Annotated in this window: 61 protein-coding genes and 5 pseudogenes (2 of these 66 cut by a window edge); 24 read left to right on the plus strand and 42 right to left on the minus strand. The window is 64.5% G+C overall.

Going from position 1 to position 52,192, the window contains the following annotated elements; genetic code table 11:
* From EJ073_RS07555 to EJ073_RS07585, 7 genes are all read right to left on the minus strand, one after another.
* Positions 1 to 366, minus strand: the 5' portion of a protein-coding gene (locus EJ073_RS07555; RefSeq protein WP_126055165.1) for a TIGR02117 family protein. Its footprint begins 300 nt before the window's first position; the window shows 366 of its 666 coding nt (coding positions 1–366); the start codon lies at positions 364 to 366; its stop codon lies beyond the left edge, outside the window.
* A gap of 100 nt (positions 367 to 466) precedes the next feature.
* Positions 467 to 1,270 (minus strand): amino acid ABC transporter ATP-binding protein, encoded by an 804-nt coding sequence (locus EJ073_RS07560; protein ID WP_126055166.1) that lies wholly within the window; start codon positions 1,268 to 1,270, stop codon positions 467 to 469.
* 75 nt (positions 1,271 to 1,345) lie between these two features.
* Positions 1,346 to 2,503 (minus strand): amino acid ABC transporter permease, encoded by a 1,158-nt coding sequence (locus EJ073_RS07565; RefSeq protein WP_126055167.1) that lies wholly within the window; start codon positions 2,501 to 2,503, stop codon positions 1,346 to 1,348.
* Between the two features lie 4 nt (positions 2,504 to 2,507).
* The gene (locus EJ073_RS07570; protein WP_126055168.1) at positions 2,508 to 3,695 is read right to left on the minus strand and encodes an amino acid ABC transporter permease; all 1,188 of its coding nucleotides are present in this window, start codon (positions 3,693 to 3,695) and stop codon (positions 2,508 to 2,510) included.
* 63 nt (positions 3,696 to 3,758) lie between these two features.
* Positions 3,759 to 4,787 (minus strand): amino acid ABC transporter substrate-binding protein, encoded by a 1,029-nt coding sequence (locus EJ073_RS07575; RefSeq protein ID WP_126055169.1) that lies wholly within the window; start codon positions 4,785 to 4,787, stop codon positions 3,759 to 3,761.
* A 437-nt stretch (positions 4,788 to 5,224) separates the two neighbouring features.
* Positions 5,225 to 6,079 (minus strand): DUF2182 domain-containing protein, encoded by an 855-nt coding sequence (locus tag EJ073_RS07580; RefSeq protein ID WP_126055170.1) that lies wholly within the window; start codon positions 6,077 to 6,079, stop codon positions 5,225 to 5,227.
* A 6-nt stretch (positions 6,080 to 6,085) separates the two neighbouring features.
* Positions 6,086 to 6,721 (minus strand): DUF1326 domain-containing protein, encoded by a 636-nt coding sequence (locus tag EJ073_RS07585; protein ID WP_126055171.1) that lies wholly within the window; start codon positions 6,719 to 6,721, stop codon positions 6,086 to 6,088.
* Positions 6,722 to 7,034: 313 nt separating this feature from the next.
* Between EJ073_RS07585 and EJ073_RS07590 the strand changes: the two genes are divergently transcribed.
* The 5 genes from EJ073_RS07590 to EJ073_RS07610 all read left to right on the plus strand — a co-directional run bounded on the left by EJ073_RS07590 (position 7,035) and on the right by EJ073_RS07610 (position 11,201).
* Positions 7,035 to 8,201, plus strand: a complete 1,167-nt coding sequence (locus tag EJ073_RS07590) for a cystathionine beta-lyase (RefSeq protein WP_126055172.1) — start codon at positions 7,035 to 7,037, stop codon at positions 8,199 to 8,201.
* A 213-nt stretch (positions 8,202 to 8,414) separates the two neighbouring features.
* Entirely contained in the window at positions 8,415 to 9,494 is a 1,080-nt protein-coding gene (locus tag EJ073_RS07595) for an HPP family protein (RefSeq protein WP_126055173.1), read from the plus strand.
* A gap of 95 nt (positions 9,495 to 9,589) precedes the next feature.
* Positions 9,590 to 10,279, plus strand: coding sequence for an RNA polymerase sigma factor (locus EJ073_RS07600; protein WP_126055174.1), 690 nt, complete (start codon positions 9,590 to 9,592; stop codon positions 10,277 to 10,279).
* Positions 10,280 to 10,365: 86 nt separating this feature from the next.
* Entirely contained in the window at positions 10,366 to 10,890 is a 525-nt protein-coding gene (locus tag EJ073_RS07605; RefSeq protein WP_126055175.1) for a DUF4142 domain-containing protein, read from the plus strand.
* The gene (locus EJ073_RS07610) at positions 10,887 to 11,201 is read left to right on the plus strand and encodes a cupredoxin family copper-binding protein (RefSeq protein WP_126055176.1); all 315 of its coding nucleotides are present in this window, start codon (positions 10,887 to 10,889) and stop codon (positions 11,199 to 11,201) included. Before EJ073_RS07605 ends, EJ073_RS07610 begins: the two co-directional genes overlap by 4 nt.
* Here EJ073_RS07610 and EJ073_RS07615 read toward each other — a convergent pair.
* Positions 11,147 to 12,054: pseudogene (locus EJ073_RS07615) on the minus strand (crotonase/enoyl-CoA hydratase family protein). The gene EJ073_RS07610 and the pseudogene EJ073_RS07615 sit on opposite strands and share 55 nt — an antisense overlap.
* Before the next feature lie 84 nt (positions 12,055 to 12,138).
* On the opposite strand from EJ073_RS07615, the gene EJ073_RS07620 reads away from it, so the two are divergent.
* On the plus strand, positions 12,139 to 12,792 hold the full coding sequence (locus EJ073_RS07620; protein WP_126055177.1) for a TetR/AcrR family transcriptional regulator: 654 nt from the start codon (positions 12,139 to 12,141) through the stop codon (positions 12,790 to 12,792).
* Here the strand turns inward: EJ073_RS07620 and EJ073_RS07625 are convergent.
* The 3 genes from EJ073_RS07625 to EJ073_RS07635 all read right to left on the minus strand — a co-directional run bounded on the left by EJ073_RS07625 (position 12,695) and on the right by EJ073_RS07635 (position 16,140).
* Positions 12,695 to 13,591: a LysR family transcriptional regulator gene (locus EJ073_RS07625; protein WP_245455490.1), complete on the minus strand. Its 897-nt coding sequence runs from the start codon at positions 13,589 to 13,591 to the stop codon at positions 12,695 to 12,697. The two genes, EJ073_RS07620 and EJ073_RS07625, sit on opposite strands and share 98 nt — an antisense overlap.
* 55 nt (positions 13,592 to 13,646) lie before the next feature.
* Positions 13,647 to 14,756, minus strand: coding sequence for a branched-chain amino acid ABC transporter substrate-binding protein (locus EJ073_RS07630; RefSeq protein ID WP_126059115.1), 1,110 nt, complete (start codon positions 14,754 to 14,756; stop codon positions 13,647 to 13,649).
* Between the two features lie 61 nt (positions 14,757 to 14,817).
* Positions 14,818 to 16,140 carry an aminotransferase class I/II-fold pyridoxal phosphate-dependent enzyme gene (locus tag EJ073_RS07635; RefSeq protein ID WP_126055178.1) on the minus strand — a complete coding sequence of 441 codons (1,323 nt, stop codon included), beginning with the start codon at positions 16,138 to 16,140 and terminating at the stop codon, positions 14,818 to 14,820.
* A 258-nt stretch (positions 16,141 to 16,398) separates the two neighbouring features.
* Here EJ073_RS07635 and EJ073_RS07640 point away from each other — a divergent pair, with 258 nt between their 5' ends.
* Together EJ073_RS07640 and EJ073_RS07645 are read left to right on the plus strand one after the other, a co-directional pair.
* Entirely contained in the window at positions 16,399 to 16,956 is a 558-nt protein-coding gene (locus tag EJ073_RS07640) for an OsmC family protein (RefSeq protein ID WP_126055179.1), read from the plus strand.
* A gap of 92 nt (positions 16,957 to 17,048) precedes the next feature.
* Complete coding sequence (locus tag EJ073_RS07645) at positions 17,049 to 18,230, plus strand: NAD(P)-binding domain-containing protein (RefSeq protein ID WP_210211276.1); 1,182 nt, start codon at positions 17,049 to 17,051, stop codon at positions 18,228 to 18,230.
* Between the two features lie 58 nt (positions 18,231 to 18,288).
* Here the strand turns inward: EJ073_RS07645 and EJ073_RS07650 are convergent, their stop codons facing one another.
* The 4 genes from EJ073_RS07650 to EJ073_RS07665 form a co-directional block, all read right to left on the minus strand.
* Positions 18,289 to 19,179, minus strand: coding sequence for an ankyrin repeat domain-containing protein (locus EJ073_RS07650; RefSeq protein WP_126055181.1), 891 nt, complete (start codon positions 19,177 to 19,179; stop codon positions 18,289 to 18,291).
* Between the two features lie 181 nt (positions 19,180 to 19,360).
* Positions 19,361 to 19,819 carry a CoA-binding protein gene (locus tag EJ073_RS07655; RefSeq protein WP_126055182.1) on the minus strand — a complete coding sequence of 153 codons (459 nt, stop codon included), beginning with the start codon at positions 19,817 to 19,819 and terminating at the stop codon, positions 19,361 to 19,363.
* Positions 19,816 to 20,187 (minus strand): 2Fe-2S iron-sulfur cluster-binding protein, encoded by a 372-nt coding sequence (locus tag EJ073_RS07660; RefSeq protein ID WP_126055183.1) that lies wholly within the window; start codon positions 20,185 to 20,187, stop codon positions 19,816 to 19,818. Before EJ073_RS07660 ends, EJ073_RS07655 begins: the two co-directional genes overlap by 4 nt.
* Positions 20,184 to 21,539, minus strand: a complete 1,356-nt coding sequence (locus tag EJ073_RS07665; RefSeq protein ID WP_126055184.1) for a selenium-binding family protein — start codon at positions 21,537 to 21,539, stop codon at positions 20,184 to 20,186. Before EJ073_RS07665 ends, EJ073_RS07660 begins: the two co-directional genes overlap by 4 nt.
* Before the next feature lie 427 nt (positions 21,540 to 21,966).
* Here EJ073_RS07665 and EJ073_RS07675 point away from each other — a divergent pair, with 427 nt between their 5' ends.
* Entirely contained in the window at positions 21,967 to 22,239 is a 273-nt protein-coding gene (locus EJ073_RS07675; protein ID WP_126055185.1) for a hypothetical protein, read from the plus strand.
* Between the two features lie 59 nt (positions 22,240 to 22,298).
* On the opposite strand, the gene EJ073_RS32890 is transcribed toward EJ073_RS07675, so the two are convergent.
* From EJ073_RS32890 to EJ073_RS07685, 3 genes and pseudogenes are all read right to left on the minus strand, one after another.
* On the minus strand, positions 22,299 to 22,703 hold the full coding sequence (locus tag EJ073_RS32890; RefSeq protein WP_348627244.1) for a L,D-transpeptidase: 405 nt from the start codon (positions 22,701 to 22,703) through the stop codon (positions 22,299 to 22,301).
* A gap of 362 nt (positions 22,704 to 23,065) precedes the next feature.
* Positions 23,066 to 23,299, minus strand: a pseudogene (locus tag EJ073_RS32895) (hypothetical protein); the annotation flags it as partial.
* A gap of 164 nt (positions 23,300 to 23,463) precedes the next feature.
* Positions 23,464 to 24,756, minus strand: coding sequence for a mechanosensitive ion channel domain-containing protein (locus EJ073_RS07685; protein WP_126055186.1), 1,293 nt, complete (start codon positions 24,754 to 24,756; stop codon positions 23,464 to 23,466).
* A 220-nt stretch (positions 24,757 to 24,976) separates the two neighbouring features.
* On the opposite strand from EJ073_RS07685, the gene EJ073_RS07690 reads away from it, so the two are divergent.
* Entirely contained in the window at positions 24,977 to 26,473 is a 1,497-nt protein-coding gene (locus EJ073_RS07690; protein WP_126055187.1) for an ATP-binding protein, read from the plus strand.
* A gap of 58 nt (positions 26,474 to 26,531) precedes the next feature.
* On the opposite strand, the gene EJ073_RS07695 is transcribed toward EJ073_RS07690, so the two are convergent.
* The 6 genes from EJ073_RS07695 to EJ073_RS07720 form a co-directional block, all read right to left on the minus strand.
* Positions 26,532 to 27,518 (minus strand): substrate-binding domain-containing protein, encoded by a 987-nt coding sequence (locus EJ073_RS07695; RefSeq protein ID WP_126055188.1) that lies wholly within the window; start codon positions 27,516 to 27,518, stop codon positions 26,532 to 26,534.
* 79 nt (positions 27,519 to 27,597) lie between these two features.
* Positions 27,598 to 28,671, minus strand: a complete 1,074-nt coding sequence (locus tag EJ073_RS07700; RefSeq protein ID WP_245455491.1) for an ABC transporter permease — start codon at positions 28,669 to 28,671, stop codon at positions 27,598 to 27,600.
* Entirely contained in the window at positions 28,671 to 30,188 is a 1,518-nt protein-coding gene (locus EJ073_RS07705) for a sugar ABC transporter ATP-binding protein (RefSeq protein ID WP_126055189.1), read from the minus strand. The genes EJ073_RS07700 and EJ073_RS07705 overlap by 1 nt, the downstream gene beginning before the upstream one ends.
* Positions 30,185 to 31,189: a LacI family DNA-binding transcriptional regulator gene (locus EJ073_RS07710; protein ID WP_245455492.1), complete on the minus strand. Its 1,005-nt coding sequence runs from the start codon at positions 31,187 to 31,189 to the stop codon at positions 30,185 to 30,187. The genes EJ073_RS07705 and EJ073_RS07710 overlap by 4 nt, the downstream gene beginning before the upstream one ends.
* 162 nt (positions 31,190 to 31,351) lie before the next feature.
* Entirely contained in the window at positions 31,352 to 32,578 is a 1,227-nt protein-coding gene (locus tag EJ073_RS07715; protein ID WP_126055191.1) for an anion transporter, read from the minus strand.
* Between the two features lie 175 nt (positions 32,579 to 32,753).
* Positions 32,754 to 32,999: a hypothetical protein gene (locus tag EJ073_RS07720; protein WP_126055192.1), complete on the minus strand. Its 246-nt coding sequence runs from the start codon at positions 32,997 to 32,999 to the stop codon at positions 32,754 to 32,756.
* Between the two features lie 268 nt (positions 33,000 to 33,267).
* Between EJ073_RS07720 and EJ073_RS07725 the strand changes: the two genes are divergently transcribed.
* The gene (locus EJ073_RS07725) at positions 33,268 to 33,528 is read left to right on the plus strand and encodes a hypothetical protein (protein WP_126055193.1); all 261 of its coding nucleotides are present in this window, start codon (positions 33,268 to 33,270) and stop codon (positions 33,526 to 33,528) included.
* Positions 33,529 to 33,568: 40 nt separating this feature from the next.
* On the opposite strand, the gene EJ073_RS07730 is transcribed toward EJ073_RS07725, so the two are convergent.
* The gene (locus EJ073_RS07730) at positions 33,569 to 35,038 is read right to left on the minus strand and encodes a PAS domain S-box protein (RefSeq protein WP_245455493.1); all 1,470 of its coding nucleotides are present in this window, start codon (positions 35,036 to 35,038) and stop codon (positions 33,569 to 33,571) included.
* Between the two features lie 169 nt (positions 35,039 to 35,207).
* On the opposite strand from EJ073_RS07730, the gene EJ073_RS07735 reads away from it, so the two are divergent.
* The 5 genes from EJ073_RS07735 to EJ073_RS07755 all read left to right on the plus strand — a co-directional run bounded on the left by EJ073_RS07735 (position 35,208) and on the right by EJ073_RS07755 (position 37,771).
* A complete protein-coding gene (locus tag EJ073_RS07735) occupies positions 35,208 to 35,546 on the plus strand; it encodes a hypothetical protein (RefSeq protein WP_126055194.1) in 339 nt (112 codons plus the stop codon).
* 130 nt (positions 35,547 to 35,676) lie between these two features.
* The gene (locus tag EJ073_RS07740) at positions 35,677 to 35,844 is read left to right on the plus strand and encodes a Thivi_2564 family membrane protein (protein WP_126055195.1); all 168 of its coding nucleotides are present in this window, start codon (positions 35,677 to 35,679) and stop codon (positions 35,842 to 35,844) included.
* Between the two features lie 38 nt (positions 35,845 to 35,882).
* Positions 35,883 to 36,176, plus strand: a complete 294-nt coding sequence (locus EJ073_RS07745; RefSeq protein ID WP_126055196.1) for a hypothetical protein — start codon at positions 35,883 to 35,885, stop codon at positions 36,174 to 36,176.
* 125 nt (positions 36,177 to 36,301) lie between these two features.
* Entirely contained in the window at positions 36,302 to 36,760 is a 459-nt protein-coding gene (locus EJ073_RS07750; RefSeq protein ID WP_126055197.1) for a GFA family protein, read from the plus strand.
* Positions 36,761 to 37,225: 465 nt separating this feature from the next.
* A complete protein-coding gene (locus tag EJ073_RS07755; protein ID WP_126055198.1) occupies positions 37,226 to 37,771 on the plus strand; it encodes a PAS domain-containing protein in 546 nt (181 codons plus the stop codon).
* A gap of 8 nt (positions 37,772 to 37,779) precedes the next feature.
* Here EJ073_RS07755 and EJ073_RS07760 read toward each other — a convergent pair whose 3' ends face one another.
* Complete coding sequence (locus tag EJ073_RS07760; protein ID WP_126055199.1) at positions 37,780 to 38,049, minus strand: hypothetical protein; 270 nt, start codon at positions 38,047 to 38,049, stop codon at positions 37,780 to 37,782.
* Positions 38,050 to 38,217: 168 nt separating this feature from the next.
* Between EJ073_RS07760 and EJ073_RS07765 the strand changes: the two genes are divergently transcribed.
* On the plus strand, positions 38,218 to 38,412 hold the full coding sequence (locus EJ073_RS07765) for a hypothetical protein (protein ID WP_126055200.1): 195 nt from the start codon (positions 38,218 to 38,220) through the stop codon (positions 38,410 to 38,412).
* A gap of 361 nt (positions 38,413 to 38,773) precedes the next feature.
* Here EJ073_RS07765 and msrA read toward each other — a convergent pair whose 3' ends face one another.
* The 9 genes and pseudogenes from msrA to EJ073_RS07805 all read right to left on the minus strand — a co-directional run bounded on the left by msrA (position 38,774) and on the right by EJ073_RS07805 (position 43,004).
* Positions 38,774 to 39,292, minus strand: a complete 519-nt coding sequence (gene msrA / locus EJ073_RS07770; protein WP_126055201.1) for a peptide-methionine (S)-S-oxide reductase MsrA — start codon at positions 39,290 to 39,292, stop codon at positions 38,774 to 38,776.
* Positions 39,293 to 39,416: 124 nt separating this feature from the next.
* Entirely contained in the window at positions 39,417 to 40,316 is a 900-nt protein-coding gene (locus EJ073_RS07775; protein WP_245455494.1) for an ankyrin repeat domain-containing protein, read from the minus strand.
* A gap of 111 nt (positions 40,317 to 40,427) precedes the next feature.
* Entirely contained in the window at positions 40,428 to 40,751 is a 324-nt protein-coding gene (locus EJ073_RS07780; RefSeq protein WP_126059120.1) for a hypothetical protein, read from the minus strand.
* Entirely contained in the window at positions 40,751 to 40,945 is a 195-nt protein-coding gene (locus tag EJ073_RS07785; protein WP_126055202.1) for a hypothetical protein, read from the minus strand. The genes EJ073_RS07780 and EJ073_RS07785 overlap by 1 nt, the downstream gene beginning before the upstream one ends.
* Positions 40,930 to 41,169, minus strand: coding sequence for an ABC transporter permease (locus EJ073_RS07790; protein ID WP_126055203.1), 240 nt, complete (start codon positions 41,167 to 41,169; stop codon positions 40,930 to 40,932). The genes EJ073_RS07785 and EJ073_RS07790 overlap by 16 nt, the downstream gene beginning before the upstream one ends.
* Before the next feature lie 103 nt (positions 41,170 to 41,272).
* The gene (locus tag EJ073_RS07795) at positions 41,273 to 41,476 is read right to left on the minus strand and encodes a hypothetical protein (protein ID WP_126055204.1); all 204 of its coding nucleotides are present in this window, start codon (positions 41,474 to 41,476) and stop codon (positions 41,273 to 41,275) included.
* Positions 41,473 to 41,964: pseudogene (locus EJ073_RS31430) on the minus strand (glycosyl hydrolase 108 family protein); the annotation flags it as partial. The pseudogene EJ073_RS31430 and the gene EJ073_RS07795, both read right to left, overlap by 4 nt.
* A 54-nt stretch (positions 41,965 to 42,018) precedes the next feature.
* Positions 42,019 to 42,774: pseudogene (locus EJ073_RS31435) on the minus strand (terminase family protein); the annotation flags it as partial.
* Positions 42,771 to 43,004, minus strand: a complete 234-nt coding sequence (locus tag EJ073_RS07805; RefSeq protein WP_126055206.1) for a hypothetical protein — start codon at positions 43,002 to 43,004, stop codon at positions 42,771 to 42,773. The pseudogene EJ073_RS31435 and the gene EJ073_RS07805, both read right to left, overlap by 4 nt.
* Positions 43,005 to 43,082: 78 nt before the next feature.
* On the opposite strand from EJ073_RS07805, the gene EJ073_RS07810 reads away from it, so the two are divergent.
* Positions 43,083 to 43,937 (plus strand): hypothetical protein, encoded by an 855-nt coding sequence (locus tag EJ073_RS07810; RefSeq protein ID WP_126055207.1) that lies wholly within the window; start codon positions 43,083 to 43,085, stop codon positions 43,935 to 43,937.
* Between the two features lie 88 nt (positions 43,938 to 44,025).
* Here EJ073_RS07810 and EJ073_RS07815 read toward each other — a convergent pair whose 3' ends face one another.
* The 3 genes from EJ073_RS07815 to EJ073_RS07825 are packed head-to-tail and all read right to left on the minus strand — an operon-like array spanning position 44,026 to position 45,473.
* On the minus strand, positions 44,026 to 44,715 hold the full coding sequence (locus EJ073_RS07815) for a terminase family protein (RefSeq protein ID WP_245455495.1): 690 nt from the start codon (positions 44,713 to 44,715) through the stop codon (positions 44,026 to 44,028).
* Positions 44,660 to 45,022, minus strand: a complete 363-nt coding sequence (locus tag EJ073_RS07820; RefSeq protein ID WP_126055209.1) for a hypothetical protein — start codon at positions 45,020 to 45,022, stop codon at positions 44,660 to 44,662. Before EJ073_RS07820 ends, EJ073_RS07815 begins: the two co-directional genes overlap by 56 nt.
* Complete coding sequence (locus EJ073_RS07825) at positions 45,015 to 45,473, minus strand: hypothetical protein (protein WP_126055210.1); 459 nt, start codon at positions 45,471 to 45,473, stop codon at positions 45,015 to 45,017. The genes EJ073_RS07820 and EJ073_RS07825 overlap by 8 nt, the downstream gene beginning before the upstream one ends.
* A gap of 310 nt (positions 45,474 to 45,783) precedes the next feature.
* Here EJ073_RS07825 and EJ073_RS07830 point away from each other — a divergent pair, with 310 nt between their 5' ends.
* The 4 genes from EJ073_RS07830 to EJ073_RS07845 all read left to right on the plus strand — a co-directional run bounded on the left by EJ073_RS07830 (position 45,784) and on the right by EJ073_RS07845 (position 47,855).
* Positions 45,784 to 46,290: a hypothetical protein gene (locus EJ073_RS07830; protein WP_245455496.1), complete on the plus strand. Its 507-nt coding sequence runs from the start codon at positions 45,784 to 45,786 to the stop codon at positions 46,288 to 46,290.
* A 122-nt stretch (positions 46,291 to 46,412) separates the two neighbouring features.
* A complete protein-coding gene (locus EJ073_RS07835) occupies positions 46,413 to 46,682 on the plus strand; it encodes a hypothetical protein (protein WP_126055211.1) in 270 nt (89 codons plus the stop codon).
* 33 nt (positions 46,683 to 46,715) lie between these two features.
* Positions 46,716 to 47,453 carry a hypothetical protein gene (locus EJ073_RS07840; protein WP_126055212.1) on the plus strand — a complete coding sequence of 246 codons (738 nt, stop codon included), beginning with the start codon at positions 46,716 to 46,718 and terminating at the stop codon, positions 47,451 to 47,453.
* A 96-nt stretch (positions 47,454 to 47,549) separates the two neighbouring features.
* Complete coding sequence (locus tag EJ073_RS07845) at positions 47,550 to 47,855, plus strand: hypothetical protein (protein ID WP_126055213.1); 306 nt, start codon at positions 47,550 to 47,552, stop codon at positions 47,853 to 47,855.
* A gap of 98 nt (positions 47,856 to 47,953) precedes the next feature.
* Here the strand turns inward: EJ073_RS07845 and EJ073_RS07850 are convergent, their stop codons facing one another.
* Both EJ073_RS07850 and EJ073_RS07855 read right to left on the minus strand, forming a co-directional pair.
* A complete protein-coding gene (locus EJ073_RS07850) occupies positions 47,954 to 48,376 on the minus strand; it encodes a DoxX family protein (RefSeq protein WP_126055214.1) in 423 nt (140 codons plus the stop codon).
* A gap of 305 nt (positions 48,377 to 48,681) precedes the next feature.
* A complete protein-coding gene (locus EJ073_RS07855; RefSeq protein ID WP_126055215.1) occupies positions 48,682 to 49,437 on the minus strand; it encodes a tryptophan 2,3-dioxygenase family protein in 756 nt (251 codons plus the stop codon).
* Positions 49,438 to 49,592: 155 nt separating this feature from the next.
* Here EJ073_RS07855 and EJ073_RS07860 point away from each other — a divergent pair.
* Positions 49,593 to 49,949: pseudogene (locus EJ073_RS07860) on the plus strand (Lrp/AsnC family transcriptional regulator); the annotation flags it as partial.
* Positions 49,950 to 50,057: 108 nt separating this feature from the next.
* Here the strand turns inward: EJ073_RS07860 and EJ073_RS07865 are convergent.
* Positions 50,058 to 50,528, minus strand: a complete 471-nt coding sequence (locus tag EJ073_RS07865) for an Lrp/AsnC family transcriptional regulator (RefSeq protein WP_126059122.1) — start codon at positions 50,526 to 50,528, stop codon at positions 50,058 to 50,060.
* 110 nt (positions 50,529 to 50,638) lie between these two features.
* Here EJ073_RS07865 and EJ073_RS07870 point away from each other — a divergent pair, with 110 nt between their 5' ends.
* Positions 50,639 to 51,193 (plus strand): alpha/beta hydrolase, encoded by a 555-nt coding sequence (locus tag EJ073_RS07870; RefSeq protein WP_126055216.1) that lies wholly within the window; start codon positions 50,639 to 50,641, stop codon positions 51,191 to 51,193.
* 115 nt (positions 51,194 to 51,308) lie between these two features.
* Here EJ073_RS07870 and EJ073_RS07875 read toward each other — a convergent pair whose 3' ends face one another.
* A protein-coding gene (locus EJ073_RS07875) for an RtcB family protein (protein WP_245455497.1) crosses the window boundary here: on the minus strand, positions 51,309 to 52,192 show its 3' portion. Its footprint extends 481 nt past the window's final position; only the last 884 of its 1,365 coding nucleotides appear in the window; the start codon falls outside the window, past its right edge; its stop codon occupies positions 51,309 to 51,311.

Below are 52,192 nucleotides of genomic sequence, written 5' to 3' on the forward strand. Positions count from 1 at the left end.
GATGTCGACATGCATCACCGAGGCGTCCAGCGTCAGCGCCTTGAGGACCGGCACCGCCTTGACCTGCGACCACCTCGGCGTTTCCAGGTAGAAGGCACGACCGCCCCAGCCGAAGACGATATAGCGGACCTCGGGAGCATCGGCGGGAATGCCGGCATCGGTGAGGAAATGGAAGCGCCGGCGCACCTCCTCATCGACGGGGATGGCGATATCGGTGTGGATCGGGTTGCTCAGCACCAGTATGTGCCTGCTGCCCTCGCCCGCGGCGGCCGCCGGCCAAAGCGGGCGCGGTACCAGCGTGCCGAGCGCCGCGGCAAGCACGATGGCGGCCAGCAGGCCAACAAGGAGACGCCAGACCTTTCTCAACGATGACACCTTTGCGGCCTCACGACAGATAGCGTCGGGCGGTGCACATGAAAAAAGCCCGGCCGCATTGCGGCCGGGCTCTCCCAACGGCGTGGAAAACTCAATGCAGGATCTGCGACAGGAAGAGCTTCGTGCGCTCATGGCGCGGGTGATCGAAGAACTCGGCCGGCGTGTTCTGCTCGACGATCTGGCCCTGATCCATGAAGATCACCCGGTTGGCGACCTTGCGGGCAAAGCCCATCTCATGGGTGACGCAAAGCATCGTCATGCCTTCCTCGGCCAGACCCACCATCGTCTCCAGCACTTCCTTGATCATTTCGGGATCGAGCGCCGAGGTCGGCTCGTCGAACAGCATGATGCGCGGGTTCATGCACAGCGAGCGGGCGATCGCCACGCGCTGCTGCTGGCCGCCGGAGAGCTGACCGGGATATTTGTTGGCCTGCTCCGGAATTTTCACGCGCTTCAAGAAATGCATGGCGATCTCTTCCGCCTGCTTCTTCGGCGTCTTGCGCACCCAGATCGGCGCCAGCGTGCAGTTCTCCAGGATCGTCAGATGCGGGAACAGGTTGAAGTGCTGAAACACCATTCCGACCTCGCGGCGCACCTCGTCGATCTTCTTCAGATCGTTGGTCAGTTCCTTGCCGTCGACGATGATCTTGCCCTTCTGGTGCTCCTCCAGCCGGTTGATGCAGCGGATCATGGTCGACTTGCCGGAGCCGGACGGGCCGCAGATGACGATACGCTCGCCGCGCATCACCTTCAGATTGATATCTTTCAGCACATGGAACTCGCCGTACCATTTGTGCATGCCGACGATGTCGATGGCGACATCGGTGGTCGAGATGTGCATCTTCTTGGCATCGACCTTGAGGTCTTCCGCGCTGACGGCGTTTTCGGTGGTCATGGCCAATTCCCCTTATCGTTGTGTTTGATGCATGTCGTTACCCCAAAACCGCTAAACACTTTTGGGCGACATGCATCAGCGTTTGTAGCCGGTGTCGAGCCGGCGTTCCGTGTACATTGAATAGCGCGACATACCGAAGCAGAACAGCCAGAACACGAAAGCGGCGAACACCAGGCCGGACTTCGCGGTCTGCGGTGTCGCCCAATTGGCGTCGGAGAAGTTCTGCTTGACGACGCCGAGCAGGTCGAACATCGAGATGATCAGCACCAGGCTGGTGTCCTTGAACATGCCGATGAAGGTGTTGACGATGCCGGGGATAACCAGCTTCAGCGCCTGCGGCAGCACGATCAGCCCCATCTTCTGCCAGTAGCCGAGGCCGAGCGAATCGGCGCCTTCGTACTGCCCTTTCGGGATCGCCTGCAGGCCGCCGCGCACCACCTCCGCCATATAGGCGGCGGCAAACAGCGACACACCGATCAGAGCCCTCAGGAACTTGTCGAAGGTGACGCCCTCCGGCAGGAACAACGGCAGCATGACGCTGACGAAGAACAGCACCGTGATCAGCGGAATGCCACGCACCGTCTCGATGAAGATCACGCACAGCATCTTGATGATCGGCATCTTTGAGCGCCGACCGAGCGCCAGCACCGTGCCAAGCGGCAGCGAGACAGCGATGCCGACGAAGGACAGGCTGAGCGTGACCAGCAGACCACCCCACAGCGAGGTCTCGACATGCGGCAGGCCGAACACGCCGCCGAGCAGCAGGAAGAACGAGACGATCGGCAGAACCAGGAAAAGCAAGATGGCGTTCAGCCCCTTGCGTGGCACGCGCGGGATCAGCATCGGCACCAGCAGCGCCACGAACAGGATGGCGACGAGGATCGGCCGCCAGCGCTCCTCGATCGGATAGCGGCCGAACATGAACTGGCCGAACTTGGCGTTGACGAAGGCCCAGCAGGCGCCGCTCCAGCCGTCCGGCTGGATGCCGCCCTGCGAGACGGTGGCGCAGACGGTGCGGTCCGAACCCGTCCACTGGGCGCTGAGCAGGGCCCAGTTTATGACCTGCGGCAGGATCCAGGCGACGATGAGAATGCCGAGGATGGTCAGGATGGTGTCGCCGGGGGTGGCGATCAGGTTCTTGCGTACCCAGGCATAGAGCCCGCGTTCGCTTGGCGGCGCCGGCTGGGCAAGAGCCATCTCGGTGCGCACCCAGGACATATCGTGTTCCTGCATGACCCTACCTCTCCACCAGTGCCATTCTGGCGTTGACGACGTTCATGACCGCGGAGGTCACGAGGCTCAGCACCAGATAGGCGATCATCATGATCAGCACGCCCTCCACCGCCTGGCCGGTCTGGTTGAGCACCGTGCCGGCGGTGGCGGTGAGATCGGGATAGCCGATGGCGATCGCCAGCGAGGAGTTCTTGGTCAGGTTGAGATACTGGCTGGTCAGCGGCGGGATGACGATGCGCATGGCCTGCGGCACCACGACCAGCCGCAGGATCGGGCCTGAGCGCAGCCCCAGCGCCCCGGCCGCCTCGGTCTGGCCTCTGCTGACGCCCCTGATACCGGCACGCACGATCTCGGCGATGAAGGCCGCCGTGTAGCAGGACAGCGCCAGATAGAGCGAAAGGAATTCCGGCTTGACCTGGAAGCCGCCAGTCAGGTTGAAGGTCGATTGCTTCGGAAAATCAAAGCTCAGCGGGAAGCCGCTGAGAGCGTAGGCAAGCAGCGGCAGGCCGGCGATCAGCGCTATCGAAGTCCAGAACACCGGGAATTGCTGACCGGTTGTCATCTGCCGCTGGCGTGCCGTACGGGCGACGAACCAAGCCATGGCGAGGCCGAGGAGGAAGGCGACCAGGATCAGCCAGGAGCCGTCACCCCATATGGCGCGCGGGAAATAGAAGCCGCGCTGGTTGAGGAAGGAGCCGAAGGGCAGGTTGTAGCTCTCGCGCGGCGGCGGCAGCACGGCGAGCACGCCGGAATACCAGAAGAAGATGACCAGCAACGGCGGGATGTTGCGGAAGATTTCGACATAGACCGTGCAGATCTTGCGGATCAGCCAGTTCTGCGACAGACGACCGATGCCGACGATGAAGCCGATGATCGTGGCGGTGATGATGCCGGCGACGGCGACGATGATCGTGTTGATCAGCCCGACAATAATGGCGCGGCCATAGGTCGAGTCCGACGTGTATGCGATCGGTGTGTCCGAGATGTCGAAGCCGGCGCGTCCCTTGAGGAAGCCGAAGCCGGAGGCGATATGCAGACGTGCCAGATTGTCGATGACGTTCTGCACGATCCACCAGACCGAGCCGAACAGAATGACGATTACCAGCGTCTGGAAGAAGAGGCTGCGTACCTTAGGGTCATTGATGAAGGAAGCCCTGCTCGGCTCCTCGCGAAGGATTTCCTGCGATGCCATGCGACCGTCCCCTGGAAAGAGAAACCGGGAGGCAGACAACCTGCCTCCCGGATCACATTTCGATCAGCGGATCGGCGGAGCGTATTGCAGACCGCCTTTGGTCCAGAGCGCGTTGATGCCGCGCGCGATCTTGAGCGGGCTGCCCGAGCCGACGTTACGCTCGAACACTTCGCCGTAATTGCCGACAGCCTTGACGATATTCACGACCCAGTCGTTGGAGACGCCGAGATCGGTGCCGATCTTGGTGTCCGCCTCCTGGCCGAGCACGCGCTTGATCTCAGGATTGTCGGAGGCCTTCATCTCCTCGACATTGGCCTTGGTGATGCCGAGTTCCTCGGCGTCGAGCAGCGCGAAATAGGTCCACTTGACGATGTGGTACCACTGGTCGTCGCCCTGGCGCACGGCCGGGCCGAGCGGCTCCTTGGAGATGATCTCGGGCAACACGACGTGGTCGGCCGGGGCGCCCAGCGTCAGGCGGATGCCGTAGAGGCCCGACTGGTCGGTGGTGTAGACGTCGCAGCGGCCGGCGTCATAGGCGGCGTTGACCTCTTCCAGCTTCTCGAACACGACGGGGTTGTACTCCATCTTGTTCGACTTGAAGTAGTCGGCAAGGTTGAGCTCGGTCGTGGTGCCGCTCTGCACGCAGACGGCGGCGCCCGAAAGCTGCAGCGCCGAATTCACGCCGGGCAGCTTCTTGGCGTTGATCATGAAGCCCTGGCCGTCATAGTAGGTGGTGCCGATGAAGTTCAGGCCGAGCGCGGTGTCGCGGTTGATCGTCCAGGTGGTGTTGCGCGACAGGATGTCGACCTCGCCCGACTGCAGCGCGGTGAAGCGTTCCTTGGCGCTGAGCGGCGTGAACTTGACCTTGGAGCCGTCACCGAAGACGGCGGCCGCGACGGCGCGGCAGAAATCGGCGTCGATGCCCTGCCAGTCACCCTTGTCGTCCGGCGCCGAGAAGCCGGCCAGACCGGTCGAGACGCCGCACTGGATGAAGCCCTTCTGCTTGACGGTGTCGAGCGTGCCGGCCGAAGCCGCCGATGCTGTAAACCCAAGCGCGGCGGCGCCGAGAATGCCGAATGCAATATGTTTCATGACCCACAGACCCTTTTCTGTTTTACAGGTGACCCTGTTCTCAGGCGACCCTGATCTTTTCCCGCGTGAACGCAGCTCCCTTCCGGCCACTCCCGGACCCCGCATCGCAACCGACGCGCTGCCTCCCATTCACGAACTGCATCGAAGGCGATTATTCCTGTGAGGTCAAGGGAAATGACCGAATTCCAACGCGTTTGAAATCCGATTGCCGGAAATGCCCGAATTGCAGACAAACGCGCCCGTAAATTTGCCACGGCCGCAAACAAAGTCGGCAAAGTCCGGCCACCCGCATGAGCCCAACACCGGCAATGATCAGGCTGGCGTTTATTCTTGTTTTCTTGGGGAAAACCTCGCCGGCAACCGCACCTTGGCGAACCGGACGGCCGGCTGCATTCATCGATGCAGATCAACATGTATGATGAGCAGCACACGGACAATCACTGGGTAAGCAACCAGACGCCGATGGCCACCATCAGGGTGCCGGAGATCCGCGGAATCACCCGGCCGGCCGGGACGGTCTTCTCCAGCAGGATGAGGATGGCGATGCCGGCGACCCACAGCACGTTCATGACGCCGCCGACGAACAGCAGCGCCATCAGCGCCCAGCAACAGCCGAGGCAATAGGCGCCGTGCGCGATACCCAGCCGCAGCGCGCCGAGCGGCGCGGTGCGGAAGCCGCCATGACTGGTCAGGAAGGCGATCGGCGCCTGGCATTGGCTGAGGCAGACGCCCTTCACCGGCGTCCATTGGTAGAGGCCGGCGGCAATCAGGATGACGCCGCCGAGGATGCCGCTGTTGGTCGCCATCGTCGGGTCCAGCAAAGCGAGACGGCCCAGCAGCCATTGCGCGCCTGTGGCCGCAAGGCTGAAGGCCACCCAGACCAGCAGATAGCCAGCGAAGAACCACCCTGTCGAGGCGATGGGCCGGCCGCTCGCCCCGGCTTTGCGGCCGACGCCGGCATAGAGCAGCAGCATCGGCGCGACCGATGGTGTCATCATGCCAACCATCATCACCGACCACATGGCGAAGATGAAAACGAAATCGGCCACCGTCCAGGCGCGGATGGCCGGCGCGACCGCCGCACCAATGTCCATGCCAGGCATGTCCATGCCACTCATAGACGTGTTCATGCCGGCCATGTCGCCGCCGGTCTCACTGGGCGTGGCGGGCATGCCCATGGAGGCGGCGAGCCAAAACACATAGGCCCAAGCGAGCACGGCAATCACCACGAGCGATGCGGCAACGACCGCGCGGTCACGCCGCAGCACCGCTTCGAGGGCCGTGTCGCTCATGCGATTTCAGTGCACCACGCCGCTTTGCGTCATATGCATGATGGCGAAGTGGCTGTGACTGTCGGCCAATTCGAACTTGATCGGGCCCGATGCCCTGGTCCAGCCGCGCCCGGCCTCTGCGAGCGCGTATTCGAAGCCGTGCGGCAGGTCGATGCGCACCCGATGCTCTTGGCCGGTGACGGGGTTCTTGATCGGCTCGCCGTGACCGGACGTCACGCCGGGCACGTCCATCCGGGCCGTGCGCGCATCGATGTCGATGCTGAGGTCGATGGCGGCGAAGATCGGATCGTGCACCTTCTCCAGCGTGGTCGAGAAGACCTGGAAGATGGTCGCGCCGGGTTCGGTGTCCTGGCCGCTCAGGATGCGAAGCAACGCGTTGCGCTGCGCTTCGGTGGCCCGTTCGTCGATGACGACCGCTGCCTCGCCCCCGCCCTCATGGATCGGGCCCGGCCAACGGAAGATTCCGGCAAAGCGCAAGCCGTCAAGCTTGGTGTCGCCGTGATAGCCGTGTTCGATTTCCACGCCCGCCACGGCCTGGCAGAACCCATTCGTCGGCAGGGCGTTGAACTGGCACGGGCAGCCATAGGCGCAGTTGCAGTTGGTGAATTCGCGCGCCTTGATCATCCATTTGACGTCGGTCATCGCAGTCCTCCCCTTGGCTGGCACGAAATGCCTGCATTGCGGGGAAGACTGGACCCGCGGCCGGTAAATCGTCCGGCCCGCAGCGAGGCAACCCGGCAATGATTCTATATTAGGACGTAATTATATAACTTTCCCAACAAGCCTGATAGTCGGATCAAAGTCCGAGCGTCCCGGCGCCAAGGCTGGGCTCCCTCGCCGTCCGCCCGGCACGGATTTGGCACATCGAAACACTGCCGCCTGGCGGACGCCGGGCGGTTGCGCGGCCCGGGCCGCCGCATTATGGCTGGCATCACCCCCACCACAGGCAAGAGATATGGCAAAAGACAGCAGCGAACTGGGCATCAACACGCGGCTTGCCCATTCCGGCAACAATCCGCGCGACTATTTCGGCTTCGTCAATCCACCGGTCGTGCATGCCTCGACGGTGCTCTATCCCGATGCGGCGTCGATGGCGGCACGCAGCCAGAAATACACCTACGGCACGCGCGGCACGCCGACCATGGACGCGCTGACGCTTGCGGTCGACGCGCTGGAGGGCTCGGCCGGCACAATCGCCGTGCCCTCGGGCCTCGCCGCGGTGACGGTGCCGCTGCTCACCTTCCTCGCGTGCGGCGACCATCTCTTGATCGTTGACAGCGTCTACCACCCGACACGGCATTTCGCCGACACGATGCTGAAGCGCCTGGGCATCGAAGTGGAGTATTACGACCCTCATATCGGCGCCGGCATCGCCGCGCTGATCAAGGCCAACACCAAAGTGGTGTTCACGGAATCGCCGGGGTCGAACACCTATGAGGTGCAGGACATACCGGCGATCGCCAAAGCGGCGCATCAGGCGGGCGCCATCGTCATGATGGACAACACCTGGGCGACGCCGCTCTATTTCAAGCCACTCGACCATGGCGTCGACATCTCGATCCATGCGGCGACGAAATACCCGGCCGGCCATTCGGACGTGCTGCTCGGCACCGTCTCGGCCAACGAGACGTACTGGAAACAACTCTACGAAGGTTTTTGCACACTGGGCTGCTGTTCCGGGCCCGACGACATCTATCAGGTACTGCGCGGCCTGCGCACGATGGGGGTTCGGCTTGAGCATCACCAGAAGAGCGCGCTCGCGCTAGCGCTCTGGCTGGAGGGGCAGCCAGGCGTGGCGCAGGTGCTGCATCCGGCGCTGGAGAGCCACCCGGACCACGTGCTGTGGAAGCGCGACTTCTGCGGCTCGAGCGGCATCTTCTCGATCGTCCTCAAGGGTGGCGGGCAGAAAGCGCAGCACGCCTTCCTCGACGCGCTGAAGATCTTCGGCCTCGGCTATTCCTGGGGCGGCTATGAGAGCCTCGCCGTACCGGTCTTCCTCGGCGACCGCACCATAGCCAAGCGCTCCTATGAGGGGCCGCTGATCCGCCTGCAAGTCGGGCTTGAGGACGTCGACGATCTCAAGGCCGACTTATTGCGCGGGCTTGCGGCGGCGGCGACCTGACCTGCGAGCGGGAACCCTGAGGGATGGATTCCGCACACGGCCGCAAGGCCTTGGCGCGATTGAGAAAGCGAAGGCCGCAGGCGATAGCCCCCAACCCGCGTCGCGCAATAGTATTCTCCGCAACCGCGAATATGCGGATTGGTTTGGCTTCCAAATTCGCGGCCGCGGCTGCATTGCGGGCGCCGCAATCTCTCTTGCGTTTCAGGATCTGCCATGGCGTTTCGCCTTTTTGTCCCCATCCTTGCCGGCGCGACGCTGCGCGAGCGGCTGCTTGCCTGCATCGGCGCCACGATCGGCATCGCGCTGACCGGCGTGATCAGCGGGCTGGCAATGGGCGGCGGCCCGCATGTGGCGCTGCTGGTGGCACCGATGGGGGCGTCGGCCGTGCTGCTCTTTGCGGTGCCGGCAAGCCCGCTGGCGCAGCCCTGGTCGATCACCGGCGGCAATTCGATCTCGGCACTGGTCGGCGTGACCGTGGCGCACTTCGTGCACGACCCGGTGATCGCGTCCGGCCTTGCGGTGGCGCTCGCCATTGCCGCCATGTCGTTCACCCGCTGCCTGCATCCGCCGGGCGGCGCCGCCGCGCTCACCGCCGTGCTTGGCGGCCCGGCGGTGGTCAGCGCCGGCTTTTTGTTCCCCTTCGTGCCGGTGGCGCTGAATTCGACCATTCTGGTCACGCTCGGCTTCCTCTTCCACCGGCTGGCGCGGCGCAACTATCCGCATGTCGTCGCGCCCGCCGCCAACAGCCACGGCACCGCCGATCCGCCGCCACAGGAGCGCGTCGGCTTCCGGCCCGAGGATATCGACGCGGCGCTGGCCACGCTCGACGAGACCTTCGACATCGACCGCGACGACCTCGAACGGCTGCTGCGCCAGGTCGAACTGCAGGCCATGGTGCGCTCGCACCGGACGCTGCTTTGCTCAGACATCATGTCCCGCGACGTGATCTCTGTGCCCGAAGACGCCACAGCCGACGCGGCGCGCCAGCAACTGCTCGACCACAATATCCGTACCTTGCCGGTGGTCGACGCCGAAGCCAGGCTGGTGGGCGCCGTCGGCCTGCGCGAGCTGACGAAAGCCACCGACACGGTGAAGGGCGTGATGTCGAAGGTCGGCACCGCCTCGCCCGACACGCCGGCGATGAGCCTGCTGCCAGTGCTGACCGACGGGCGCAGTCATGCGGTGGTGATCGTCGATGCCGAGCGGCGTATCCTCGGCCTGATCACCCAGACCGACCTGCTGGCGGCGGCAGCGCGGGTGCGCGGCGCAGACACGGCGCGGGCGGCGGCGTAATATCGCCGCCGAACACCGCCGAATTCCGGGAACCTTTTGCCGGCAAGGCGCATCCAATGCCCCGATCAGGCATCTGTTCGGGAGATCGGCTCGCAATGCACAAGCTCGCAACGCCCGTAGCGGCGCCGGCAGGGGCGGAAAGCCTGTCCGGCGACATGGCGCTGGTGCGTCGCGCCTTGGCGCGCGAGGCGGAGGCCTGCCGCGCCATCATCAAGGCTAACAACCAGCGTCTCTACCGCATCGCGCGCGGCGTTGTGCGCAACGACGCCGAGGCCGAGGACATCGTGCAGGAGGCCTATGTGCGGGCCTTCGCCAATCTTTCAACTTTTCGTGGCGGATCCTCGCTCTCGACCTGGCTGTCGCGCATCGTCATCAACGAGGCGCTCGGTCGGCTGCGCAAGCGAAAACGGATCGTGGCGCTGCCCGAAAACCCGGAGGCGCAGATCATCCGCTTCCCTCTAAACCCCAGCGACGATCCGGAGCGGACGATGGCGCAGCGGCAGATCCTCGCACTGGTCGAACGGGCGACCGACAGCCTGCCCGACGTCTACCGCAGCGTGTTCGTAGCCCGCGTCATAGAGGGCTTCAGCATGGACGAGACCGCCGACCTGCTTGGCGTCAAGCCCGAGACCGTCAAGACCAGGCTGCACCGGGCGCGCGCCCTGGTGCGCAAGGCGCTGGACGACGAGATCGGCCCGGTGCTGCTCGACGCCTTCCCCTTCGCCGGCCGCCGCTGCGAGCGGCTGACCGAGGCGGTGATGAAAAGACTGGGGATCGAAGGCTGATTCCCGGGAACGTTTCGGCCCTTCCCGCATCCAATCAGCGTTAACCGAAGAACGCGAGCCCGGCACCACCGGGCGAAGGAGATGCCATGCTTACCCGACCGACCGTTGCCCTCGCCGCCCTGCTCATGCTCGGCGCAGCGCCGCTGGCGCAGGCCGCCGACAAGCCGACCGATCCGCAGATCGCCCACATCGCCTACACGGCGGGCACGATCGACATCGAGGCGGCGAAGCTGGCGATCGAGAAGTCCAAGACCAAGGAGGTCGTGGATTTCGCCAACGACATGGTGCGCGACCATGAGGCGGTGAACAAGCAGGCGCTCGACCTGGTCAAGAAGCTCAATGTCACGCCGGAGGACAACGCCACGAGCCAGGCGCTGGCCAAGGCGGCGGCAGAAGAACGCGGCAAGCTCGCGAAGCTCGACGGCGCGGCCTTCGACAAGGCCTATGTCGAGAATGAGGTGGCCTACCACAAGCAGGTCAACGGGGCGCTGGAGACCCTGCTCATCCCGTCGGCGAGCAATGCCGAGTTGAAGAGCCTGCTGGAAACCGGGCTGAAGATCTTCCAGGGGCATCAGCAGCATGCCGAGCATGTCGCCGGCAGCCTGAAATGACGGCGCTGACACGGCCGGCATTAGCGGCGCTGGCGCTGGCGCTCACCGCCAGCCCGGCGTCCGCAGCCACGATCACGGTAACGATCGACAAGCTTGTTTTTTCGCCAGCAAGCGTCGAGGCCAAGGTCGGCGACACGGTCGAATGGGTGAACAAGGATGGGTTGGCCCACACGGCCACGGTGAAGGGCGGTTGGGAGGCGATGATCCCGCCGAAGTCGAGGGGAAGGATGACTCTCACGGAAGCCGGGGCGGTCGACTATTTCTGCCGCTTCCATCCCAACATGAAGGGCCGTGTCGCCGTTTCGCCCTGATCCGCCAAGCGGTCCATGGCCAGCGAGGCGCGCCTTGCCTCGCTTGGCCGGGTGATGTGCGTCCATGAGCCGTCATAGGCGGGCTTGCGGCGCTCGATCCAGGCGTCGAGGCCCTCGCGCAGGTCGGCGGTCGGGACTATGCGAGCGAACTGCTCGGCCTCGACCAGCAGGCCCTCGGCTATGCTGAGATTGATGCCGCGCGCCACCGCGGTGAGGATGCTGGCCACCGCCGCCTGCGAATGCGTGATGATGCGGCGCGCGAGATCGTGTGCTGCCGGCATCAGCTCGGCTTGCGGCACGATCCTGTTGACGAGGCCGAGTTCCACCGCGCGCGCCGCCGAAAAGGCCTCGCCCGTCAAAAGCAGTTCCAGAGCCCGCTTGCGGCCGGCAAGCCGCGGCAGGCGCTGCGTGCCGCCGAAGGTCGGCGGCATGGCGAGGTTGATCTCCGGCTTGGCGAACAAGGCGCGGTCGCTGGCGATGGCCAGCGGCACCGCCTCGGTGATCTCGCAGCCGCCACCGAAGGCGATGCCGTTGACGGCGGCGATGACCGGCTTGCGGAACGCTTCGAGCCGCGCCGTCAGCCGCTGGCCGCGCATGACGAAGTCGCGCAGCGCGACATCAGCGCCTGCGGCGACACTGACTGAGAATTCGTGGATGTCGGCGCCGGCAGAGAAGGCGCGCTCGCCCGCCCCCGTGAGGATGACGGCGCGAACCGCATCGTCGGTCTCGATCCTGTCGAGCATTCGAGCAGGCGATCGATCAGGGCGTAATTCAAGGCGTTGAGTTTCTCCGGGCGATTGAGCGTCAGCACAGCGACGCGATCGCGGCTTTCGCAAAGCACCAACTCGGTCATGTTCTTTCTCTCCGGTATGGAACGGAGCGAAAGGGATCAGTTTTCGGATTGTCTGTATATTCACTAGTCAGTATACTTGATGGCATGAGCGAACCCACCAGCCCAACTCGCAAACGCCTCGTCGATGCGGCGGCGAAACTCTTCTATGCCGAGGGGGTCGGCCGCGTCAGCGTCGACGCAGTGGCCGAGAAGGCGGGGCTGACGAAGCGCACGCTCTACTACCACTTCAGAAGCAAGGACGATTTGATCGCCGCCTATCTCGATGGCCGCGACCAGCCCAACATCAAGCAGATGGCCGGCTGGTTCGAAGCCGCCGAGGGCGGCGTCGACAGGAAGGTCGCGGCGATCTTCACCAATCTGGCGCGGGTGGCAAAGCACCCGAAGTGGAGAGGCTGCGGCTACCTGCGCACGGCCGCCGAGCTCGCGGCGATGCCCGGACACCCTGCAGTCAAATCCGGGTCGCGCCACAAGACCAATTTCGAAAAGTGGCTGGCCGGAGAGCTTTCAAGCCATAAGGTCAGAGAGCCCAACATGCTGGCGCGCGAGATCGTTCTGTTGATGGACGGCGCCTTCTCCAGCATGCTGATCCACCACAATCCCGACTACATCGCCGCTGCCGGCCACGCGGCGGCGACGCTGGTCAAGGTGCGGATGGAGACGGCGGCTCCGCCAGCAGCCAGTCGATCGCCGCGGCGGCGTGGGCGGGTGATCGGTCGGGCGCCAGGATCGAAAGGCTGAAGCCGGTCGGCACGCGCTTTTCGAACGGCGCCACCAGCGATCCGCCGGCAAGCGCGCGCGACACCAGCGCCTCATGGCCCATCAGCACGCCGGCGCCGTCGCCCGCCTGCAGCGCCATGCTGTAGAGCGAGAATTCGGAGCCGGAATCGATCGACGGCCCCTTCAGGCCGGCGGCCTCGAACCACAGGGCCCAGTCGCCGGTCCAGGTCGTGTCCCACAACAGAAGCTGCGCGGCGAGATCGGCCGGCGTCTTCAACTGCCGGGCCAGCGCCGGCGCGCACACCGGAAAGATGACATCATCTGAGAACTTGCAAGCGCGGCCGCCGACCGGTGCCTGCCTGGTCAGGAAGATGGCGAGATCAAAAGGCTCGCGGCGGAAATCCGGCGGCTCCTCCAGCGCGTGGATGGAGGGGCGCAGCGTGGGCAATGCCGCGCGCAGCGCCGGCAGGCGCGGCGCCAGCCACAGCTGCGCGATCGAAGGCAGCGCCGCGATGCTGACCTGCGGCCGGGGCGCCGCGATGCGCAGTTCCTGCACGGCCAGCCCCATAGCGTCGAAGGCGGTGGAGAAGGCAGGCAGAGCGGCGCGGCCGGCGTCGGTGAGATGCAGCCCCTGCGCATGCCTCACGAACAGCGGCGCGCCGAGCCAGGCCTCCAGCGCCTTGACCTGATGCGACACCGCCGCCGGCGTGACGCTGAGCTCGTCCGCCGCCTTGGCGAAGCTTTCGTAACGAGCCGCCGCCTCGAAGGAGCGGAGCGCGTTGAGCGGCGGCATGCGCGGACGCGGCGGATTGACGGCCATTCCGGCTTTTTCCCAAGGAAGCGCCGGCGGCCGTTACCCCGCCGGCGCGAATAATCTATTTGAGGGCCACCGGGGTCAGCTTGCCGTCGACCTTCCGCCACTCAAATACGACGAAGCCCGGCTGCTTGATATCCCCCTTGGCGTCATAGGAGATGGTGCCGAGCACTGTCGAAATGCTTGCACCCGAATGGAGATAGTCGGATGCGGCCTTCGGATCGTCGGCCTTGGCACGGGCGATCGCCTCGGCAAGGATCTGCGTGGCTGCATAGGCGTATAGCGTCACCGCTTCGGTCGGTACGTTCCTGGCTTTCAGGTCGGCGACCGCATCCTTGGCCTCGGCGAAGGTGGCCGGATCGGGAAAGGACGTCATCAGCGTGCCCAAAGCCCCCTCGCCGCCGATGGCGCCGAACTCGCTGTTGGAGATGCCGTCGCCGCCCATCAGGATGGTGGTGACGCCCTGGTCGTGCATCTGGCGCACGATCAGCCCGGCCTCGGTGTGCTGGCCGCCATAATAGACAAGCTCGCCGCCCGACTGCTTGATCCTGGCGACGAGTGGGCTGTAGTCCTTCTCGCCAGGGTTGATTTCCTCTTGCAGCACCGGCCTGCCGCCGCCGGCGTTGTAGGCGCGCGCCATCTCGTCGGCGAGACCCTTGCCCGCCGTCGACTTGTCGTCGACGATCGCCACCTTCTTGCCCTTGAAGCGCTCGAGCACGAATTTGGCGGCGATGGCGCCTTGCTGGTCGTCACGGCCACAAGCGCGAAAAGCGTCCCACAGGCCGCGCTCGGTCACCATCGGGTTGGTGGCCGTCGGCGTCACGAACAGCACGCCGTTCTCGGCATAGATGTCGGAGGCGGGAATGGTGACGCCGGAATTATAGTGGCCGACGACATAATGCACGCCATCGGCGACGAACTTGTTGGCGATCGAGACGCCCTGCTTTGGATCGGAGACATCGTCGCCGACCGAGACGGTGAGTTTTTGCCCGAGCACGCCGCCATTGGCGTTGATGCGCTCGACCGCCGCCTTGACGCCGACGCGGTACTGTTCGCCATAGGCGGCATTCGGCCCCGACATCGGACCGGCGACGCCGAGCACGATATCGGCCCTGGCGACACCGACGGCGGCGGCCGTCATCAGGGCAGCAGTCATCAATCGCAGAATCATGCGCATGTCATTCCCCTTTGTGTTTTGAGAAAGCGGGCTCTTCGCCCGCGCTTTCAGGTGCTCAGTTCACGAAATGCAGTTTTGTGAACCGGCGCCGGAATTCACTGACAGCGGCGGCGATCGCTTCCGGCGCATCGTTGCCGCGCAGCCCCCTGGCGATGAGCGCGGCAAGCTCGGGCATGTCCTTCTCGGTCATGCCCCAGCGCACGATCTCCGGCGTGCCGAAGCGCAGGCCGTTCATGTCGCCGTCGACCGCCGCGATCGGCAGGCCGATGCCGCAGGTGAGGATGTTGGCCCGCCTGAGCCTCTTCGCCGCCGCCTGCCCGCCGCCGAATTCGGCGGCCTGAACCGCGAACTGGTGCGAGGTGGTGTGGCCCTTGGCCGTCGAGAACACCGGCAGGCCGCGCTCGGCAAGCGCCTGAGCCAGCGCCTTCGCCGTGCCGGCCATGGCGGCGGCATAGGCGCGGCCATGCGCCTTCCAGTCGAGCAGTGTGATGGCGAGCGCTGCCGACTTCGCGGCATCGAAATTCGCCGTCATGCCGGGAAAGGCGATCCGGTCGAGCTTCTCGGCGATATCGGCGTCGTTGGTGACGATCAGGCCGGAGGGCGGGCCGCCGAGGCTCTTGTAGGTGCTCATCGTCATGAGATGGGCGCCTTCCTCCAGCGGCTGCTGCCAGGCGTGGCCGGCGATCATGCCGCAGAGATGCGCCGCGTCGAACAGCACCAGCGCCCCGATCTCGTCGGCGATCGTCCGGATCTCGCGGATGGGATGCGGCAGAAGGTTGAGGCTGCTGCCGATGGTGATCATCTTCGGCCGCACCTCAAGGGCGAGTTCGCGCAGCCCGGCGACATCGACCGTGTAGCCATCGCCGTCGACAGGCGCGGTATGGATGTCGAGCCCATAGAGCCCGGCGCAGCCGGCCATGTGATGCGTGACATGGCCGCCGACGGCGGGCGAAGGCACGATCACGCTGTCGCCCGGCCGCGCCGCGGCGATGAAGGCATAGAGATTGGCGATGGCGCCGGAAGGCACGCGGATCTCGGCATAGCGGGCGCCGAACACCTCGGCGGCGAGCTCGGCCGCGATGACCTCGATGCGCTCGACGCCCTCCAACCCCATCTCGTATTTGTCGCCGGGATAGCCGAGCGACGGGCGAGAGCCGAGGCCCGAGGCAAGCGCCGCCTCGGCTCTGGGGTTCATCACGTTGGTCGCCGGATTGAGGTTGACGCAATCGGCCTCATGGACGCGCCGGTTGAGCGCGATGCCCGCCTCGATCGCCGCAAGCACGACGTCGCTCCCCTGCCCGCTCGTTTCCGTGGCCAGCCGCTGGACGAAATCCTCGCACTGCGCGGGAACCCAGGGCCTGCGAGCAAGAGCGGTCATCAATGCCTCCACCGTGCCAACCACCAACGATCCGGATGGTGGCGGCGATGGTATGCCGGCGCAAACGAGTAGTTCTAGGGGCTAGGCTTAGGTATTTTAGGGGTAGTTGAAACGGGCTCCGAAGGGCGACCCTGCCCCGCCGGAAACAACTTGTCGAAACGCCTAGCTGCCCATACCATGCCCGCCCACGACCAAAGCTGATCAGGAGGTCAGTGAAACGGTCGGGTTTTGAGCCAGTGCAATGTAGGGAGGATAATCATGGCTTCCGCAGTACAGGCCGACAATGGCGTCAATGTAGAGGCGCTGCTCGCCGCAAAAGAAGCGCTTACCAATGCCCCGGAGGCCGCGCAATTCAAGTGGCGCGCGGCTTGCGAATGGAAGGATGGCACCCACAGCCACTCGACGGTGGAGAGTTTTTACGGTCTCGGCCAGGACCAGCATCGCAAGACCACCTTCGCATTCGACGCCGACCATCCGGAGGTGTTCGCTTCCCTGGATCAGGGCGCCACGCCTGTCGAATACGTGCTGGTCGGGCTGGCCAGTTGCCTGACCGCCGGCATCGCCGCGGTTGCCCAGAACCGGAACATCCAGCTGAAGTCGGTGAAAGCGACCATCGAGGGCGACATGGATCTCGCCGGCATTCTCGGCATCGACGCCGACGTCCGCAACGGCTTCAGCGGCATCACGGTGAAGTACAACATCGACGCCGACGCCAAGCGCGAGGACATCGAGGCGCTCGTCGCCCAGTCGCAGAAGCGGTCGGCCGTCTATGACATTGTCACCAATCCGACGAACGTCACGGTCGTGGTTAACTGAAAGGCGCTTCGAGCCGTAGACTCGCCTGATGAGAGGTCGCGATTAGTTCCGTCACCACAGTGATTGTCGGTGCAGGGCACGCGGGGCTCGCGATGAGCCGCTGCCTCGCGGAGCGAGCTATCGACCATGTGCTGCTGGAGCGCGGCGAGATCGCCCATAGCTGGCGCACCGAGCGATGGGATTCGCTGCGACTGCTCACGCCCAACTGGCAGAGCCGGCTGCCCGGCTTCCGCTATGATGGCGACGACCCCGACGGCTACCGGACGCTGCCTGAGGCGATCGACTTCCTCGGCACCTATGCCAGGGCGATCTCGGCGCCGGTCAGGACCCATACGACCGTTACCTCGGTCCGCGCCGACGATGCCGGATATCTGGTGCGCACGGACCGCGGCGAGTGGCGGTGCCGGACCGTCGTGCTGGCGTCGGGCGCGTGCAACATCGCGCGCCTGCCCGATTTCGCCGCCCGCGTGCCGCCGTCGGTCGCCATGCTGACGGCGCAGTCCTACCGCAACCCAGGCCAGGTCGCCGACGGCGGCGTGATGGTGGTGGGCGCCTCGTCGAGCGGCACCCAGATCGCACAGGAACTGCAGCGTTCGGGGCGTCAGGTGACGCTGTCGGTGGGCGAGCACATAAGGGCGCCCCGCGTCTATCGCGGCAAGGACCTGGAATGGTGGATGGACGCCGCCGGCGTGCTGGACGAGCGCTACGACGAGGTCGACGACATCAGGCGGGCGCGACGCGTTCCTTCGCTGCAGCTTGCCGGCACGCCCGACCGCACCACCCTCGACCTTAACGCGCTGCTCGACCGCGGCGTCAGGCTCGTCGGCCGTCTCGCCGGCATCACCGAAGACGGCAAGGCGCAGTTTGCCGGGTCGTTGCGCAACATGTGCGCGCTTTCCGATCTCAAGATGGCCCGGCTGCTCGACCTCATTGACGAATGGGCGCGCGACAACGGGCTGGACGCGACGGTCGGACCGCCGGATCGCCCGCCGCCGACGCGTGTCGAGGATAACCCGTCGCTCGGCCTGGACCTTGCCGGCGGCGCGATCAGGACGATCATCTGGGCCACCGGCTACCGGCCGGACTACTCCTGGCTGGAGCTGCCGGTGCTCGACCGCTGGGGCCACGTCCGTCACGACGGCGGGGTGGCCGACCATCCGGGCCTCTACCTGATGGGAATGCAGTTCCTGCGCCGCCGCAAGTCCGCGCTGATCGACGGCGCCGGCGATGACGCGCGTGATCTCAGCGACCATCTGGCGGCGTATCTCAGGTAAGGTTCGATCTGCTAGCCGACGCGGGCCCATAGCAGCAGTTGTGCAAGAGATCATCGATTCAGGGCAGCGGGATCGGCTTGTCACTGAGTGTGCGCAAGTAGGCGATCAGGTTGACCCGTTCGGTCTCGTCCGGGACGCCAGGCGTCTCCATCTTAACGCCCGGCGTGGTAAGCATAGGCCCGAAGAGATATCTGTTCAGGTCCTCGTACGTCCATAGCCCCTCCCAGCCCAGCAAGGTATCGGAGTAACGCATGTCTGCCACGGATGCCTTGTCGCGGCCGACGACGCTCCATAAGTTGGGTCCTATCTTGTTCCCTCCCTGCGGTTCGGCAGTGTGGCAACTGACACACACGCGGGCGAAGTAGGTTCGACCTTTCTCGACATCGGCAGAAGCCAATTTCATTGAGATCGGAGCCGGTGTTGGCAAGACAACCCCGTGCGACAAAAGATAGGCGGCAATTTCGGCTTGCCCCCGGCTCTTTGCGATATGGAGCGGCGTCTTGCCGCCCGTTGTCTTCGCATTCACGTCTGCGCCGGCCTCGACCAGCGCCCTCACACAATCGAGACAATCGAGAGTGACGGCGACGTGGAGGGCGGATTCGCTGTCACGGTTGGAATTTGGATCTGCATTCCGCTCCAGCAACAGATTTAACAGATCGATCTTGTCTTTCCCCACGGCCGCCATCAGCGGAGGGCCCCAAGCCGTCTGGGCGTTGACGTCCGCACCACGTTCTATGAGCAATTTTGCCGCATCGATGTGGCCCAGCATCACCGCAAGATAGAGCGGCGTGGCAGTGCCATCGCTCTCATCTATTCCGGCACCTGCATCGAGTGCCGCCGTGATCGCCGCGACATCGCCCTCCATGGCGGCGTCGTGGATGGCGGCGGCATGCGATACAATCGGAATGTGTGCAAGCACTAACAGAATGAAAAGCAAGAACCCGCGCATTAGCATCTCCCAAGGCAAGCCTGAGGATCCGGCACGATTTCGAGATTGCAAAGTCTATCTCAAAATCCCCGATCGCGACAATGGCTTCGGGTGTATGAGCCCACGGCCTAGCAGAACCAACGCCCAACACCAAAGGGACCAGGTTGGTCACCGCCGACACGCCGAATTACGTGACCTGCGATCATATCCCCAAATGCAGCTTCGGCTTCCAGAAGGGGCGGAACAATTCGATCTTGGGACAGCGGTTCATCACCACTTTCAAGCCCGCCTCCTCCGCCAGCCGGGCGGCAGCATCATCCCTCACCCCGATCTGGCCCCACAGCACCTTGGCATTGATGGCGATGGCCTCCTGCGCGACCTCCAGCAGATCTTCGGAGCGGCGGAAAACCTCGACCATGTCGACGGGCCGGTCGATGGCCGCCAGCGAGGGATACACTTTAAGCCCTCGAATTTCCTCCACGCCGGAACTGGGATTGACCGGGATCATGTCGTAGCCGGTTTCGTGCAGCACCCTCAGGACACCATAGGAAAACTTGGTTTTGTCGGGGCTGGCGCCCACCATCGCGATGGTTTTGACCGATTTCAGGATCTCCTGCAGATAAGCCTCCGGATAGGGCTCATCATGGTTCATATGGGTCATTTCTTGTCGTCCAGCGGGGTCGCAATATCGGCTTTCAATTCATGCGCGGCCAGGGGGTCGAGGAACGGGTTGCGATAGAGCCTGTCGTGGCTTTCGACGCCGACCTCCAGCGTGCAGTCGCTCAGCGGGCGGGCAACGCAGAGGATGATGTAGCCATTGGCGATCTGGCGGTTGTTCAGCGCCACCTGCGCCTTCTGATCGACCTTGCCGCTGATCATCTTGGCCGCGCAGCTTATGCAGCCGCCATATTTGCAGCCATAGGGCAGGTCCACGCCCTGCTCGCGCAGGCTCTGCAAGAGCGGCTTGCGGCGATCGACCTCAAAGGCCGCGCCGCCCTGGTTGGCGAGCGTGATGGTGAAGCTGGTCATACCCAGATGTCGCTCGTGCAATCACCGCCGGGATAACGGGTTTCGTGACAGCGGCTTGGTCCATTCGGTTCCTTGCCGAAATCGACGACAAAGCGCGGATCGATTGCCATGCCGCCGTTTTCGGTATCGCAATTGACCATCAGCATGCAGCCGCCATTGGTGCGGATTTCCGGATAGAACTGGTTGTCCCAGGTCGAGAACAGTGAGGTCGTCACATAGAGCCGCTTGCCATCGAGGCTGAGCTGTATCATCTGCGGCCCGCCGGTGACTTTGACGCCATTGACCTCGGGAGCGCGGCCGAGCAGTCCGCCCATCCACACCTGCCCGGTCAGCCTGGCGTTGTGCGGGTCGGAGATGTCGTACTGGCGGATGTCGCCATGCAGCCAGTTGCACAGATAGAGGTACCTGTCGTCCATGCTGAGCAGGATGACCGAGATCACGCCGGGTATCGGGATCGGCCATTCGGGATGCGGCTCATTGTCGACGTCGACAATCTTTTCCCATTGCCAGTCGCCCGCCGCGTCCTTCCACCAATGGATGATGTTGGCGGAAAGCGCCGCGCCGACAAAACCGTGGCTGCTGTCGGGATTGTGATGGAAGCGCACTTCCAGCGGGATCAGGCCATCCTCACCAAGATAGAATGTCTGCCTTGGCTCCTTCTTCTCGAAATCCCAGAAATGGATCTCGCGGCCATATTTCAGATGACCGACCTCTTCGAGGTCGAACCCGGGCATGAAGGTGTTGGGCGCGGCCCATTCCGAGCTGACCATCACGTTGTGCCGCGGCTGGTACCAGAAATCATAGCCGAACTTGATGCCGCCCATGGAGTTTTCCCAGCGGCCGACGATCTCGAACTCCTTGCTGAGCTGCAGATAGCCGCCGGGGGCATTGCCTTGCGCGTCGCCAAGCATGGAGACGATGATATCCGAGCCGAGGCAATGCACCGTGTGCGGCGCCGAAAGATTGGTCCTGGCTTTGATCTCGGCGCCGTCGATGACCTTGAACAGGGTCGGATTGCGCGGATCGGTGCCGCAATCGACAATATGCAGATTGGACGAGCGCACACCCGGCACAATCAGGTATTTCCGCTCCATGCTGGCATCGCCATGGCACGACGAGCAGGCATTCCAGCCCGAGTGATGCAGCTCATCGCCGATGCCCGGCATTTGCAGGCGTGAAATCACCTGGCTGTAGGTCGGGCTCTGCGGGTCGACATCGATGGTGCACAGATAGTCCGGCTTCTGAATGCCCGTGCCGGTGTAGATGGCAATCGTATAAAGCAGCTTTTCGCGCGGTGCCCGCATCGCCTCGGCGGGAGAAGCATAGCCCGGTCCACAGCAATGATTGGTCATGGGCACTTCCCTCTGAACAGGTCACCGGCCGGCCCCAAAGGAGGTCAGGCTGGAATGTTAGTGCATGCTTGGCGCTGGCGCTACGGTGGTGTTCGGTGAAGCGCAGCGCGATGTCCAACCCGGCGACCCAGCACCGAGCGGCGGAACAGCGGTCGTTCTCGCGCGTTATTCCATTAGGAGTAACTAATGTGCGTTTCGTGGTCGTCCAAGAGCCGACCGACACTTGGGCCGTGTTTGACACGATCGCTGACGAGCCCGCGGGTTTCGCAAGCCAATGCCTCATTGGGTTGACGCGTGAAGAGGCTGAGTGGTTGGCGTCAAGGTGCAATCAACAAATGTCGCGAAACGTTCGGCGCGTTCAGGACACGCCGCGGAACGTTGTGCCACTGATGGCGAGTGTGAATGAAACGATTCGTCGGCAGGCCACATGATGACCGAAGAAGCGATGGCTGCTGTTTTGGCAGTCAGGAACACGGCAGCCGAGATCCTGGGTGTAGTTGACAGCGCCAACAAAACCGATGCCGCTGTCGACGTCCGCCGTCTGGGTGAGGCCGTCCAGTTCCTCGCCAACGCTCCAATCCTTGGCTACGATGTTCGCGCGGCCATGGTTTTGTACGGCGACCTCGGGACGCCAACGCTTCGCGCCAGAGATTGCGAGCAGTTGTGGGCCAAATACGGAAAGGCCCTGCTCGCGTATTGATGAGATCAGATTGGAATGACCTCATCGGCTGCTGAAACGCGCGCCGCAAACGCGCGAGCCTACTGAGACGTGTCGCCCGCGTTCGCCATTTCGTCCTTGAAGCTCACCTTTGTGCTTTTCCGCACCATGGCGGCGAGGTCCTCGGCATCCCAGTTGGTCAGCCTGATGCAGCCATGCGAGAAGGTTAAGCCGATCTTGCCGGGTTCGGGCGTGCCGTGAATGCCGTAGCTTTCAATGGAGAGATCGATCCAAACCGAGCCCACGGGATTGTTGGGGCCGGCCGCAATGGTGAACGGCCGCTTGGCCTTGACTCCCTTGAAAGCGAAGTCCGGATCGTAGTGATAGGTCGGATTGCGCACCACGCGCTTGACCTCCGCCTCGCCATTCGGCGCCGGCTTCTCGGCGCTGCCAATGGAAGCGGGGAAGACTGCGAGCCATTTGCCGGAAGGATCAAGCACGCGCACCTGGCGGGCGCCCTTGTCGACCTCGACGCCGGCAATGGCGGCGGGAGGATCCCCCGGCCAACATCCGGCACCAGCAATTTCGTGCCGGCCTTCCTGAAGCCGATGCCAGGATTGAGCCGCCTGAGCAATTGCTCGCTGATATGGAAGCGCTCCGCCAGCCTCTCCGTGGCATTGTGATAGCCGAGCCTCGGCAGGCGGGCCATCCGCTCCATGCGGGCCGGGATATGCCTGGTAAAAGGTCCGCGCACATCCTTGCGCGTCAGCTCATAGGTCACCAGAGCCGGGCTCGCGGAGGTTGCCATCAGCCTGTCCCAGGTCTCGCGCGTGAGCTTGCCATCGGACGGCAATCCATTCGCCGTCTGAAAGGCCCTGACCGCCCTGGCGAAATTTTCTGATGCACGGCCCTCGATCAGGCCTGGCGAGAAGCGGGCGCGATCCAGAAGAATCTCTGCCTTCAGCAGGACGGGGCTGAAGCCTTTCGGTTCCTCGGCGGTGAATTGCGCCTCGTTGACGGTGGCTGGGTCCAGCTTGGCCGCCCCTGCCCCGCCGCAAGCGAGGGCAAGCGCCACAGCGACCAACAGAACGAGCCGGGGCATCGATGTCACTCCACGAAAACCTGCTTGTATTATGACGCGGCAGGGCTCTTCTGGTTCCGTTCACTCACAGCTGCAGGGCAGAACCTGACCAGATGAGGCACTCCAGCCGGCGATGAAATGGCGAGGGTCTTGCAATCTCGCGATGCGACGCCCGGCCGCCGTCCTTATCGCCCGCTCGGCGCGCCCGGCTTCATGATAATCTCGCGATGCGGATACGGAATGCTGATGCCGTTGGCCTTGAACGTGTCCCACAGCGCCAGCAGCACCTTGCCACGCACGTTGGTCAGGCCTTGCTGGGGGTCGCGGATCCAGAAGCGCAGGACGAAGTTCAGCGAGGAGTCGCCGAAGTCGGTCAGCCAGCAGACTGGCCGCCGATCGGCCTCGACCCGGCCCACGCTGATCGCCGCCTCGATCGCCAGTTCGCTGACCTTGTGCGGGTCGGCGTCGTAGGAGACGCCGAAATTCACGTCGAGCCGCACCAGGTTGTCGCTGAACGACCAGTTGATGACCCGCTGGGTGATGAAGTCCTCGTTGGGGATGAGGAACTCGCGGCCGTCGCGCGTCACCACCGAGACGAAGCGCGCCCGCAATTCGCGGATCCAGCCGAACGTGCCTTCGAGCGAGATCGTGTCGCCAGGCTTGATCGACTTGTCGAGCAGGATGATCACGCCGGAGACGAAGTTGGAGACGACCTTCTGCAGCCCGAAGGCGAGGCCGACGCCGACGGCGCCGGAAAACACCGTCAGCGCCGTCAGGTCGAGGCCGACGGCGGAAAGCGCGACGGCGCCGGCCACCAGCACGAGGCCGATCTTGGCCACCTTGCCGACGAGGACGCGGATCGACGGCGTCAGTTCCTCGGAGAGGCGGACGCGCTCGTCGATGTAATTGCCGACGACCACCGCCAGCCAGACCGTCGCGACCAGGAGCAGCGCCGCCTTCAGCACCATGAGCGCCGAAAGCCGGACCGCGCCAAGCGGGATCGCGAGGCTGTCGAGGACGGTGGCCGCGTCATCGCTGATGTGCAGGATGACAAGGGCCGCATAGATCCAGGCCAGCCAGCCCAGCGTGCGCGCGACGAGGCGGTTGCGGATGATGCGCGACAGCACCGTCGCGAACAGCCACGCCAGCGCGAGCAGGAGCGCGACCTGGATGAGATGGGTGCGGCTTGGCCAGGTGACGGCGCGCAGCAGGCTGAGCGCGGCAAACAGGAAAAGCGTAAACAGGATCCAGTCTGTGCGCCGCAGCAGGGCGATCACCACCCGCAAGAGCCCGGGATGGCCCTTGATCTGGCGTGCCTGGCCCTCCACCAGCGGCTCGACGCGCAGCGCCGCGAGCTTAGCCAGCGCGAATAGCGCGGCGATGATGCCGACCTGATAGACGAACCACGGCGTGGCGGCATAGTCGAACCATCCGCCGGCCCAGGCCAGCGACCGATCGATGGCGTCGCGAAAATCCATTTGCCACGACCACTTGGCTAAGGAACTGCAACTTGTGATCCACAATGTCGCCGGGCTTGGCAATGGTCAAGCAGAGCTTGGCTGCGTGCTCGGGGTTTGCGCGACCAGGCGTAAGCGGTCACCGAAGAGCTGGGGAACAACGGCCCGTCCATGTCCGGCGCGCTCGACCCGCCGCGCTTCGGTTGATAAGGCCCGCAGGGAAACTTTTTCGAGTCGACAGATGACGGTTGCGATCGAGATGGGCGAGACGAGCGCGGGGGCCACGGCGGCGCTCGACCTCGAGGAGCTTTTGGCGACCCGCCTTCTGGTGCAGGGCAATTCCGGCTCCGGCAAGTCGCATCTCTTGCGCCGGCTGCTCGAACAGAGCGCGCCCTGGGTGCAGCAGACCATCATCGATCCCGAGGGCGACTTCGTCTCGCTCGCCGAGCGCTTCGGCCATCTGGTGATCGATGCCGAGGAGCATACCGAGCGCGGCCTGCAGGCGGCCGGCGAGCGGGCGCGCATCCACCGCGTCTCCACCGTGCTCAACCTCGAAGGGCTCGACGCCGAGAACCAGATGCGGCGCGCCGCCGCCTTCCTCGGCGGGCTGTTCGAGGTCGCGCGCGACCACTGGTATCCGATGCTGGTGGTGGTGGACGAGGCGCAGCTCTTCGCGCCCGCGGTGGCGGGCGAGGTTTCGGACGAGGCGCGAAAACTCTCGCTCGGCGCGATGACCAATTTGATGTGCCGCGGCCGCAAGCGCGGGCTTGCCGGCATCATCGCCACGCAGCGGCTGGCGAAGCTTGCCAAGAACGTCGCGGCGGAAGCCTCCAACTTCCTGATGGGCCGCACCTTCCTCGACATCGACATGGCGCGCGCCGCCGATCTGCTCGGCATGGAGCGGCGGCAGGCGGAAGCCTTTCGCGACCTCGAGCGCGGCCAGTTCATGGCGCTGGGTCCCGCGCTGTCGCGCCGGCCGCTCGGCCTGCGCATCGGCCCGACCGATACAAAACCGCGCAACGGCACGCCGCGCCTGATGCCGCTGCCGGAGGCCGCGTTGGAGGACGCGCGCGCGATCATCCTCGCCGCGCCGCCGCCCGAGACGGTGCGGCCGCTGCGCCGGGCGCCCTCGCCCGACCTGCTCGACCAGTTGATGGCGGCGAAGTCGGCGGCGCTGGAGATTCGCCCCGAGCCGGCCGAGCCGGCACCGAGCGCCGAGGACCTGGCCGAGCGGCGCGAACGGATGGACCGCGTGCTCGGCGCCGTGCTGGCCGAGCCCGACGCGGGTTTTCGCGTCGTCGGCGTGCTCTATCAGGAGTTTGTCGTCCGCTGCCGCATCGAGGGGCTGGCCTCGGTCGTGCCCGACCTTGCCGAGTTCCGCCGAATGCTGACGCGGGCGCGGGCCGGCCTCGGCTCCGAAATGGCGGAGGACGATGCCTGGCGCGACGTCTCGGTGCGCGCCTCGCTGCTGCCCGAGGACATGCAGGGCGTCTTCATGATGATCGCCCGCGCGGCCAAGGAGGGCCGGCCGTGCCCGAGCGACGCGGCGATCGCGCGCGCCTATGGCTCGCACTCGCTGCGCCGCGCGCGCCGCCTGCTCACCTATATCGAGGAGCAGGGCCTGATCGTCTGCCAGCTCGACGGCACCGGCCGGCGCACGGTGACGCTGGTCGAGCTCGCCTGGGCGACGGCGCCGGGCGATCCGAATGCGGAAGAGGCGGAGCTAGGCGTTTCGTGACGAAAACAAGGCCCCTTGCGGGGCCTTGCCTTATTACCCACCGAAGCTAGCGCCCTGCCTATTTGCCCATCAGCTGCTTGGCGTTCTCGGCGGTGATTGCCGTGGTCTCCACCGTCACCGTCGGCTCCACCGAGGTCGCGCAGTCGAGCAGGATCTTCTTCGACATCTCGATCGCTTCCTTGGCGCCGGTCGGATACGTGAAGGTCGCCGCCCAGTCGCCCTTGGCGACGGCCTCGATGCCGCCGGCCGGACCGGGCAGGCCGTCGGTGCCGATGATCTTGACGTCCTTGCCGGCGCCCTTGGCGGCCAGCAGCGCGCCGGCCGCCATCATGTCGTTCGAGGCGTAGAGCACCTTGATGTCGGGATGCGCCTGCAGCATGGCGGCAAAGGCGGTCTGGGCTTTATCCGGAACCCAGTCGGCGGCCTGCTCGGCGACGACCTGGATCTTGGCGTTCTCCTTCACGCCGTCCTTGAAGCCGTTGAGGCGCTCCACCGCCGGCGTCGAGCTCGGCAGGCCTTCCAGCACCGCCGTCTCGCCACCGTCGGGCAGCAGCGTCTTTGCGGTGTATTTCCCGGCTTCGAGCGCGATCTTGTAATTGTCGCCGCCGATGAAGGCCGTGTAGTCCTTGCCCGGGTCGCCGACCGTCTTGCGGTCGAGCTCGATCACCGGAATGCCGGCATCCATGGCGCGCTTCACGGCCGGCGTCAGCGGCGCTGCTTCGAAGGGCGAGATCAGCAGGATATCAACCTTCTGGGTGATGAAGTTGTCGACCTGCGAGGTCTGCGTGTTGACGTTGCCGGCGCCGTCGGCGATCTGCAGCGTGAACTGCGGAACGTCCTTGGCCGCGGCCGTCAGTTCGTCATTGACGTGCTGGCGATAGGGTTCGGCGTTGTTGGCCTGCGAAAAGCCGATGACGAACTGACCGTCCTTGGCGCAGGCCTTGACCAGCGGCTCGGCGGCCTGTGCGCTGCCGGCGATACACAGGCCGGCGCCTGCCAGAAGCGCGGCCCGAAGGACGCGCGATCCTCTCAACGTGGTTTTCATGCTCACTCTCCTCCTCGTCTGGCCGGGGGCGGACAGACCTGTTTGGTTCAGTCTCGGGGGTATGCTTGCCGCCGGCCTCCTACCTGCCCAATCCCTCGCGGCGGCGAACGAGGGATTGGAGCACTGCCGCCAGCACGATGATCGCGGCGGTCGCGAGCAGCTGCGTGGCGGGGGTGATGTTGTTGAGCTGAAGGATGTTGGCGAGCGCGCCGAGCATGATGGTGCCGGCGACGGTGCCGACCATCGAGCCGGCGCCGCCGAACAGGCTGGTGCCGCCAATGACGACGGCGGCAATCGCCGTCAGCTCATAGCCCATGCCGTCATTGGCGCTGCCGAAGTTGAACTGGCCGGCATGCACGATGCCGGCAAGTGCGGAGGCAAAGCCGGTGATGGCATAGACCGAGATCTTCACCATCGACACCGGCACGCCGGAAATGCGCGCGGCGCGCTCGTTGCCGCCGACGGCAAAGACGTAGCGGCCGAAACGCGTGGTATTGAGCACCACCGTGGCGATCGCGGCAAAGGCGATGAAGACGATGGTCGCCACCGGCACTGTGTTGTCGAACAGCCGCTCGCCCAGCACCGCGAACACCGGCGGCGCCAGGCCCGGGCCCTCGCCATAGGAGATGTTGATGTACTGGTTGCCGGAAACGATGAGCGCCAGGCCGCGCGCCGCCTGCAGGCCGGCCAGCGTAACGATGAACGGCTCCAGCCGGAAGCGGGTGGAGATGGTGCCCTGGACGATGCCGAAGACGATACCCATGGCGAGCACGGCCAGAATGGTCGAGATCAGTCCGAAGCCGCCGGAGATCATCATCGTTGCGGTCACCACGGCGGACAGGCCGAGCACCGCGCCGACCGAGAGGTCGATGCCGGCGGTGATGATGACGAAGGTCATGCCGATGGCGATGATGCCGGTCTCGGACACGGCGCGCACGATGTTGGCGATGTTGTCGGGGTTGAGGAACAAGATCTCGCCATGGCGCCTGGGCGAGAAGATGACGCCGCCGATCGCCACCAGCACCAGGCCGATCAGGCTCTGGAAGCGCACGATGATCGCCAGCGGATCGACGCGCCTCGCCGCAGGAGCAGCGGGTACCGAAGGGCTTGAAGCTGCCGGGCTCGCCGCCACCGAAATCTTCTGGTCCGACATCAGGCCTCCCTGCCGTTTGCCGCGGCAAGCACGGTGTGCTCGTCGACGCCGCCAATGAATTCCGCCACGTTGCGCCCCTGGCGCAGCACCACGATGCGGTCGCAAAGTCCAATCAGCTCCGGCATCTCGCTGGAGGCGACCAATATGCCGAGCCCCTGCGCCGCGAGCGCTCTCAGCCGCGCATAGATTTCGCCCTTGGCGCCGACATCGACGCCGCGGGTCGGCTCGTCGAGGAGCAGCAGGCGCGGGTTGCCGAGAATTTCCTTGGCCAGCACCACCTTCTGCTGGTTGCCGCCCGACAGCGCGCCGACGGATATGTCCGGGTTCTTCGGGCGGATGTCGAACTGGCCGAACGACTGTTTGACCGCCTCGGCCTGGCGGCGCGGCGACATCAGGCCGGCCGGCGAGATGCGGCGGATCACGGACATCACGAGGTTGAGGCCGACGGCCATTCTCAGCATCAGGCCGCTGCCGCGCCGGTCGTCGGTGACGAAGGCGATGCCGGCCTTGCGCGCCGCGTCGATGGAGTCGAGTTTCACGGGCCTGCCGTCGACTGCGACCTCGCCCTGCCAGCGGCCGGCGAGACCGGTGCCGTAGAGCGCGGAAAGCAGTTCGGTGCGCCCTGCTCCCATGATGCCGGCCAGGCCGACGATCTCGCCCTCCCTGACCTCGAGCGAAATGCCGCTCGGCGGCTGCCAGCCGGCGCTTTCCCGGGCGAGCTTGAAGCTGGCATCCTTGAGGCGGAGCAACGTCTTGCCGGCGCTTCTGGCGCGCGCCGGGTAGAGTTCATCGAGCGAGCGGCCGACCAGGAGCCGCACCAGTTCGGCCTGCGGCGCGTGCGGCTCGGTGACCCCGGCGACGCGGCCGTCGCGCATCACCGTCACGCGGTCGGCGATATCAGGGACTTCCTCCAGCCGGTGCGAGATATAGACGATGCCGACGCCGGTCGCGGCGAGCTTGCGCATGATGTCAAACAGACGCTCGACCTCTCCGACGGTGAGTGCCGCCGTCGGCTCGTCCATGATCAGCACGCGGGACGCATAGGACAGCGCCTTGACGATCGCCACCACCTGGCGCTGGCCGATGGAGAAGTCGGCGACAAGGCGCGCGGGGTCGATGGCGAGTTCGATCGCTTCCAGCCGCCGCTTCGCCTCGCGGCGCATCGCCGGCACGTCGAGCAGGCCGCCCGGTCGCATCAATTCGCGCCCGAGGAAGAGGTTCGCCGCGACATCGAGCGAGGGCACGAGGTCGAGTTCCTGGAAGATGGTGGCGATGCCGGCGGCCTGCGCCTCGCGCGGGTTGTTGAAGGTGACCGGCTTGCCGTCGATCTGGATTTCGCCCTCGTCCGGCGAGTAGACGCCCGACAGAAGATTCATCAGCGTCGATTTGCCGGCGCCGTTCTCGCCGAGCAGCGCGTGGATCTCGCCCGGCTTGAGGTCGAAGTCGACGCCGCGCAGCGCCTGCACGCCGCCGAAGCGTTTTACCGCACCTGTGACCGAAAGCAGCGGCGCGCTCATGCCGGCCTCATGGGGGTTGGCCTCGCGCAGGATTGGCGTGCCTGCAGCCTTGCCTGCAGCCGCACGTCGCGCGGCGCTGCATGGCTGGAGGCGATGCGCTCGCTGAGCAGCGCCGCCGCCTGGCGGCCGATCTCGGTGCAGGGCTGCTCGACCAGCGTCAAACGCGGCTCGAAGCAGTCGGCCCATTCGAAATCATCGAAGCCCGCCAGCGACAGGTCGCCGGGGATCGCAAGACCCTTCTCGCGGATGGCGCGGACTGCCCCGATCGTCGTCATGTTGTTGCCGGTAACCAATGCGGTGGGCGGCGTGGCCAGCGACAGGATCGCATGCGTCGATGCCGTGGCGCTCGCCGTGTCGACATTCTCCGGCGAGACATAGTGCGGCAGGCACTCAAGTCCATTGGCGGCGAGCGAGGCGCGGAACGCCTCGATGCGCTCGCGCGTGGTGGCCAGCCCCGGCTGGCCGGCAATGTAGCCGATGCGCTTGTGGCCGAAGGCAGCGACATGGTCGATGAGGGCATGCATCGCCGTGTCGTTCTCGACACCGATCTGGTCGAAGCGGTCGTCAGCGAACCGGTCGATCAGCACGCAGGGCAGCTTCTTCTCGGTAAGATAGTCGATCGCGCGCTCCGGCGAGCCCGACGGCGCCAGGATCACGCCGTCGACGCGGCGCTGGTGGAAGGCGCGCACCACCTGAAGCTCGCGGTCCGGGTCTTCCTGCGTGTCGGACAGAAACACCATCAGGCCGAGCCGCGCACATTCGGCCTCGACCGCGCAGATGATGTCGGTGAAATAGGGATTGGAGATCGCCGAGATGGCGAGCCCGACGCTATTGGTGGTGGACGCCTTCAGCGCGCGTGCCAACTCGTTGGGCTGGTAACCCATCGTGGCAATGGCATCGTTGATCAGCCTGGCCTTCTCGGGCGAGACGAAGCGGGTGCCGTTGACGACGTGTGAGACTGTCGAAACCGAGACGCCGGCGCGGCGCGCGACCTCAGCCATTGTCGGCATGCGTATGGAGTGCCCGCAAGCGCTCCTCCCTTGTATGCGTTTCCCAACCGCTCTTCGGCGGATTTCTTAGAAACCATAGAGCCATCGAAACGTTTGCGCAATCGATTCGACAAAGCCCGCGACAAATTTTGTCGCGGGCTGAAAACTTGGAGATCAGGAGGTGAAAGCCAGCCAGGCCGTGCCGGCGAAAAGCGTGACCAGGGTCAGCGGCAGGCCGACCTCGAAGAAGGCGGAGAAGGAAAGCTCCTTGCCCGCCGCCTTCGCCTGTTCGGCAACGATCAGGTTGGCAACGGAACCGAGCAGCGTGAAATTGCCGGCGAGCGTGGAGCTCATCGCGACCACCAGCCAGGCGCGCTCGGGGTTCTCGAGGCCGGGAATGAAGGGCCTCAGCGCCAGCACCGCCGGCACGTTGCTCATGACGTTGGAGAGCACGGCGGTGAAGCCGGAGAGCCGCCAGACATCGTCGAGCCCGATGTTTTTCGCCCAGGCGATCATATCGGGCGTCAGCAGCGTCTTTTCGGCGCCGGCCACCACCACGAACAGGCCGGCGAACATGAACAGCAACGGGCCGTCGATCTCGCGATAGATGCGATGCGGCTTGATCGCGCGGGTGACGAGCAGGAAGGCGCCGGCAATCAGCGCCGCCTTGGCAACGGCAACGCCGGCGAAGAACGCGACCGCCAGCACGACGCAGACGACTACCGCCTTCAGTACCTGTCCCGGCAGCATGCGGCCGCGATAGACTTCGGGACTGAGCTCCACGGTGCGGGAGAATTCGGCGCGGTAGACGATGCGCAAGATGACGATAACGGCGAGAAGACCGAACAGCGCCACCGGCGCGAGCGCGGCCGAAAAGGCCGGATAGGAAATGCCGGACAGCGCGCCGATCACCATGTTCTGTGGGTTGCCGGTGATGGTGGCGACACTGCCGCAATTGGAGGCGGTGCAGGTGGCAATCAGATAGGGAACCGGGTTGCGGTTGATGACGCGCGTGACGTGGACGACGATCGGCGCCATCACCAGGCAGATTGCGTCATTGACCAGGAAGGCCGAGAGGACGCCGGTCAGCAGCGTCACCATGACCAGGAGCATGAACGGCGCGTGCGCATGCTCGATGGCGAAGCCGCCGAGCGCGCGAAAGGCACCCGAGACCTTCAGATGCGCGACCACGATCATCATGCCGAGCAGCAGCGTGATGGTGTCGAAATTTATGGCGCGGTAGGCGTCCTCCATGCTGATCGCGCCGACGGCGATCATGGCCGCGCCACCGAGCAGCGCGATGCCGGCGCGGTCGAGGCGCAGGCCCGGAAAGCGGCCGACGGCGACACCGGCATAGGTCAGGATGAGGATCAAAAGTGCCGCCGCGCCAGTCCATGTCATTGGCAGAAGTTCCGTCCGAGCTCGCCCCTGCCCGGCAGATTCTGCCCGGCGGCATTCTTCGCTCCACCTTTAGCAAGCGCGCGGCAAAGCGAAAGCGGTTGTGCGGTTGAAACTTTTCGTGCGACCCGACGATAAGGCCGCGGCGTCCGAACAAACAGGCGGGTTTGCTCAGTGGCTAGTCTGCGACCGGCTTGCCCTCGGCGCTATCGTCGCGTTCTGGCTCCAGAATTCCAAACTCCTGCGATTTCAGCCCCTGCTCGGCCTTGAGGAACCCTTCCGCGGCGAGGCCGCGCCGTAGCAGTTCCCGCACGGCCGCCGACCGGCTCGGCATACGCTTTTCGAAGCGCCAGTTTTCCAGCGCAGCCAATTCGTCAGCCGTCAGCATGATCTGGAGTCGTTCAGGTCGTTCCAGTTCGCCCATTTGTGCCTCCGCCAAGACCAAAATGCAGTGAGTTAGTATCTGGCTCACTATCAGCAAAGTTAGGATTTGGCGCACATGCCGTCAAGCGCGACTGATGGGTGATCGGCGCAAAAGCCCAACGATGCGGACAAGACATCGACCAGGCATTCAACAAACTATACTAACTAATTGATTTTATTTCAATATTTTTGACATTATGCTTGCTATCGCGATGTGCCGGGTGCATGCTCGAAAATGAGGAAAAACGCCCCACCGGAAGGCAACTGCCATGCGCGACAGCTATTCAAGCCAATTGCGGGAAGACCTCAACTCCCTGGTCGTGGCGGCGATCCATTCCACGGGCGTGGTCAATGTCGCTATCGTGGCTGAGCGTGTGCGCCTGCGAAACCTCGACGAAAACGTCGCGCGCGAAGACCTCGAATATATGGTCGTGCAAACAGCCGAAATGTATGGGGCAGCCATGGAGTTCGATTGCGCGCTCGTCGTCGAGGTGGCTGAGGGACCCTGTCCGGCGCCGGTTTCCGAGTAAGGATAGGATTGCCAGCGCGTGGTTTCGGCCGGCCGCGCCGTCAATCCATCTCGTCAAGAGAGTTTTTCACGTATCGCAAAGGCGCTTCAAGCTTCCAGCTTACACCGTGCTCGCCGAACTCCAGCTGTCCGGTACCGCCCAGCGCCTGCGGCGTGATCCGTTTCAGCACAACCGAGCCGAATCCGCGACGTTTCTCTCCATCCAAGGGCGGTCCATCGTGCTCGTGCCAGACCAGGCCAAAGACCTCCTCGCCATTCGCGCCGGTGGTTATGGCCCATTCGATCTCGACCTGCCCGACCGGGTGAGACAGGACGCCGTACTTTGCCGAATTTGTCGCCAGTTCGTGGAAGGCGATGCCGAGATATTGGACGGCGTTCGGCTTGAGCATGATCACCGGCCCCTTTGCCGACAGGCGCGACTGCGCCGCGAAGACCCTTACCTGCGCCTCGACCAGCTCGGCAACCGTCGCGCCGCGCCACTCAGCATTGACAAGCAGATCGTGCGATTCCGAAAGCGCCAGGATGCGTTCGCGTACCTGGTCCAGAAAGACCTCCGGGGTGCTTGCCTGCTTGCTCGTCTCTCGGATCATCGAGATGATGACCGAGTACTGGTTCTTTACGCGATGGTTGACCTCGCGCATGAGCAGGCGGATGCGCCGTTCGCTCTCCTTGTGAGAGCTGATGTCGCGCGCAATCTTGGACGCGCCGACAATCCTGCCGATGCCGTCGCGTATCGGCGAGACTGTCAGCGAAACGGGAATGCGCGTGCCGTCCTTGCGCTGGCGCACCGTCTCGTAGGACGGCACGACCTCGCCGGCGCGAATGCGGGTGATGATCGAAACCTCCTCGTCCAGATGGTCGGGCGGAATAAGGATCGTCACCGGCCGGCCGATCGCCTCCGCCGGCGTGTAGCCAAAGAGGCGCTGCGCCGCGTCGTTCCAGCTGGTGATGATGCCGTTTATGTCCTTTGAAACGATCGCATCCACCGATGACTCGACAATGGAGGCAAGCCGCGTGCGGGCTTCGTCCGCCATCGTCTGCGTGCGCAGGTCAAGCAAGGTGGTGATTGCGCCGATCGTATCGCCGGCCTCATTGCGAAGCAGGACGGGATGCGCGCTGAATGGGATGAGTTCTCCGTTGGGCCGCTCGGCTATCGCCCGCCCCCAGCGAACGTCCTTTTCTTCGCGCAAGGCAATGGCCATCGGGCATTCTTCATGCGCCATCTTGCTCCCGTCGAGATGACGCAGCTTCCATGACCCGCACCACCGATCCTCGTTGAGCACGGGACGATGCCCCCAAAGTTCGGCCGCGGCTTCGTTGAAGAAAGTGATGAGGCCCTGCTTATCGGTGGTGTAGACGGCGACTGGCAGCGCCCGCAGCAGATCGACGGCATGGGCGCCTGGAAGCCCGATGCCGCCATGTTCAATCGTGTCCACCGACCCCCTCGCCTTTCGATACCGCAAAATTAACTCGACAAGGAATGCGCGTGAGGGATTTCGGTTCCCCGGCAACGCGTCGCCGGCCGGCCGGCGATCGCCAGTTCCCGGCTACGCTTGCAGAGTCGTCAAGGGCGGGAACTGTCTGCCACCTCCAAATGAATATGTGAGGGAACCATCACCAGCGCGAGCGGTTCCCCCAAAAGTCGCGACACGACGAAACTGCAACCAAATGGAGACAGCCATGACCATGAGAATCCTCGCAGCCACCATGCTGACGCTTGGCCTCGGTACATCGGCGATGGCCCAGACCGCCGGCGACACGGCCGGCTCAGGCATGGTCGACGGCAGCGGAAAATCGGTCGTTGTCGACCCCACTGGCCCCAATACGGTCGACCTGAACGACCCCGATGCCGTCGATCCCACGCCGACCTACAGCATAGACGGCATGGCCACGTATGCGACGAGCCCAACCCCCGATCAGAACTGCCCTGTCGGCCCGCAGGGCGCGCAGCCTGACGCAAGCGGGACATCGCCCGGGACAAGCGCGCCGACGGTGAACGACAACCACTGCGGCAAGTAACCGGCGCATCGCCGTTCGGCGGCCGCGGACAACGACTTCGCGGCCTCCGCCGGTTCCCGCGGGGAACCGACCTTGCAGCAGCGGCGTTTCCAGGATGTATTGAGTTCCGAAACAACCTGGGAGAGAGGACGTGGCTCTATCGGCTCTCATCGGCATCCTGATCACCTTCCTGGTGATCATCCTCGTGCTCTTCCTCGTCCAGCGCCTGCCGCTCGACGGCCGCACGCGACAGATCGCGCAGATCGTCGTCATCATCATTGGCATCATTTCACTGTTGAAGTATCTGGCTGTTTTCTAGCCCTTCCCGCGGGGAAGATGTCCAGCCGAGGCTCCCCGATGAAAACCAGTTCGATCGCATGGATTGCCGGCACGATGGTGCTTGCCTTCACGGCCACAGCCCACGCCCGCCTCGATACCCGTACAATGAGCTGCGAACAGGTGCGGTCCCTGATCCAGGGCCATCGCGCGGCCGTGCTGACCACGGGACAGAACACCTACGACCGCTATGTGCGGCAGTACGGCAATGAGTGCGACTGGCCTGAGGTGCCGACAGCCGCCTCCGTTCCGGCGCGCGACGGCCAGTGCCGCGTCTACCGCTGCCAGGAGCCAGTGTTCAATTTTCCCAACTAAATATGGCCTCGTCGTTCTCGCAACGGATGCGTGGAACCGTTGCCCTTCGCGCGAATTGATTCGGGGTCGAACATTTCGACGTGTTGTCGCGGCCAGCAGAGCGGCGCGAACCAGGAGGAACAGCCATGTCCAGCGATATCAGGCGCAGCGGCAGCTGCCTGTGCGGCGGCGTCCAGTTCTCGGTCACCGGCGAGCCGCTTCGGGTCGGACTTTGCCATTGCAAGGATTGCCGCAAGACCAGCGGATCGGTCTACCAGGCTTTCGGAATCTGGCCGCTTGAGGCGTTCGAGACGACCGGCATCGTCAGCACCTATGGCGGCAGGAGCTTCTGCCCGACCTGCGGCGGCCGTGTCACATCGGTCGGCGAAGAGGAGGCCGAAGTGATGCTTGGCAGTCTCGATGTGGCGCCGACGGAGCTTGAACCGAAATACGAGTTGTGGACGGTGCGCCGAGAGCACTGGCTGCAGCCCCTGCCCGGCGCCCAGCAGTTCGGACACGACCGGACCGAAGGCGAGGCGGCTGACGAAGGCGAAGCACGCATAGCCGCGGAGGGCGACGGGGAATCGACCCGCAGCGCAGCCTGAACCTGCAGCCAGGATGGCCAACTTGCATTTTGCAACCGATGGTCGGTTTGCCGCGGGTACCATGCTCAGTTAAGATTCGACTTGCGGTGGACCTATTGGAAACCGCTTTGGCCGGCGCGGCTCAGGCAACGCTCCCAACATTGCCGCGTCGGCCTTCCAGAATCGAAGGACGCGCGGTATGTTTTCCGGGCCGGGCGGTACAACCTTTGATATTGTATTACGACTCACATAGCTTGGTTATCTAGTGAAGTACCAAGTTATGGTTGCGCTACCGGCCCAGACATTCTTTCGATGAAAGAAAATTCGCTCAAAGTTATTTTTTTCAGTGCGTCAACTACGCCACCCAAGTAGCAGTCAAAGCTGACGCATCGTGATTTTGGGCGGTCTTGTACAAAAGGCCACCTTGTTTCTTTTGGTTCATGTTACATACTGTTGCGAATCTTGAAACCGAACGGGGCGGTTTTCATGACTGCGGTACCTGAAGGGGGGCGCGGCGTTCATCTGCGATATCCTCCGATCGACGGGTTCTGGACCTGGGACATCAAGCGAAACCGTGTCTACGGTGACGCCAACCTTTCCGACTATTTCGGGCTCACGCTTGAGGAATTCTCCCATGGCGCGCCACTTGAAAGATGCATGGAAAGCATCGAGGCCGAGGATCGGCTCCGGGTCCATGTAGCGATTCGCCGGGCGGTGGAGCGCAGGTCGAGTTTCCGGGAGGTCTACAAAGTCCGTTCGGAAAAGATGGGCCTTCGCAAGATCCTGGCGGTCGGCCAGTGCTATGTCGACAACCTTGGAGAAGCAGCTCTCTATCCCGGCTGGTTCGTCGATCTGACACAGGAGGAGGATACAGAGGAGGCCTCCTTGCGCGAAATCCACCGGCATATCGAGCAGGCCAAGGAAATCTCGCAATCGATCGGACACACCCTGCTCTTCTACCTGCTCGACAATGCCCAGGAAGAGGTGCAACTGCGTCTTGGCGGCGGATCGAGGAGGCGCAAATCGTCCTAGCGCGCACCCTAGCCTCTGGGCGGCGTCCTGCCTTGCTTGCTGATTTCGGCCGTCACCATGCGGGCGAAATGCGACTGCGGCGAGCGACGTTCGAGCAGTCTGGCGCGTTCGAGCGCCGTATCGCCGTAGAATTCGACCAGCACCGCGGCTGCAGTGGCCGCGTCGGCCTTCAGCTTGCCGATGTCGGCCTGTTCGCTATGCCTCGAGGGGCCGTTCCTGGCGATCACGTCCAGCATGGCTTGCAACTTTTCAGGAGTGCTGCCCTCGTCTTCGTGCATCGTCGCGGTCCGATTGGTCGCGCAAAATATCGACATTTCCGAGGAATGTCCAACAGCTTCGTTGATCGCGCAGGGATACAACCAAATACAGCTTCACCGCGAGTCTCTCCACAATCTTGATGCAAGCAACAGTCAGCCACACTTCCCACGCAGACATTGGGGGCACCGATGGACCAGCCGAGCAAAATGGAAAACCTGCAGTTCGCGCAGGGGATCTTGAGGGAACTGCGCCAGAAAGCTGAAGCCGATGGCGAGAAGCTTCTGACCTATCTGATCGACATGGCCTATCTCGAAACCAGCGACCGCATCCGCGCGCACTGGATCGGGAACCATGAGAGCGACGGCCGCCGCGCCAAGGGCTGATGCATGTCGACCAAAAGTGCGTAGCGGTTTTGGGACGAAGATGCATCAAACATTAGACTTAGCTTGAGCGCGTTCGGTCAGGCAGGACGCGCTCTGGATCGGCGCCGTGGCCCGCTGCCAGGATCTGGAAACGCAAAAAGCCCGCCGTGCCTTTCGGCACGACGGGCGCAATTGGCAGGATTGGCGGTCCGGGCCGAGTTGTCGACACAAGCAAGCCCGCGCCTCTCGCAGAGGACGCGGGCCCGGATCGGGATGCCGGCCCGATCAGGCAGCATACCGTTGCGCGCTGCCGGAACATGAACTCTTAGCGTATGCTAATGTTCCAGCGCAGAGGGAAAATTTGCCGAGCGACCGATCTGGCTTATGAAGCGGCCCTTTCGCGAACCGGGAGTTTCCAGCCCGGCCTGACGAAATGGCAGGTGTAGCCGTTCGGGTATCTCTCCAGATAGTCCTGATGCTCGGGCTCGGCCTGCCAGAATGGGCCGACCGGCGCAACCTCGGTGACGACCTTGCCCGGCCACAGGTGAGAGGCATCGACATCGGCAATGGTGTCCTCGGCGACCCGCTTCTGGTCGTCGCTGGTGTAGTAGATTGCCGAGCGATAGCTCATGCCGACATCGTTGCCCTGACGGTTGCTGGTCGTCGGGTCGTGGATCTGGAAAAAGAATTCGAGCAGCGTGCGGTAGCTCAGCCTGGCGGGATCGAAAATGATCTCGATGGCCTCGGCATGGGTGCCGTGGTTGCGGTAAGTGGCGTTGGGCACGTCGCCGCCGCTGTAGCCGACGCGGGTCGAGACGACGCCCGGAAAGCGCCGGATCAAATCCTGCATGCCCCAAAAGCAGCCGCCGGCAAGCACCGCGCGTTCGGTGGAAGTCGCCATGTCACATCTCCGTTGGATTTCTCCATAAATGGGGATTGTGACGCTCTTCGTCCAGCGGCTCAAGCGTTCGGGAACCGCGAGTACAACAGCCGCTTGGATTGAGGACGGGAATCAAGATTCAATTCTAGGGAAGCGGCAACGGTGCGTCACTCAAGGTCCGCAGGTAAGCGATGAGGTCTGCTCGCTGCTTCTCGTCCTGCAGACCCGGGAAAAGCATATCTGTTCCAGGCAGAGTGAGCGCGGGATTGGAGATAAACAAATTGAGTTCCTCAAAAGTCCAATCGCCACCAGCATCCTTCAGACTCGACGAATACTCGACATCGCCTTGCGAAGCCTTCCGCCGCCCTACGATGCCCCACAGATTGGGCTTGGGATTCTTGACCCCCGGCACTGCAAGATGACAAGTCCCGCACGCCTTGCCGAAAAGTTCTTTGCCCGATTCAGCGTTTGCCGATGCAAGTCGTGCCGAAATCGGCGCAATGACCGGTCGTCCTGCGCCATGACTGCGCAAGTAGGCGACGACGTCTTCGTGACCGCTGAGCTTCGCCAAATGTATGGGTGGACTGCCGTTCGATGTCAGTGCGTTGACATCTGCTCCAGCGTCCACGAGATGGATGACGCACTGAAGGCAGCCATTCTCGGCAGCCACGTGCAGCGGCGTCTGCGATTTCGCCACCTGATTTGGATCGGCCCCATTGTCGAGCAACAGCTTCACGATGTCAGCGTGCCCACCCTTGTTGGCGGCATAGAGTGGCGTTCTTTGCCAACTGACGAGCAGGCTAACGTCGGCCCCACGACTTATCAGAAGTTTTGCCAACTCGATGTTTCCGGCTTCGCAGGCGATATAGAGCGCCGTGACACCGTCAATTTCGTTGATGGCGGCGCCCTTATCCAATGCGGAAGTCACCGCTGCGACGTCGCCATTCCTGACAAGATCACCCAGGTTGCTCGCCTGGGCGGGCAGCGTAAAAAGCCCAAGCACCAACGAAGCCCCTATCACCCACATGCGTCTCCGCTTGGTCATGGTACCTCTCGCTGCTCTGAAAAAGCGCACAGGTTTGGCTCGCATTGCGGCTCCATGCACAAAAACGAATATTAGCAGATGCTCATTCAAAGACCAAGGATGCGCGGCAGGTCACTCCTCGTTTGTCGGCTTGAATTTCCGCACGACGACCTCGAACACGATGTCCGAAATCCACATCGCCGAGACGCCAATGAGGAAAGCGGCGGCGAGCGTCGTGGTGTCGTCGGCTGGATCGGGGATCGGCAGGCCACTTGCCTTGAACCAGGCGACGGCCGGCAGCGTCAGATAGGCGGCGGCGAGCGCGCCGCAGATCGGCGAAGCGATCATTTCGCGCAGTTTGTAGCGATGGCGCGACAGTGCCCGGAGCGCACCACCAGCCAACCCGGCCGCCACCACCGGGCCTTTGATGCCCAGGAGATCGAACAGATCGTGCATCATGGCCTCCAGCCGCAGAGTTCCTGACCCTTGCGGTTGTGCGCAAGCAGCGCCCTCGCCTCCTGGTCCGACAGTGCGTCGACCGCTTTGACGGAGAGGCGTACCGGCCTTGAGACGGCGCAGAAGCTTCCCTTGGCTGTGGTGCATCCGGCCGCGACGAGCAGCGGCAGCACGAGGATCAATCCCTTGCCCATGTTTTCAGCTCCTTGCTGGCCGCGCCCGCGCGCAGCGCGCCGATATCATTGTCGACCTGGTCGGCGAGCGCGCCGGCGGCAGCCTCGGCCTTGGCCTGCCGAGCGCGTTCCGCACCGGCGCCGGCAAGCCGCTGGCGGACGCCCCAGCCGAGGGCTGCCACCACCGAGGCCAGCAGGCCAAGGAACGTCGGGTTGCCGAGCAGTGAGGAAAGCAGCGCCGTCATGACAGCCACCACACGACAAGTGCCGCAACGATGAGGAGCGCGCCTGCCATCCAGGGCAGCGCCTGGCGCAGGAGTTCGGTGAAGACCTCGACCATTTTGCCCCTCACCTCTGCCAGTTGAGCTTGCGGGCGAGCACATGCCAGGCTTCGGTGCCGAGGCCGATCGCCAGGCCGATGCCGGCCTCGAGCGCCATCTGGATGTCAGGATCGCCAGACAGGGCGGCGGCGTCGCCGGCGCCGAGCAGGCCGCGCGCCACGAGGACGGCCGCGCCATAGCGCAGCGCGATGCGGATGATGACGGCAATCATGATTTCTTGCCTCCAAGGATGGTTTTGAAGATGGCGAGCAACAGCCGCCAGAATGCATTGCCGGCAGGCACGGCCGGATCAGGCGCAACCTCCGGATGGGCAGCTTCAACCGAAGGTACCGATGGGCTTTGCCCAGGCGCTGGCGCCGGCGGAGCCGGCTCAACCGCCGACAGCAGCAGCGCCTCGGCGCGCACGAAGCCGACCCGCTCGCTCCAGCCCCTGCCGAAGGTCGGCCATGTTGGCAGCCGCTTGAGAAACGCCAGGCGTGCGTCGCAAAGTGCGTCGATGACAACGCCGGCGGGCCGGGCCCTGGCGGCGCCGAGCGTCGCCGGACCGATGCGCCCGTCCTGGGTGACGCCGACGATCGCCTGAAGGTAGTTCGCCGCCCTGGCCGGGCCGCTGTTCACCGCGAAGTCGAACACGGCATAGTCGACGCCGGCGGGAAGTTCGGCGCCGGCCACGGCATCCCAATAGAAGCGCCGGTACAGGCGGAATTCCTCGAACCAGGCGAGCAGCGTCGAAAACACCTTGAGGCGGCCGGATTGCATGCGGTCGAGCATCTCCATCAGCCCGGCCTCGACCGAGACCGAGCCGTCGGCGAAGCGGGCGTGGCTGGCGAGCATGTTCAGCCCATGCGCGGCATATTGTTTTGCGAGCGCCACGCCGGCGCCTTCCAGCGTTTCGCGGCGGCCGTCGCGCGGCCAGGTGAAGGGCAGCCATTCGCCCCACGGTTTCAGGGCGAGCGCCTGCATCGCCGGCGTCTGCTGCGCGGCGCGGGAGGCCTTGGTGACGTAGACGACGTCGGCCTCGGTATCCCAGGCGAGCTCGACCGCGGCCGAAGGATGGTCCCAGCCGAAATCGAGCGCGCCGATGCGCGGCCACCAGCGCGGCAGCCGGAACGGCTCGCAGGCAATCAGTTCCTCCGGCACCGGAAAGATGCGGCCCGAGCCCAGCACCGGAATGCCCTTGGCGCGCGCCTCGCGCTCATGCGCGGGATAGGCGGCAACGATCGCCGCGCGTTCGGCAGGCGTGTAGTGCCCGGCATCGTCGATGGTCATGAAGGTGACGTGTCGGGACATGGTGGCCCTTTCCCTTCTCCCCTTGTGGGAGAAGGTGGATCGGCGCGCGGCGCCGAGACGGATGAGGGGTGCGCGAAGGAACACGGCGGCAGTGATTTTGCGGCCGCCGGCGTCAAGCTGGAACACCCCGACCTCGCTTCGCGAGGCCACCTTCTCCCACACGGGTGTTTGGACTGGGGACATCGCGAACAACGGGGAGAAGGGAAGTGGGCGCCTCATCCCTTGCCCATCCGCTCAACTTCCGCTGCGCTCAAAAACCTCAGCACCACATCACTCATCCCGAGCGTGAAGGTCACGATGGCGGATGCCCTGGGTGGCGCAGGAAGTGGAGTGAGGGGGAGTTGCGTTTCACGCGCCAGCGCCCCGCCTGGCGATACCGGAACCGACAGCAAAACTGCGCCCGCTCGTCTTTTCATCTTCGGTTTTATGCAGTAGGTCTTGCCCCGCATCGGGAACACCGATGCGCGTTGGGCCGGTGCATTGCGCGCGGCCTCTCCTCTACGCGGGTGGGAAAGCCACTCTTTGCCATGACAGACTTATTCGAGGCGATGCGCCTGTCCGCCGAGGACAGCGAGACCGCTCATCTTTTCTTCAGCGAAGGCGGCAAGTTCCTGCTGCCGCTCGGCAAACCGAGAAATGCCGTGACAGGTCAGGAGATGCTGCAGCGGCTGCTGTCGCCTTCCGATGACGACGACGGCACGCTGGCCAACGACTTTCTCGGTGAGCTTGGCAAGACGGTTCCGTTGGAAAGCCTGCGTCTCCTGCTCACTTCGGGCAATGCCCGGACGCGAGCGACAGGCGCGTTTCTTGCCACGTTTCAAAACCAGAACATAAGTTCGATGGTGGGCGAACTGGCAGCGTTGCTGGCAGATGATAACCCGCGCACGCGCTTCGATGCCGTAGAGTCCATCCTGCGATGCAGCACGCGTGGCGACGGCGACCATCTGGCGCAAGCCCTGTTTGCTCTTGCAGATGAGCATGAGGGGGTGCGCATGGGAGCTATCCAATTCGTGCGCTTTGCCAAGGACTGGCAGTTGAAGTTCGCCCGCCAGCGCGCCGCATCGCTCAGGCCGCAAACGCCGTTTTCGGCGATAGCGGGTATTTGCGAGCAGTGGCGGAACGATACGTCAGGCACGATCCGTGCGATGCTGGATCATGCCGAGCCGGTGGTGCGGCGCTACGGCCTCGGGTTGGCCGGTCGGGCGAGGTTTGTGGTCGTTGACGCCTATGTCGAATGGGCGCAGGCGTCTGCCGATTCAGAAATCAGCAAGCTGGCGACGGATTGCTTCGAGCACAAGCAGATATCGCAGCATGCGGTCTGGCATTCATCATTGCCGGCAGCTACCCGGACTAGCCCCCGATCAAATGGGCAGCGAAGGTGACGCTCGACCCCCGCTAGGCGCGAGCGCCGAAGCTGCTGATCTCCCCCTACCGGGCATCTCCCCCACAAGGGGGGAGATTGGCTGTGATTCACCCCTTCCCCATCCTCTCCACATCCGCCGCCGACAGAAACCGCAGCACCACATCGCTCATCCCAAGCAGCGGCGTGAACGTCACGATGGTGATGCCGCCGGTGGCGTTGGTGCGCGTCAGGCCCTCGCTATAGACATCCAGCGGCGGCTCCTCGTCGAACCAGACGCCGTGCAGCGTCTCGCCCTGCCATTTCTCGCGGCCTTTCTCGTAGGATTTGAAGGAGAGCACGCTCTCGGAGGCCTGGACGTCGCCACCGCCGCCCCAGCGCACGACGACGCTGTCGATTGCACCGGCAACACTGCGGCCCATCACGGTGTGGACGATGGCATCGGCCGGGATCATGCCGGTGCCCCAGTCGGCCTGCTGCTGCGGCGGGCCGACCAGCACGCGCTGCGGGTTGTCGCGCGTGCCCTCGCCGGTGACGCCTGCGGCCCAGAGGCGCACGGCCATGTCGAACACCTTGCCTTGCCACCAGTCGGGATAGCGGCCGGTGAGGTGCATCGCCCATTCGGCGCCCCCCGCCCTGGTCTTGCCAAGCTGATTGCCTGCCATGAACAGGCGCTCGCGGTTGGCAGCGCCCGCGGCGTGGAACTGCGCCTGCCTGGGATAGGGCCGGTAAGCGGCCAAATGGTTAGCGCGGCGCCGGCGCTCCAGCTCCGTCAGCAGCGCCAGATACTCCGTCCCCAAGGAACGGCCTGACGATCGCTTCGAGGGCGCGGATGCGGGCGCGGATCTCCTCATCGCTCAGTGTGTCCAGAGTGTTGGTGTGGGCATCAGAATCCTTCGGGCCGGGCAGCACCGACAGCACGATCTTCAGATACTGGTCGGGCTTTTCCGCCCTGACCTTGGCGATGACGCCGGCGCCATGGTCACGGAAATCCTGGCGCAGCGCGGCGGCGAAATCATCGCCGATGGTCTTTTTCGCCCGCTTCGGGCGGACGGGAACGCCTGCCGGTTTCCGCGCCCGGCGCGAACGCGACGGCGCGTCAGCCATGGGACGCCGCCGGCTCGCTGCTGCCGGGCACGGCGGCGGGAACGACCGCCGACTTCGACGGCCTGGACCGCGCGACGGCGGGCTTCCGGCGCTTGCCGGTTTTGGCGCGCCTTGGCTTGGTCGGCTTGCGCGCCGGCTTGGGCGCCGCGCTCTCGGCCGATGCCGCCGTGCCGGCCGGCGCGGCTTCGATCTGGACGGCGGCTGGCTCGGCCTTGCCCGGCCTCGCCGTGCTGGCAATGCCGATCATCCGGCCGCCCTCAGCGCCGTTTGGAAAGCCGAAGCCGCCGACCGCATCGACCGGCCCGCCGCGCACCATGCCGATCAGCACGCCGGGCGCGACCTCCTCGACACGGCCGGAGCGCAGCGGCTTGGCGGTGCCTTCGAAGACGCCGATGGCGCTTACGACGTCGTGTCCGTCGTCAGCGGTGATGATGGTGGCATAGCGGGGCATGGGCGGGCTCACGGGTGATCTGGGATGGGCTCGAGAAGCGGCCTACCGGGAACGCGGCGTTGCTTCGCGCCCCTCTCTGGCCTGCCGGCGTCGAGAAGTGATCGAGGAGGCGCTGCGCTCGAAGGCATCCAGAAAAACAAGACCCGCCCTCGGCGGGCGGGTCGGCGGCGCAAATCAGCACCATGGACAAAACAGTAGCATAGCTGCCGTCACCCGGCAAGGAAAATTTTCCTAGAAGGCTTGCTCGCCGCATCCCACTGGGAACTATGGCCTGTCGGGATCGTTGGCGTACATCGAAGAGGAGAAAACCATGGCCGAGAACGAGAGCAGCCAGGGCAACAGCTCAGCCCAGCCGAGCAACGGCAATGCAAAAAGCCAGAGCAACCCGGCGCGCAGTCGTGCCGCGGCACGCAGCAGCACGACACGCAGCAGCTCTTCAAGCGCTTCCGAAGCGGCGCTGAAGAAGCAGATCGCGGAGCTGCGGCGCGAGGTCAGCAGGCTCAACCGCGCGTTGGCCGAACAGGCGGAGGACGTCGTCGAGACGGGGCATGGCTGGTACGATAGTGCCGCCGACCGAGCCTCCGGCTGGTACGACAGTGCAGCCGAGGGGGCATCTCGCGCCGCGCAGCAGCTTCGCAGCCAGGCACAGACTGTGCGCGGCCAGGCGCAGAGCGTGTCGGAAACGGTCCGGCAGAACCCCGGCACGATCTCGACGGCACTGACGCTGGGCGGGCTTATCGGCGTGCTGATCGGCCTGGCAATCGCCAGGAGCGTCGAGCCGCAGCCCGACTGGTTCCACCGCCACTGGAAAAGCTGACAGCTTCTGCCGGCAGAAGGACGCATGACAGGAAGCCCGGGCGGCCGCCCGGGCTTTTCGCACGGGCTGGTCATTAACCAGACCTTATGGGATCATTCCGTTGGGGAATCGCGGAGAGCGGCATGGACAAACCTGCCATGGCATCCGTCTTTCGGATGCGGCATTTGCCAGCAACCATTTCAGGCGTTCGCAGCCTTGGCAGGGGTCAGGCGGATCCGATCTTCCACTCCAGGCCACTCGGCGAAGCGATCCGCTTCATTGTCCAGACCGATGGCCAATACGACCTCAGCGCCGTCTCCATCTTCTACGGCGACCGCTCGACGCCACCGCTAGGCGGCCGCGAGGTCAAGGCGCTCTGGCAGGAGTACGGCCAACGCTGGATGGAGCTGTAGGCGCGATAAATCTTTGCGTCCATGCACAGGCAAATGACAGAACCGCCGGAGCTCCAGCGCCTGATCGACGACTGCTACGATGCGTTTGCGCCCTGCCCGCCGCCGCGTGTGCTGCGCGCCTCGCCGCTGCGCGATCCGGTGGCGATCCTGAAGACGCTCACCTCGGCGCCGTTGCGCGAGTTGACCGGCGAGCAGATCGGGCCCTATGCCGGCTGGGCGATCACCACGGTTGGCGACGTTGCCGACTATAAGCACTTCCTGCCGCGGATACTCGAGTTGGCTGTCTTCGACCAGCGATGGCACGGCCTCGATCCGCCGATCATCGCCAGCAAATTGAGCCGTGGCGGGTGGCGGACGTGGCCGCGGGACGAACGAGCGGCGGTGCAGGCGCTTTTTGCTGGTGCCTGGCGTCATGGTTTTGAGCAGCATCCCGACGATGGCGACCCGACGGGTTGGCTGTGTGGAATCGCAATCGCCGGCGGCGACCTCGACGCGGCGCTGGAAGCATGGCTTTCCTCGACCTCGGCCAATGCCGCGCTGCACTTGGCGGAGTTCTTTGGGAGCGATGCCGAGCGGCTCATCAAGGAAAAGGCCAATCGGAATTTCTGGAACGACGCCGGCGACGACACGATCGAAAAGATGCGGCGCTGGCTGCTCAGCGAGCCGGTTCTGGACCGGCTGTTGTCGGCGAGCGTCAGGCCCGAAGAGCAATGGCGTATCGACTCGGCGCTGCTTATCCTCGACGCTGTCACGCAGGAACGGCACGGCTAGCGACTCCGGACCGATCAGGCGACGGCAGCAAGCATCATGCCGGATCGGAAACGCCGTTCGTGCGTTTTTGAGGCGAGGTCAATGGGAGGAACCGCCATGAACGTCGCCAATCTGCAGCTCGAGGGCCTGTTGATGGCCGTCGCGTCGATCAACCAGGTGCTGGTGCGCAAGGGTGTGCTGACGGTCGAGGAGATCGACATTGCGCTGCGCCGGGCCGAGGCCTGCGAGACGGGTGAGGATCGCTCCGAAGGCATGTCGGCATCGAGCCGCGATGCCGTCAACTTCCCGATCCGGCTGCTGGAACTCGCCAACCGGTGCCAGCCGGAGGCGGACATGCCGTCCTTCTCGAAGCTCGCCCGCATGGTCGGCCAGATGAAGGAACCTTACAACGACCAGATGTGAGGGGGTGCATCTCGGGGCCGCCGATTGTCGATGCCGGCGCCGCCCCTCATCCGCCCTTCGGGCACCTTCTCCCCGTTGAACGGGGAGAAGGAATGAGGTCACGCCCTGCCCGGCCAACCCTGGCGCAGCGAAAGCACGCTGCCCGGGCCGTGCACGGCGGCGAAGAGCAGGCCGGCGGCAAACGGGAAATGCGACATGAAGGCGCCGAACTCGGCCTGGTTGCCGGCCCAGTGCGAAGGGCCGTGGAAGGCAAAGCCGAGGAAGGTGACATAGACCGCGCCGATCAGCGCCGCCGGGGTCAGCAAGGCGCCGGTCAGGAAGGCAATCACCAGCAGCGTTTCGAGGATCGCCGCGCACCATGCCAGGAACAGCGGGAACGGGAAGCCGGCGGCGGCGATGTAGCCGGCGGTGGCGCCGATATCCATGAGTTTGAAGGCCACCCCCATCGCGAACATGGCGGCGAAGATCAGCCGGGCGATGAGGATGACTGCGGTCTGCCAGGTCGATTGGGTGCTTTCCATGATGTCTCTCCGGGTGTTGCTGCGTTCGGCCCTAGGACGGGCGAGGCGCGGGAGTTCCGACATGGGGGTGCAAATAGTTTTGGCTGGCGGGGTGGCAAGCCTGGCTCCCCCTTCTCCCCTTGTGGGAGAAGGGGGATCGGCGCGCAGCGCCGAGACGGATGAGGGGTGCCGGAAGAAGCTCGGCGCGGAAAATCAAATGATTTTAAATGTTTATATCTGAAAGGTAGCATTCCGGCCAACACCCCTCATCCGTCCGAGCTTCGCTCGGACACCTTCTCCCACAAGGGGAGAAGGGGGAGCCAAGCTCACCCCGCCTTCGCGTGCGGGCAATGGCTGATCGACTCCCTGACGGTGCCATATTCAGCGCCCCAGCGGTCGGTCATGTCGCAGCGTATGTCCCATAGCTCGGGGAAGAAACGGTGGCGGGCGCCGCCTTCCAGCATCTCCACCGGGCGACCCTTCAGCGATCTGGAGCCGAGCCCGATCGAGCGGTGGATAAGATAGAGGTGGTTGGCGCGGAACTTCTGGAACAGCTCGTCGAACTCGATCAGCGCCTCGGCGACGACGTAGGCGTCGCCATGGTCGTAGCGCGCGTCATAGACATCCGCGACGGTCAGCCCGCGGCCATCGAGGTATGAGGCCTTGAAGGCCCGCCAGAGGTCCGGCGGCATGCGCAAGAGCAGCTTGAAGCCTGGCGATTCCTGGCCACTGCCATTGCCGAGCTGCAGGCGGATCTGCTGATACTCCTTGGGCGACATGGTTTCGAGCACGTCGAGCTGTGCCGTCATCAGCCGCATCAGCCGGTGCACCCGGCCCATCAGCGTGACGATCCGGTGGGTATCCTCTCTCACCAGGTAATCGAGGACGTCGGCCAGCGTGTAGGCGATGAGCTTCATCCACAGCTCCTCGACCTGGTGCACGATCTGGAACTGCAGTTCGTCGGCATTGACCATATCGGCCAGCGGCTTCTGGCATTGGAGAAGCTTGTCGCATTGCAGATAGACACCGTAGTCGCGCATCTCGGGCGCCTCGATGCGGGCGTGGTATTCGGACTTCAGCATGTTCTTCTCCCTTGCCCGGGCCGCGATGCGGGCCATTCGTTGGATACTGAGACCAGGATAGGGCTTTTCGCTTGAACATTGTTCCTTTTTGTTATCCAAATGGCGCGATTTGAAGGACGACTGTCCTATTTAGAGCGAAATCTGGAGAACGATTGATGCTGGATGCCCTCGACCGCAAGATCGTCGCCGCACTCGAGCGCGACGCGCGCATCTCCTTTGGCGAACTGGCCGAGGAGGTCGGCCTCAGCAAGACGCCTTGCTGGAAGCGGGTAAAGGCGCTGGAGGAAGCGGGCGTCATCCGCGGCTATTCCACCCGCATCGATCCGGCCAGGATCGGCTTCGACATCGAGGCCTTCATCCAGGTGTCGATTGACTTCGAGGTGTCGGACGCCTTCGAGGCGGCGGTGCAGAGACATCCGCTGATCCGGCGCTGCTACGCCACCACCGGCGAGGCCGACTACCTCCTGCAGATCGTGACGGTTGACATGATGGCGCTCGACCGGATGCTGCGCGAGGAGCTGAGCCGCCTACCCGGCGTGCGGCGCACCATAACCTCGATGGCGATGCGTGAGATCAAGGGGATATTTCCTTCGCCAACGCGGCGGCGCATACGCTGCGCCTCATCGCATAACGAGGTCCCGCCCCAGCCGCTTCGGCGGCTCGGCCCGCAGCACCACATTCGTCGTCACCGCGCCGTAGCGGCCGATGCCGTCGACGATTGCCTCGAGATCGGGCGGCGACGGGACGACGACCTTGACCAGGAAACAGTCCTCGCCGGTCACCCGCAGCACCTCGATCACCTCAGGCATCTGCGCGAATTTCTTCAGGCAGGACTGGATGTGCTCATGCGTGGTGCGCAGGCGGATGACGGCCATGGTGCCGAGCCCAAGCGCCGCGGGCTCGATCACCGCCCGGTAGCCGGCGACGATGCCGCGCTCCTCCAGCCGTTTCACCCGCTCGGAGGTGGCGGGCTGGGACAGGCCGACGCGGCGGCCAAGCTCGGAAATGCCGATGCGGCCGTCCTCCTGCAGGATCTCCACGATCGCCATGTCGGTGGGGTCGAGCCTCGGTCTTGCCTCGCCGTTTGCCATGCTTGCCTTCAATCCATCGGAATTCTTGCCTGCTTTCCGATGATCTCTCATTCCCTCGGCCAGAGGAAGGCCTAGAATTGCCGGTATTGCATCGGCAGGAAAGGCGGTCCATGAGCGAATTCATCATCGTGCCCGGCATTGGCGGCTCGGGCGAAGCACACTGGCAGACGCGCTGGCAGCGGGCGAACCCAGCGATGCGCCGCTTCAGCCCGGCGAGTTGGGAGCAGCCGGACCTCGACGACTGGATCGGCGCCCTCGACGCTGCGGTGGCGGCGGCGAATGCCCCGCCCGTCCTGATTGCCCACAGCCTCGGCTGCCTGCTCGTCGCGCATTGGCAGCAGGTCTCGCGGCGTGCGGTCGCCGGGGCTTTCCTGGTCGCGGTTCCCGACCCGGCAAGCGAGGCCTTTCCGGCCTCGGCACGAAGCTTCGCGGGCACGCCGGCAGGGCGGCTTCGCTTCCCCTCGCTCATCGTCGCCAGCAGCGACGATCCCTATGGCTCGCTGGAGTATGCCGGGACAAAGGCCGCGCAATGGGGAAGCGGCCTGCATGTTGCCGGCACACTCGGCCACATCAATGGCGACAGCGGACTTGGTGATTGGGCCGAGGGAATGGAACTGCTGGCGGCTTTCGCTAGCGAGGTGCAAAGGGAGACGGCAGGGGCCTAGTTGGCGGAAGCCGACGAACGATGACCTGAGCAAGGCGGCGAAGCGCACGGGGTGCTGAAGTCATCGCTACCGCCTCCGGGGCACCGGAGGATGGCCGCAGGCACTCACGAGCCACTCACCTCCTGTCCCGCCAGGGCATGTCTTTCTGCCAGTCGCCCGCCATGATCGAGCCGTAAGGGTCGACGAAGTCGTCGATCGTTGCAAGGCGGTGCCGCTCGATCTGGCCGACCACCTGGCTCGCGCTCTTGTAGGCCGCCGGCAGTTCCGACAGGTCCGGCGTGCCGAGCCAGAAGCGGATGTCGAGCCCGTTCGTCTCGGCCTTCACCACATCGTCGAAGTCGCGGCTGCCGATCACCTCGCGCAGATAGCGCGTGCGGCTCATGTTGCGGCCGGCGCCGTGCGGTGAAAAGCCGAGCGCCGCCTTCTTGTCGGCATGGCCGGCGATCAGGATCGGCTCGCTCATGTTCATCGGGATCAGCGTGCGGCCGTCATCGTCCGGCGAAAAGCCGTCGAAGGACGGCGTCGCCCCCTTGGCGTGGTAGAAAAGCCCGTCGTCGCGACGGAAGACGAAATTGTGCTCGTTCCAGAAGCGGTCGGCGATCTGGTTGCCGAGCTTGGCCTGGATGCGGTCATGGATGCGGAAATGGTTCTGCTTGGTCCATTCGCGAATGACCTGCAACGCGTCCCAATAGGCCCGGCCGTCCGGCGTGTCGGCCTCGATCCAGGCGGCACCCGGCGGCGTCTTCGGCGAGACGATCGCGGTATGCCGGCGGGCAACCGCCATGCCGCGCTTGTAGAGCATGGCGCCCGGGCCGCGCGAGCCGTGATGGGTGACGATCGCCGGCTGTCCGGTCGAGCGCAGATGCCCGACATAGAGGAAGTGGTTGCCGTCGCCCTGCGTGCCGAGATTGCTGTCGCCGATCGCTGTCACGTCGGAGAGGAACCGGTTGGCCTTGAAGCGCGCCGAAAGCTCGGCGGGCATCGCCCGGCCGCGCTGGT

This window comes from Mesorhizobium sp. M4B.F.Ca.ET.058.02.1.1, assembly GCF_003952505.1.
GTDB lineage: Bacteria > Pseudomonadota > Alphaproteobacteria > Rhizobiales > Rhizobiaceae > Mesorhizobium.

What these genes read in the sequence shown, in the direction of transcription:
- EJ073_RS07560 (WP_126055166.1), bottom strand. Translation starts at nt 1,270, where the DNA reads ATGACCACCGAAAACGCCGTCAGCGCGGAAGACCTCAAGGTCGATGCC.
- EJ073_RS07565 (WP_126055167.1), bottom strand. Translation starts at nt 2,503, where the DNA reads ATGCAGGAACACGATATGTCCTGGGTGCGCACCGAGATGGCTCTTGCC.
- EJ073_RS07570 (WP_126055168.1), bottom strand. Translation starts at nt 3,695, where the DNA reads ATGGCATCGCAGGAAATCCTTCGCGAGGAGCCGAGCAGGGCTTCCTTC.
- EJ073_RS07575 (WP_126055169.1), bottom strand. Translation starts at nt 4,787, where the DNA reads ATGAAACATATTGCATTCGGCATTCTCGGCGCCGCCGCGCTTGGGTTT.
- EJ073_RS07580 (WP_126055170.1), bottom strand. Translation starts at nt 6,079, where the DNA reads ATGAGCGACACGGCCCTCGAAGCGGTGCTGCGGCGTGACCGCGCGGTC.
- EJ073_RS07585 (WP_126055171.1), bottom strand. Translation starts at nt 6,721, where the DNA reads ATGACCGACGTCAAATGGATGATCAAGGCGCGCGAATTCACCAACTGC.
- EJ073_RS07590 (WP_126055172.1), top strand. Translation starts at nt 7,035, where the DNA reads ATGGCAAAAGACAGCAGCGAACTGGGCATCAACACGCGGCTTGCCCAT.
- EJ073_RS07595 (WP_126055173.1), top strand. Translation starts at nt 8,415, where the DNA reads ATGGCGTTTCGCCTTTTTGTCCCCATCCTTGCCGGCGCGACGCTGCGC.
- EJ073_RS07600 (WP_126055174.1), top strand. Translation starts at nt 9,590, where the DNA reads ATGCACAAGCTCGCAACGCCCGTAGCGGCGCCGGCAGGGGCGGAAAGC.
- EJ073_RS07605 (WP_126055175.1), top strand. Translation starts at nt 10,366, where the DNA reads ATGCTTACCCGACCGACCGTTGCCCTCGCCGCCCTGCTCATGCTCGGC.
- EJ073_RS07610 (WP_126055176.1), top strand. Translation starts at nt 10,887, where the DNA reads ATGACGGCGCTGACACGGCCGGCATTAGCGGCGCTGGCGCTGGCGCTC.
- EJ073_RS07620 (WP_126055177.1), top strand. Translation starts at nt 12,139, where the DNA reads ATGAGCGAACCCACCAGCCCAACTCGCAAACGCCTCGTCGATGCGGCG.
- EJ073_RS07625 (WP_245455490.1), bottom strand. Translation starts at nt 13,591, where the DNA reads ATGGCCGTCAATCCGCCGCGTCCGCGCATGCCGCCGCTCAACGCGCTC.
- EJ073_RS07630 (WP_126059115.1), bottom strand. Translation starts at nt 14,756, where the DNA reads ATGATTCTGCGATTGATGACTGCTGCCCTGATGACGGCCGCCGCCGTC.
- EJ073_RS07635 (WP_126055178.1), bottom strand. Translation starts at nt 16,140, where the DNA reads ATGACCGCTCTTGCTCGCAGGCCCTGGGTTCCCGCGCAGTGCGAGGAT.
- EJ073_RS07640 (WP_126055179.1), top strand. Translation starts at nt 16,399, where the DNA reads ATGGCTTCCGCAGTACAGGCCGACAATGGCGTCAATGTAGAGGCGCTG.
- EJ073_RS07645 (WP_210211276.1), top strand. Translation starts at nt 17,049, where the DNA reads ATGAGCCGCTGCCTCGCGGAGCGAGCTATCGACCATGTGCTGCTGGAG.
- EJ073_RS07650 (WP_126055181.1), bottom strand. Translation starts at nt 19,179, where the DNA reads ATGCGCGGGTTCTTGCTTTTCATTCTGTTAGTGCTTGCACACATTCCG.
- EJ073_RS07655 (WP_126055182.1), bottom strand. Translation starts at nt 19,819, where the DNA reads ATGACCCATATGAACCATGATGAGCCCTATCCGGAGGCTTATCTGCAG.
- EJ073_RS07660 (WP_126055183.1), bottom strand. Translation starts at nt 20,187, where the DNA reads ATGACCAGCTTCACCATCACGCTCGCCAACCAGGGCGGCGCGGCCTTT.
- EJ073_RS07665 (WP_126055184.1), bottom strand. Translation starts at nt 21,539, where the DNA reads ATGACCAATCATTGCTGTGGACCGGGCTATGCTTCTCCCGCCGAGGCG.
- EJ073_RS07675 (WP_126055185.1), top strand. Translation starts at nt 21,967, where the DNA reads ATGATGACCGAAGAAGCGATGGCTGCTGTTTTGGCAGTCAGGAACACG.
- EJ073_RS07685 (WP_126055186.1), bottom strand. Translation starts at nt 24,756, where the DNA reads ATGGATTTTCGCGACGCCATCGATCGGTCGCTGGCCTGGGCCGGCGGA.
- EJ073_RS07690 (WP_126055187.1), top strand. Translation starts at nt 24,977, where the DNA reads ATGACGGTTGCGATCGAGATGGGCGAGACGAGCGCGGGGGCCACGGCG.
- EJ073_RS07695 (WP_126055188.1), bottom strand. Translation starts at nt 27,518, where the DNA reads ATGAAAACCACGTTGAGAGGATCGCGCGTCCTTCGGGCCGCGCTTCTG.
- EJ073_RS07700 (WP_245455491.1), bottom strand. Translation starts at nt 28,671, where the DNA reads ATGTCGGACCAGAAGATTTCGGTGGCGGCGAGCCCGGCAGCTTCAAGC.
- EJ073_RS07705 (WP_126055189.1), bottom strand. Translation starts at nt 30,188, where the DNA reads ATGAGCGCGCCGCTGCTTTCGGTCACAGGTGCGGTAAAACGCTTCGGC.
- EJ073_RS07710 (WP_245455492.1), bottom strand. Translation starts at nt 31,189, where the DNA reads ATGGCTGAGGTCGCGCGCCGCGCCGGCGTCTCGGTTTCGACAGTCTCA.
- EJ073_RS07715 (WP_126055191.1), bottom strand. Translation starts at nt 32,578, where the DNA reads ATGACATGGACTGGCGCGGCGGCACTTTTGATCCTCATCCTGACCTAT.
- EJ073_RS07720 (WP_126055192.1), bottom strand. Translation starts at nt 32,999, where the DNA reads ATGGGCGAACTGGAACGACCTGAACGACTCCAGATCATGCTGACGGCT.
- EJ073_RS07725 (WP_126055193.1), top strand. Translation starts at nt 33,268, where the DNA reads ATGCGCGACAGCTATTCAAGCCAATTGCGGGAAGACCTCAACTCCCTG.
- EJ073_RS07735 (WP_126055194.1), top strand. Translation starts at nt 35,208, where the DNA reads ATGACCATGAGAATCCTCGCAGCCACCATGCTGACGCTTGGCCTCGGT.
- EJ073_RS07745 (WP_126055196.1), top strand. Translation starts at nt 35,883, where the DNA reads ATGAAAACCAGTTCGATCGCATGGATTGCCGGCACGATGGTGCTTGCC.
- EJ073_RS07750 (WP_126055197.1), top strand. Translation starts at nt 36,302, where the DNA reads ATGTCCAGCGATATCAGGCGCAGCGGCAGCTGCCTGTGCGGCGGCGTC.
- EJ073_RS07755 (WP_126055198.1), top strand. Translation starts at nt 37,226, where the DNA reads ATGACTGCGGTACCTGAAGGGGGGCGCGGCGTTCATCTGCGATATCCT.
- EJ073_RS07760 (WP_126055199.1), bottom strand. Translation starts at nt 38,049, where the DNA reads ATGCACGAAGACGAGGGCAGCACTCCTGAAAAGTTGCAAGCCATGCTG.
- EJ073_RS07765 (WP_126055200.1), top strand. Translation starts at nt 38,218, where the DNA reads ATGGACCAGCCGAGCAAAATGGAAAACCTGCAGTTCGCGCAGGGGATC.
- msrA (WP_126055201.1), bottom strand. Translation starts at nt 39,292, where the DNA reads ATGGCGACTTCCACCGAACGCGCGGTGCTTGCCGGCGGCTGCTTTTGG.
- EJ073_RS07775 (WP_245455494.1), bottom strand. Translation starts at nt 40,316, where the DNA reads ATGACCAAGCGGAGACGCATGTGGGTGATAGGGGCTTCGTTGGTGCTT.
- EJ073_RS07780 (WP_126059120.1), bottom strand. Translation starts at nt 40,751, where the DNA reads ATGCACGATCTGTTCGATCTCCTGGGCATCAAAGGCCCGGTGGTGGCG.
- EJ073_RS07785 (WP_126055202.1), bottom strand. Translation starts at nt 40,945, where the DNA reads ATGGGCAAGGGATTGATCCTCGTGCTGCCGCTGCTCGTCGCGGCCGGA.
- EJ073_RS07790 (WP_126055203.1), bottom strand. Translation starts at nt 41,169, where the DNA reads ATGACGGCGCTGCTTTCCTCACTGCTCGGCAACCCGACGTTCCTTGGC.
- EJ073_RS07795 (WP_126055204.1), bottom strand. Translation starts at nt 41,476, where the DNA reads ATGATTGCCGTCATCATCCGCATCGCGCTGCGCTATGGCGCGGCCGTC.
- EJ073_RS07805 (WP_126055206.1), bottom strand. Translation starts at nt 43,004, where the DNA reads ATGCGGGGCAAGACCTACTGCATAAAACCGAAGATGAAAAGACGAGCG.
- EJ073_RS07810 (WP_126055207.1), top strand. Translation starts at nt 43,083, where the DNA reads ATGACAGACTTATTCGAGGCGATGCGCCTGTCCGCCGAGGACAGCGAG.
- EJ073_RS07820 (WP_126055209.1), bottom strand. Translation starts at nt 45,022, where the DNA reads ATGGCTGACGCGCCGTCGCGTTCGCGCCGGGCGCGGAAACCGGCAGGC.
- EJ073_RS07825 (WP_126055210.1), bottom strand. Translation starts at nt 45,473, where the DNA reads ATGCCCCGCTATGCCACCATCATCACCGCTGACGACGGACACGACGTC.
- EJ073_RS07830 (WP_245455496.1), top strand. Translation starts at nt 45,784, where the DNA reads ATGGCCGAGAACGAGAGCAGCCAGGGCAACAGCTCAGCCCAGCCGAGC.
- EJ073_RS07835 (WP_126055211.1), top strand. Translation starts at nt 46,413, where the DNA reads ATGGACAAACCTGCCATGGCATCCGTCTTTCGGATGCGGCATTTGCCA.
- EJ073_RS07840 (WP_126055212.1), top strand. Translation starts at nt 46,716, where the DNA reads ATGACAGAACCGCCGGAGCTCCAGCGCCTGATCGACGACTGCTACGAT.
- EJ073_RS07845 (WP_126055213.1), top strand. Translation starts at nt 47,550, where the DNA reads ATGAACGTCGCCAATCTGCAGCTCGAGGGCCTGTTGATGGCCGTCGCG.
- EJ073_RS07850 (WP_126055214.1), bottom strand. Translation starts at nt 48,376, where the DNA reads ATGGAAAGCACCCAATCGACCTGGCAGACCGCAGTCATCCTCATCGCC.
- EJ073_RS07855 (WP_126055215.1), bottom strand. Translation starts at nt 49,437, where the DNA reads ATGCTGAAGTCCGAATACCACGCCCGCATCGAGGCGCCCGAGATGCGC.
- EJ073_RS07865 (WP_126059122.1), bottom strand. Translation starts at nt 50,528, where the DNA reads ATGGCAAACGGCGAGGCAAGACCGAGGCTCGACCCCACCGACATGGCG.
- EJ073_RS07870 (WP_126055216.1), top strand. Translation starts at nt 50,639, where the DNA reads ATGAGCGAATTCATCATCGTGCCCGGCATTGGCGGCTCGGGCGAAGCA.